This window comes from Actinomyces sp. oral taxon 897 (assembly GCF_002999235.1).
In the GTDB taxonomy this organism is placed as follows: domain Bacteria; phylum Actinomycetota; class Actinomycetes; order Actinomycetales; family Actinomycetaceae; genus Actinomyces.
The window spans coordinates 2,132,870-2,190,540 of the sequence record NZ_CP027236.1 but is presented as its reverse complement, the minus strand read 5'-3'; the positions used below and the strand labels follow the sequence as shown (position 1 = coordinate 2,190,540).

At 71.0% G+C, this 57,671-nt stretch carries 36 protein-coding genes, 3 tRNA genes and 2 CRISPR repeat arrays (2 of these 41 running past the window's edge); of the genes, 23 read left to right on the top strand and 16 right to left on the bottom strand.

Annotated elements, in window-relative coordinates; genetic code table 11:
• Window positions 1–1,845: the 3' portion of a type II CRISPR RNA-guided endonuclease Cas9 gene (cas9, locus tag C3V41_RS08770; protein WP_106110768.1), read on the top strand. It extends 1,419 nt beyond the left edge of the window; only the last 1,845 of its 3,264 coding nucleotides appear in the window; its start codon lies beyond the left edge, outside the window; its stop codon occupies window positions 1,843–1,845.
• Between the two features lie 53 nt (window positions 1,846–1,898).
• On the opposite strand, the gene C3V41_RS08765 is transcribed toward cas9, so the two are convergent.
• Window positions 1,899–2,966: an IS630 family transposase gene (locus C3V41_RS08765; protein ID WP_106109952.1), complete on the bottom strand. Its 1,068-nt coding sequence runs from the start codon at window positions 2,964–2,966 to the stop codon at window positions 1,899–1,901.
• 131 nt (window positions 2,967–3,097) lie between these two features.
• Here C3V41_RS08765 and cas1 point away from each other — a divergent pair, with 131 nt between their 5' ends.
• The 5 genes from cas1 to C3V41_RS08740 all read left to right on the top strand — a co-directional run bounded on the left by cas1 (window position 3,098) and on the right by C3V41_RS08740 (window position 8,026).
• The gene (cas1, locus tag C3V41_RS08760; protein WP_368033256.1) at window positions 3,098–3,940 is read left to right on the top strand and encodes a type II CRISPR-associated endonuclease Cas1; all 843 of its coding nucleotides are present in this window, start codon (window positions 3,098–3,100) and stop codon (window positions 3,938–3,940) included.
• Window positions 3,930–4,250, top strand: a complete 321-nt coding sequence (cas2, locus tag C3V41_RS08755) for a CRISPR-associated endonuclease Cas2 (protein WP_106109950.1) — start codon at window positions 3,930–3,932, stop codon at window positions 4,248–4,250. The genes cas1 and cas2 overlap by 11 nt, the downstream gene beginning before the upstream one ends.
• Window positions 4,251–4,300: 50 nt before the next feature.
• Window positions 4,301–5,040: a CRISPR direct-repeat array (repeat unit 36 nt; unit sequence GGAGTCTACCAGGGGGACTGAGGACTGATTCCCAGC).
• A 146-nt stretch (window positions 5,041–5,186) separates the two neighbouring features.
• Window positions 5,187–5,675 (top strand): helix-turn-helix domain-containing protein, encoded by a 489-nt coding sequence (locus tag C3V41_RS08750; RefSeq protein WP_106109949.1) that lies wholly within the window; start codon window positions 5,187–5,189, stop codon window positions 5,673–5,675.
• 5 nt (window positions 5,676–5,680) lie between these two features.
• Complete coding sequence (locus C3V41_RS08745) at window positions 5,681–6,271, top strand: PIN domain-containing protein (RefSeq protein ID WP_106109948.1); 591 nt, start codon at window positions 5,681–5,683, stop codon at window positions 6,269–6,271.
• 696 nt (window positions 6,272–6,967) lie between these two features.
• Entirely contained in the window at window positions 6,968–8,026 is a 1,059-nt protein-coding gene (locus C3V41_RS08740; RefSeq protein WP_254423546.1) for a bile acid:sodium symporter family protein, read from the top strand.
• 182 nt (window positions 8,027–8,208) lie between these two features.
• Here C3V41_RS08740 and C3V41_RS08735 read toward each other — a convergent pair whose 3' ends face one another.
• The 5 genes from C3V41_RS08735 to C3V41_RS08715 all read right to left on the bottom strand — a co-directional run bounded on the left by C3V41_RS08735 (window position 8,209) and on the right by C3V41_RS08715 (window position 16,402).
• Window positions 8,209–9,399, bottom strand: a complete 1,191-nt coding sequence (locus tag C3V41_RS08735) for a Fic family protein (RefSeq protein WP_246742246.1) — start codon at window positions 9,397–9,399, stop codon at window positions 8,209–8,211.
• A gap of 299 nt (window positions 9,400–9,698) precedes the next feature.
• Window positions 9,699–11,084: an LssY C-terminal domain-containing protein gene (locus tag C3V41_RS08730; protein WP_106109946.1), complete on the bottom strand. Its 1,386-nt coding sequence runs from the start codon at window positions 11,082–11,084 to the stop codon at window positions 9,699–9,701.
• Between the two features lie 108 nt (window positions 11,085–11,192).
• Window positions 11,193–11,387, bottom strand: a complete 195-nt coding sequence (locus C3V41_RS08725) for a hypothetical protein (protein WP_174714768.1) — start codon at window positions 11,385–11,387, stop codon at window positions 11,193–11,195.
• A 144-nt stretch (window positions 11,388–11,531) separates the two neighbouring features.
• Complete coding sequence (locus C3V41_RS08720; protein ID WP_106109945.1) at window positions 11,532–13,211, bottom strand: MFS transporter; 1,680 nt, start codon at window positions 13,209–13,211, stop codon at window positions 11,532–11,534.
• Window positions 13,208–16,402: a glycoside hydrolase family 2 TIM barrel-domain containing protein gene (locus C3V41_RS08715; protein ID WP_106109944.1), complete on the bottom strand. Its 3,195-nt coding sequence runs from the start codon at window positions 16,400–16,402 to the stop codon at window positions 13,208–13,210. Before C3V41_RS08715 ends, C3V41_RS08720 begins: the two co-directional genes overlap by 4 nt.
• A gap of 222 nt (window positions 16,403–16,624) precedes the next feature.
• On the opposite strand from C3V41_RS08715, the gene C3V41_RS08710 reads away from it, so the two are divergent.
• Complete coding sequence (locus tag C3V41_RS08710; RefSeq protein ID WP_165271616.1) at window positions 16,625–17,650, top strand: LacI family DNA-binding transcriptional regulator; 1,026 nt, start codon at window positions 16,625–16,627, stop codon at window positions 17,648–17,650.
• Window positions 17,651–17,739: 89 nt separating this feature from the next.
• Here the strand turns inward: C3V41_RS08710 and C3V41_RS08705 are convergent, their stop codons facing one another.
• Window positions 17,740–18,666, bottom strand: a complete 927-nt coding sequence (locus C3V41_RS08705; RefSeq protein ID WP_217350925.1) for a MurR/RpiR family transcriptional regulator — start codon at window positions 18,664–18,666, stop codon at window positions 17,740–17,742.
• Between the two features lie 174 nt (window positions 18,667–18,840).
• On the opposite strand from C3V41_RS08705, the gene murQ reads away from it, so the two are divergent.
• Genes murQ through C3V41_RS08690 form a run of 3 tightly spaced genes read left to right on the top strand, consistent with a single transcriptional unit; the run spans window position 18,841 to window position 22,319 of the window.
• Window positions 18,841–19,773 carry an N-acetylmuramic acid 6-phosphate etherase gene (gene murQ / locus C3V41_RS08700; protein WP_106109942.1) on the top strand — a complete coding sequence of 311 codons (933 nt, stop codon included), beginning with the start codon at window positions 18,841–18,843 and terminating at the stop codon, window positions 19,771–19,773.
• Window positions 19,774–19,777: 4 nt separating this feature from the next.
• On the top strand, window positions 19,778–21,262 hold the full coding sequence (locus C3V41_RS08695) for a PTS transporter subunit EIIC (protein WP_106109941.1): 1,485 nt from the start codon (window positions 19,778–19,780) through the stop codon (window positions 21,260–21,262).
• A gap of 1 nt (window position 21,263) precedes the next feature.
• Window positions 21,264–22,319 (top strand): MupG family TIM beta-alpha barrel fold protein, encoded by a 1,056-nt coding sequence (locus tag C3V41_RS08690; RefSeq protein ID WP_165271615.1) that lies wholly within the window; start codon window positions 21,264–21,266, stop codon window positions 22,317–22,319.
• Between the two features lie 94 nt (window positions 22,320–22,413).
• Here the strand turns inward: C3V41_RS08690 and nrdF are convergent, their stop codons facing one another.
• Window positions 22,414–23,388, bottom strand: coding sequence for a class 1b ribonucleoside-diphosphate reductase subunit beta (gene nrdF, locus C3V41_RS08685; protein ID WP_106109939.1), 975 nt, complete (start codon window positions 23,386–23,388; stop codon window positions 22,414–22,416).
• A gap of 106 nt (window positions 23,389–23,494) precedes the next feature.
• On the opposite strand from nrdF, the gene C3V41_RS08680 reads away from it, so the two are divergent.
• Window positions 23,495–24,880, top strand: coding sequence for a heparan-alpha-glucosaminide N-acetyltransferase domain-containing protein (locus tag C3V41_RS08680; RefSeq protein WP_165271614.1), 1,386 nt, complete (start codon window positions 23,495–23,497; stop codon window positions 24,878–24,880).
• 444 nt (window positions 24,881–25,324) lie between these two features.
• Window positions 25,325–26,098, top strand: coding sequence for a glycosyltransferase (locus C3V41_RS08675; protein ID WP_106110765.1), 774 nt, complete (start codon window positions 25,325–25,327; stop codon window positions 26,096–26,098).
• Window positions 26,099–26,354: 256 nt separating this feature from the next.
• On the opposite strand, the gene C3V41_RS08670 is transcribed toward C3V41_RS08675, so the two are convergent.
• A complete protein-coding gene (locus tag C3V41_RS08670; protein ID WP_129591535.1) occupies window positions 26,355–29,135 on the bottom strand; it encodes a hypothetical protein in 2,781 nt (926 codons plus the stop codon).
• Window positions 29,136–29,478: 343 nt separating this feature from the next.
• Between C3V41_RS08670 and pheA the strand changes: the two genes are divergently transcribed.
• Window positions 29,479–30,432: a prephenate dehydratase gene (gene pheA / locus C3V41_RS08665; RefSeq protein ID WP_106109936.1), complete on the top strand. Its 954-nt coding sequence runs from the start codon at window positions 29,479–29,481 to the stop codon at window positions 30,430–30,432.
• A gap of 642 nt (window positions 30,433–31,074) precedes the next feature.
• Window positions 31,075–32,384: direct repeats of the CRISPR family, unit length 28 nt; unit sequence CCTTAATCTCCGTATACGCGGAGCTGTC.
• A gap of 146 nt (window positions 32,385–32,530) precedes the next feature.
• Here the strand turns inward: pheA and C3V41_RS08660 are convergent.
• The 5 genes from C3V41_RS08660 to cas3g form a co-directional block, all read right to left on the bottom strand.
• Window positions 32,531–33,106, bottom strand: a complete 576-nt coding sequence (locus tag C3V41_RS08660; protein WP_106109935.1) for a type I-E CRISPR-associated protein Cas6/Cse3/CasE — start codon at window positions 33,104–33,106, stop codon at window positions 32,531–32,533.
• Between the two features lie 186 nt (window positions 33,107–33,292).
• Entirely contained in the window at window positions 33,293–34,774 is a 1,482-nt protein-coding gene (csb2, locus tag C3V41_RS13415; RefSeq protein WP_217350924.1) for a type I-G CRISPR-associated protein Csb2, read from the bottom strand.
• Window positions 34,774–35,976 carry a type I-G CRISPR-associated RAMP protein Csb1/Cas7g gene (cas7g, locus tag C3V41_RS08650; protein WP_106109934.1) on the bottom strand — a complete coding sequence of 401 codons (1,203 nt, stop codon included), beginning with the start codon at window positions 35,974–35,976 and terminating at the stop codon, window positions 34,774–34,776. The genes csb2 and cas7g overlap by 1 nt, the downstream gene beginning before the upstream one ends.
• Window positions 35,973–36,929: a hypothetical protein gene (locus C3V41_RS08645; protein ID WP_174714767.1), complete on the bottom strand. Its 957-nt coding sequence runs from the start codon at window positions 36,927–36,929 to the stop codon at window positions 35,973–35,975. The genes cas7g and C3V41_RS08645 overlap by 4 nt, the downstream gene beginning before the upstream one ends.
• Entirely contained in the window at window positions 36,919–39,639 is a 2,721-nt protein-coding gene (gene cas3g / locus C3V41_RS08640) for a type I-G CRISPR-associated helicase/endonuclease Cas3g (protein WP_254423545.1), read from the bottom strand. The genes C3V41_RS08645 and cas3g overlap by 11 nt, the downstream gene beginning before the upstream one ends.
• A 322-nt stretch (window positions 39,640–39,961) precedes the next feature.
• Between cas3g and C3V41_RS08635 the strand changes: the two genes are divergently transcribed.
• A complete protein-coding gene (locus tag C3V41_RS08635; protein WP_106110764.1) occupies window positions 39,962–41,296 on the top strand; it encodes an ATP-binding protein in 1,335 nt (444 codons plus the stop codon).
• A 95-nt stretch (window positions 41,297–41,391) separates the two neighbouring features.
• On the opposite strand, the gene C3V41_RS08630 is transcribed toward C3V41_RS08635, so the two are convergent.
• Window positions 41,392–42,378: a hydrogen peroxide-inducible genes activator gene (locus C3V41_RS08630; protein ID WP_106109932.1), complete on the bottom strand. Its 987-nt coding sequence runs from the start codon at window positions 42,376–42,378 to the stop codon at window positions 41,392–41,394.
• An 857-nt stretch (window positions 42,379–43,235) separates the two neighbouring features.
• Between C3V41_RS08630 and serS the strand changes: the two genes are divergently transcribed.
• From serS to C3V41_RS08590, 8 genes are all read left to right on the top strand, one after another.
• A complete protein-coding gene (gene serS, locus C3V41_RS08625) occupies window positions 43,236–44,501 on the top strand; it encodes a serine--tRNA ligase (RefSeq protein WP_106109931.1) in 1,266 nt (421 codons plus the stop codon).
• 5 nt (window positions 44,502–44,506) lie between these two features.
• Entirely contained in the window at window positions 44,507–45,787 is a 1,281-nt protein-coding gene (locus C3V41_RS08620; RefSeq protein WP_106109930.1) for an HAD family hydrolase, read from the top strand.
• Window positions 45,787–47,361: an ABC transporter substrate-binding protein gene (locus C3V41_RS14235; protein WP_106109929.1), complete on the top strand. Its 1,575-nt coding sequence runs from the start codon at window positions 45,787–45,789 to the stop codon at window positions 47,359–47,361. Before C3V41_RS08620 ends, C3V41_RS14235 begins: the two co-directional genes overlap by 1 nt.
• A 239-nt stretch (window positions 47,362–47,600) precedes the next feature.
• A complete protein-coding gene (locus C3V41_RS08610) occupies window positions 47,601–48,944 on the top strand; it encodes an AGE family epimerase/isomerase (protein WP_106109928.1) in 1,344 nt (447 codons plus the stop codon).
• 89 nt (window positions 48,945–49,033) lie between these two features.
• Window positions 49,034–49,119 (top strand) — tRNA-Ser (locus C3V41_RS08605).
• A gap of 66 nt (window positions 49,120–49,185) precedes the next feature.
• Window positions 49,186–49,273, top strand: a tRNA-Ser gene (locus tag C3V41_RS08600).
• Window positions 49,274–49,614: 341 nt separating this feature from the next.
• Window positions 49,615–53,100, top strand: a complete 3,486-nt coding sequence (locus C3V41_RS08595) for a S8 family serine peptidase (protein ID WP_254423544.1) — start codon at window positions 49,615–49,617, stop codon at window positions 53,098–53,100.
• Window positions 53,101–53,514: 414 nt separating this feature from the next.
• Window positions 53,515–53,587: transfer RNA gene (locus C3V41_RS08590), tRNA-Arg, on the top strand.
• A 62-nt stretch (window positions 53,588–53,649) separates the two neighbouring features.
• Here the strand turns inward: C3V41_RS08590 and C3V41_RS08585 are convergent.
• Window positions 53,650–54,756, bottom strand: a complete 1,107-nt coding sequence (locus C3V41_RS08585; protein WP_106109926.1) for a glycerophosphodiester phosphodiesterase family protein — start codon at window positions 54,754–54,756, stop codon at window positions 53,650–53,652.
• 858 nt (window positions 54,757–55,614) lie between these two features.
• On the opposite strand from C3V41_RS08585, the gene C3V41_RS08580 reads away from it, so the two are divergent.
• A protein-coding gene (locus C3V41_RS08580; RefSeq protein ID WP_106109925.1) for an NAD(+) synthase crosses the window boundary here: on the top strand, window positions 55,615–57,671 show its 5' portion. It continues 181 nt past the right edge of the window; the window shows 2,057 of its 2,238 coding nt (coding positions 1–2,057); it begins with the start codon at window positions 55,615–55,617; its stop codon lies off the right edge, out of view.

Below are 57,671 nucleotides of genomic sequence, written 5' to 3'. Positions count from 1 at the left end.
GCACGTTTCCTCAACGGTGTCGCGGACGTCTGGGGAACTCCTGAGGCTATCCAGATCGAGCATGTACGCGCAGGCTTCTCAAGCGAGCGGACCGCCAGGGAGCTTGACCACGACAATAATCGCCGGTTCCGGCAGAACCAAACGGCTGTGGACGATATCAAGAAGGCGTACGGTATCCAGGGCGAGGTCCGCCACAGCGACGTCGTGCGATACACTGCCGTAATGGTTCAGGACAGTGTGTGCGTCTACTGCGGCGGTACTATCGGGTATCTGACGTGCCAGCTCGACCACATTGTCCCGCAGGCAGGGCCCGGTTCCAACAACCGTCGCGAGAACCTCGTCGCAGTGTGCGAGCGGTGTAACCGCAGCAAGTCGAACACCCCGTTCGCCACGTGGGCCCAGGACTGCGGTATCTCGGGTGTCAGCGTAGAGGAGGCCGTGGCCCGGGTGAGGCGTTGGAGGAATATCCAGGACGGTCGCGCGCAGTCTGCACAGCTGCGAAGACTTCAGAAGAACGTGATCGCACGATTGCGTCGCACCGATGAGGATCCAGAAATTGACGCACGAAGTATGGAGTCAGTGGCCTGGATGGCTAATGAGCTCCATCACCGGGTGCAGTCAGCGTATCCGTCGGCAGAGGTCGCCGTGTACCGCGGGTCGTTGACGGCCGGGGCCAGGCGTGCGGCAGGAATTGACTCGCGCGTCAACCTGCTGGGGGAGCGCGGGAAGAAGGACCGGCTTGATCGCAGGCATCATGCCGTGGATGCGGCCGTCATTGCGCTAATGAACCCCAGTGTTGCCAAGACCTTGGCTGAGCGGTCCAGCCAACGCTGGGCGCAGCGGCTGTCCGGTCAGGAGGAGACCTGGAAGTCCTTCACCGGCGCAACCCCTGGTGCGCGGGACAGGTTTGACTCCTGGCGTGACCATATGCTCCGGCTTACCGAGTTGCTCAATGCGGCACTGGCAGAAGATCGTGTCTGTGTCACAGAGAACCTACGGCTCCGACTCGGTAGCGGGAACGCCCACCATGAAATTGTACGTCCTCTGGCTCGACACCGTCTGGGAGACGGGCTGACTGCCGTGCAGGTTGATCGGGCATCCTCGCCAGCTCTGTGGTGCGCACTGACGCGGCAGCCCGATTTTACTCCCCGGGGAGGTCTGCCCCCATCGGAGAACCGTGTTATCAAGGTCCACGGGAGGCGGGTGACCGCCGACGACAATATCACGGTCTTCTCACAGAAACCGGGTGACGACGCGGCTGAGAAGCCGTTTGCGGCGATCGCAGTCCGAGGAGGATTCGCTACGATTGGTTTGACGATCCACCATGCACGTCTCTACCGGATCGAGGGGAGAAAGCCCGTCTATGCCATGCTGCGGGTCTTTAGCCACGACCTTCTTCCGTACCGTCGTGACGACTTGTTCTCAGTGCCCCTGGCTCTCCAGACTATCAGCGTCAGGTGTGCTTGGCCCAAGCTGAGGGCGGCCTTGGCTGAGGAGGCTGCTACCTACCTCGGCTGGGTGGTCGTGGGCGACGAGCTCGAGGTTCCCATGGAGAGTTTTACAGGCGGATACATCGGTGGGTTCCGCAAGGAGTTCCCTAATATTACACGATGGAGGATCAGGGGGTTTGAGAGCGCTACTGTCGTCAAGTTGCGTCCTAACGTGCTCGCGGCAGAAGGTCTTACCGAGTCCGTTGGTGACGTTGCGAAAATAGTGGGAAGAGGGTGGCGGATGTCCGTCAACGTTCTCTTCTCCACCCACCCTACGGTAGTCAGGCGTGATGCGTTGGGACGTGTCCGCCACTCCAGTGCAGCCGGTCTGCCGACCACCTGGACGGTTAGGTAGGTCGTTCTGATGGATACAGCTTGGCGTATTATTGACTGCTCCTCTGGCTGGAATTAAACAAGATCGGTGTGTGGTGGTGTGGTTGGGAGGTGCTCGAGGTCGTAGTCGAAGGTGCGGTTGGTGATGTAGGTGGTGAAGGCCGTGAAGGTTTTCTCCGGGGTGTCGCGTTGGAGGTTGGCGATGTTGTTCTTGGCGGCGTTCCACACGTGTTCCGTGGGGTTGTGGTCGGGGGCGTAGGGTGGCAGGTAGATGGGTGTTATGCGTTCCAGGGCCTGGCCGGGGGCGTAGAGGTCGGTCAGGGCCCTGGCGTGGTGGAACCTGGCGTTGTCCAGGACGACGGCGATCTTCTTTCCCTCATCGGTCTCTCGTTGGAGGCGTTCCATCATGAGGATGGTCTGCTCGGTGTTCTGGTTTCCCTCGATGGGGTAGATCCTCATCTTCCTGGTCGTCAGGCTCAGTGCTCCGAAGAACGACTGGCTCGCCTTCTCGCGGTCCACGTACAGTTTTGTCCTCCTTCCTCTGGGGAGCCACATGCGTCTTGTCTCGGCCTCGTGCTCGACGCGGACCTCGTCGACGGTGTAGACCTCCCAGCCCTCCTGGAGCAGGTCGTTGACCTGGTGCCGGATCTCGGTCATCCGCCTGGTGATGGCCTCCTCGTCGCGGCGCTTGTCGAAGGGGTCTGGGAGCTTGAAGCTCATTCCCAGGAAGCGCATGAGCAGCCGGTAGGAGGAGTCCGACCTGTACTCGACTCCGAATCTTATCTGCACGACGTCCCTGAGGGCCGGGACGTCCCAGAAGGCGGCCTTGACTCCCGACTCCGATGGTGGCTTACTGAGAATCTCCTCCAGCTCCTCCTTCTGTGCCCTCCTGAGCTTCGCCGCGTTCTCGTTGCCAGCATGCCCGGTCACCACGGATCCCAGCCTGTATCTCCGCCATTCCGAGAGCCACTCGCGTACCGTCTTCTCGGTCCGCTCGACCATCTCCGCGATAATGTCCAGGCCGACGCCACGGGCGGCGTACACAATCGCCTCCGCCTTCATCCGAACCAGCTTGTGGGTGTCCGAGCGCTTCTTCCACCTGATGAGGATGTCCCGCTCCTCGTTCGTCATGTCGATCTGCACGAGACAATCCTACACGAGATACTCCGAAGACGTCAACCAGGAACCCCGCAGAAGCCACCCCAGAATACCATTTTGTTTAATTCCGGCCATCACTGGACGGTCAGCTCACCTCGGAACGAGGGGCCGTCCTGGTGCACCCCAGTGCTGGGGAGCAGGTACGGGTACCGGTAGCCGATGTGGCGGTGTTCCTTGTCGGCCCTCACACGGCCTTCTCCTCCGCGGTGTTGCACCGACTTCTTGGGGCGGACGTGGTGGTGATGTTCTGCGACTGGCGCGGGGTACCTGAAGGAGCAGCGTACCCGTGGCACGAGCACACTCGGATTGGTGCGCGACAACTGGCCCAGTCCCAGTTGTCCCTGCCGCGGAGGAAGAATGCGTGGGGTAGGATCGTCAAGGCCAAGGTCCTGGGGCAGGCGGCGGTACTGAGCGGCGTGGACGCGAGTGCCTCCGAGCGGTTGCGGGAGATGGCCCGAAAGGTCCGTTCTGGCGACCCGGAGAACATTGAGGCCCATGCGGCCCGTCTGTACTGGTCGAGGATGTTCCCTGACGAGGGTCGGTTCTTTCGGGAGCCTGATGCCGAGGATAATAGGAATAGCTGCCTCAACTACGGGTACGGTGTCCTGAGGGCACACGGTATACGTGCGGTGGTGAGCGCCGGGCTCAGCCCCGCTATCGGCCTGTTCCATCGTGGTCGTAGCAATGCCTTCAATCTCGTTGACGATCTTATTGAGCCTTTTCGTCCTGTCGTAGACGATACCGTTCTATCTCTTGCTCCGGATGACTCTCTTGAGAATCGAAGCGTCAAGCAGAAGCTTGTGGCGACCGTGCAGCAGGCGTTCGATTCCACGGGCTCCACGCTTCCCACCGTCCTCGAACGTCTGGCTCAGCATCTGGGGCAGTACTGTGAAGGTGATCGTGACCGTTTAGATGTTCCTTCGTGGGCTGGACCTCAGAAGGTTTCTAATGGCAGATGACCCGATGTGGTCCATTGTCATGTTCGATCTTCCGGTCCTGACTGCGAAGCAACGTCGTGAGGCCAACCAGTTTCGGCACCTTCTTCTTGACGAGGGATTTTGGATGGCGCAGTACAGTGTGTACGTGAGGTACTCTCCGACCATGTCCGGCGAGGTTCGCAGAATCCGGGCCATCAAGGCTGCGCTGCCAGACGGCGGCGAGGTTAGAGTGCTCTATGTCACAGATCGCGAGTGGTCGACCATGCTCTGTTTTCGCGAGGAGGCTCCTCTTGCCCCGGATCCCGCACCCCAGCAGCTCACGATTTTCTAGTCACGGAGAACTGCGTATGCGCAGGTCAGAACCCCCTGGCAGGCTCATGAGGAGTCTACCAGGGGGACTGAGGACTGATTCCCAGCTGTTCGGCCGTAACCTGGTGGCGTACCTGGAGTCTACCAGGGGGACTGAGGACTGATTCCCAGCCGGATCATCAACGGAAGCCTCGACCTGGGGAGTCTACCAGGGGGACTGAGGACTGATTCCCAGCTGTGCTGGCTCCTCAAGGCCGGCGTGCAGGAGTCTACCAGGGGGACTGAGGACTGATTCCCAGCTGGAGCGGACGAGGGCGGTGATGGCGTCGGAGTCTACCAGGGGGACTGAGGACTGATTCCCAGCACCGTCTCCATCGACAGGATCGCGATAGGGAGTCTACCAGGGGGATTGAGGACTGATTCCCAGCGGCCTGAGCCAGAGGCCCCGCCACCGCCGGAGTCTACCAGGGGGACTGAGGACTGATTCCCAGCACCAGGTGGCGTTCGGCCTCGGGCAGGAGGAGTCTACCAGGGGGACTGAGGACTGATTCCCAGCAGGCGTCGGTCTCCCCGAGGCCACCGGCGGAGTCTACCAGGGGGACTGAGGACTGATTCCCAGCCCGAACGGGCGTGCGGGCAGCAGTATGAGGAGTCTACCAGGGGGACTGAGGACTGATTCCCAGCGTGTACCCGTCATGGTCGGTCACCGTGAGGAGTCTACCAGGGGGACTGAGGACTGATTCCCAGCCCCGCCCCAGTGGAGTCCGACGCCCTCGGGAGTCTACCAGGGGGACTGAGGACTGATTCCCAGCAGGTCGATGGCGGTGCGGAGCCTGTCGAGGAGTCTACCAGGGGGACTGCCCAGCTTGTCAGGATGAGGAAGGCGGAGATACGCTCAATTCGCGCAAGATGAGCATAGTGCGCAGAGCGTGTGCGCCACCGGTTGGCAGGAGGTCTGATGACTACAGCGGCGGAGAGCAGGACCTATCTGCCCGAGGAGGAGGTTGCTGGGCGGTTCGGTGAGATCGTGGAGATGCTGTCCTCGCACGGGGCGTCCGCGCACCTGGTGGCTGGTGGTGAGACGATCGAGCTGAGCCAGTCCATGGCAGACCTTCTGGTCCAGGTCGCTCGGGCGATGCGTCAGGGGCTCGCGGTGACGATCGCCCCGCACGGCACCCGGCTGACGACGCAGGAGGCGGCCGACATGCTCGGCATCTCCCGCTCTACCCTGGTCAGGATGCTGGAGGCGGGGGAGATTCCCTTCGAGAGAGTCCGTCGGCACCGTCGGCTCTGTCTGTCTGACGTGCTTGAGTTTCAGCGGCGCCAGCGGCGTGCAGCGGACGAGGCGCTGGGTGACATGGTGGCGGATACGCAGGCTATGGGAGGGTATGACGACGATCCTGCACGACTGCGTGAGGTGCTTGCGGCTGTGCGCTCAGAGGGCTGACGACAATGTTCTCTGTAATGCTTGACGCCTGCGTGCTGGTACCCAGTACCTTGCGTGATGTATTGCTCGAGATCGGTACCACACAGGCTTTCAGGCCGTTGTGGAGCGAGATGATTGAGGAGGAGATGGAGCGGGCGGTCCTCCGTCTGCGTGACGAGCGTGGTCGCGATCAGGAGGAGTTGCGCGGTTATGTCACCCGGCTCCGACGTCAGATGAACGAGGCACTTCCTGACGCGCGGGTACGAGGGTGGGAGGGCGCTCTGCAGTTTGTCCCGCGAATGCGTGACGCAAATGATGGTCACGTTGTCGCAGCGGCCCTCGTCGGGCGGACGGACGTGATTGTTACTTTCAATCTCAAGGATTTCGAGGATGAACGTCTTCCGGGTGCTCTTTTCTCGCAATCTCCGGACGACTTCCTGATCGATCTTGTCGGGCTGTATCCGCGTCTTGTCCTCGACGCCCTTGACACTATTGTGGCAAGAACGGGGCGGAAGGGTCCCAGGTGGAGTGTGGACGATCTTCTTGAGAGGCTTGAAGTCGAGGGCTTGCATGGGTTCGTCACAATGGTGAGGTACGAGAGAGGCGTGTATCGGTAGCGCACAGACTGCAAGGGTTCTTGCAGATCTCAGTAGTTCTTGCGTCGGCCCTCCTCCTGACCCGGACATATCCGCATGATTCCGTGGGCCCTGTGTCAGCCTCCTACAAGAACTCGTGCAACCTGCAAGAAGTGGTGCTGTCTGCAAGAACTCGTGTCCGGGATGCTCGCCCTGCTGTCCCGCCTCCGGCCTCGACCTGGGCCCCGGTCCAGGGCCCGCTGGTTAAGCTGCCAGAAGACTACGGAGGTGGGGGCATCCTGCTTGTTGCCCCAGGGGCAGGGGCGCTCGGCCTGGACTGCCCCCGGTCCGGCCCGGATCCTGCCGTAGGCGGCGCTAGCAGACAGGCCGATGCCGGCCCCGCCTATCTCAGGCCCCGCCCGGCTCGGGGTCCCTACCTACTCCAGACTCCTAACCCGCCCCTCCCGCCGTCCTGCCTGGCCCTTACCTGCCCCAGTGCTCGCCCGGCCCCGCCCAGGCCCTTCCCGCTGCGGCCCCTACCAGGCGTCCAGTATGTGGCTGGTGTGTCCCGTCCTGGTACGTGGTGTAGTCTCGTGCCCGTGAGCAGCACCAGCGGCCTGATTACCAGCCGGCGCGCGATGTAGACCGTCGCCCCGGCACTGCCCGCGCGCCCTCTGGACCACCGGTTCGGGGGGCGTTTTCGTTGCCTCTGCACCACCGAAAACACAGGAGTCACCAGTGGCCCACCCGTCCCGACCAGCCGTGCCCACCGACCCGGACGCCGCCCGACAGGAGCGCAGCGCCCGCATCGCGGTCACGGTCTTCCCGCTCATTATGCTCGCGGCCTTCCTCGCCGCGTTCTTCTGGCCCGCCACCTTCGTGCCTCTGGCCGGTTACATGACGCCGCTGCTGGCCGTCACCATGCTGGGCATGGGCATGACCCTGTCCGTCCCCGACTTCACCATGATCGTCCGCCACCCCGGGCCGGTCGTGCTGGGTGTGTGCAGCCAGTACGCCATTATGCCGCTGGTGGGCTGGGGCGTGGCGAGTCTGCTGCCGCTGCCCGACGAGCTCAAGGTCGGCATTATCCTCATTGGCTGCGTCCCCGGCGGGACGACGTCGAACGTGTGCACCTTCCTGGCCAAGGGAAACACCGCCCTGAGCGTGTCCATGACCGCCTTCTCCACCATGCTCGCACCGGTTGTCACCCCGGCGCTGACCCTGTGGCTGGCAGGGACCTACATGGAGGTGCCCGCCGGGCAGATGGCGCTGTCCATTGTCCAGATCGTGCTCCTGCCGGTCGGCTTCGGGCTGGCGTGCAACGTGTTCCTCCACCGCCAGGTCGCCCGCATCCAGCCCGCCATGCCGTGGGTCTCGGTGGTCGCGATCGCCGGGGTGGTCGCCGCCGTGGCGGCCAAGAGCCAGGCGCTCATTGCCACCGCTGGGTTCCTCATGTTCGCGGCCATCGCCCTGGAGAACGCCGTCGGGTACGCGCTCGGCTACGCCGCCGCCCGGGCCTTCGGCGTCTCACGCGCCGACCGGCGCACCATCTCCATCGAGGTGGGGCTCCAGAACGCCGGGCTCGGCTCCACCCTGGCCGCCCACTACCTCAGCGCGGCAGTGGCCGCCCCCTGCGCGGTGGCTACCTTCTGGCACACGATCAGCGGCTCCCTGCTGGCCATGTACTGGCGTCTGCGCGGCTTCCCCGCGGGCGAGGACCCGCAGGCCCCCGTCCGCCGGCTGTGGGAGCGGAAAGGGCGCGACGCCGCCCTGGAGCCCGCGGGCGCCGAGGCCTGAGGCACTCGCCCCAGGGCGGTCGTCAGGAGCCAGCCCGTGGCGTAGCGGGGCCTTGAGGCACTCGCCCCGGGGCGGGTCTGCTAGGTGCGTGCAGCCGGTACGCCACCGGTCCCGCCCTGGGGCGGAGGCCCGCAACGCCTGCGGATCCACCTTCCCGCCCTGCCACCACGACCCGCCCCGGCTCAGCGTCCACCGCGCAGGAGGATCCGGAGCACCTCCGGGGCCGAGTAGCGGCGCGGCTGGGAGCCGGGGTTGACGGTCTCCAGGACGCCGAGGTCGACCAGCTGACCCACCAGGCTGTTGGCGCGCCCGTAGGACAGGCCCAGCTCCCTCTGGACCTGGCGCACGGTGAAGGACGGGTTGGCCACGGCGAGGTCCACCAGGTCTGGCGCGCGTGCCGAGCGCAGCGAGGAGGCCCGGACCCGGTCCCGCAGGGCCCCCTGCACCTCCACCAGTGCCAGCATCTGCTCCCTGGTGGCGGTGGCGGCGTCGGCCAGGCCGTGTGCGAAGAAGGACAGGAAGGAGTCCCAGTCACCGTCGGTGCTCACCCCCAGGAGCGCGTCGTAGTACTCGGTGCGGCGGGCCTCGAACCAGGGGGAGACCGTCAGGGTGGGCTCGGAGAGCAGCCCGGTGCGCATGAGCGTGAGCACAATGAGGTAGCGTCCGAGCCGTCCGTTGCCGTCCCGGAAGGGGTGGAGCGTCTCGAACTGGTAGTGCACCATCCCGGCCACGACGACGGGGTCTATACGTCCGTGGTGGTCCGTCCCCAGCCAGTCCAGGAGGGCCGTCACCCCGGCACGCAGCTGGTCCCCCGGTGGTACCGGGACGAACCTGCTGGCCTCGACCGGTGTGACCTCGGGCCCGGCGACGTCGCGGCGGCCGACGACCACCTGCCCCTGGCGCAGCCGTCCGGACTCCCCCTCCAGCGGCGTGGCGCGCATGAGGCGGACCTGGAGGTCCTCAATGAGTCCCAGGGTCAGAGGGCGCCCCTCGCCTATCCAGTCGAAGCCCAGCTGGGCCATGCTGACGTAGTTGAGGATCTCAGTCATCTGGGCGGAGGTGGGGGCGTCGGCGTCGGCCGTGAGCACCTCCTCCAGCGGGGCGTAGGTCCCCTCCAGCGCGGAGGTGGACTGGGCCTCCCGACGCAGTGAGGGCGTCCGCAGCAGGTAGGGGTTGGGCAGGCGCCGCGCCGTGGCGTCCAGGGCCGCCAGCGCCCGCCCGGCTGCCGCGACGGCCCGGTAGGTAGAGCCCGCCAGCACCGGCTCGTCAGGTCCCAGGGGGACCGGTACGAAGGCGTGGTGGCGCCAGTCGCCCAGGTACGGGTCCGACCCGGTGATCTCGACCAGCTCCCCCATAGCCGGGTTCCTGAACATGCTCACATCCACCATGTCATACTAACGGCCCTTGTCTGACATGGGTAAGATCAGCTTTTCACACAACGGGCACTTGTGTGAAAAGTAGTCGGTGGGCATGTCACACATGTGCCATGAGGCGGGAGGTGGGCCGTCCTGCTTGGTGGTCCCGCGCTCGGCCCTCCGCCCGGCCGCCCCGCTTGGGGACTGCGCTCGCGGGCGGTCTCCCTGCTGCCTGACCCCGCGCCCGGGGCGCCCCGGCGCGGTTGGCCGGGGTGAGGGCACCCGTGTGGGCCCCGACCCTGCCCGGCCCGCCCCGCTTACCGCTGCTGGGCCCGGTGCCTGCGCCGCTCGGCCTTGCGGTGGCGCTGCCAGCGCTGGACGGGGCGTTCCGTCAGCGCCAGCAGGGCCAGGACCTCCAGCGCCAGGCCCGCGATGGAGACCAGGGTCGCGTGACGCACCCCCAGGGTGGTGATGTGCCCGGCCGTGGTCAGGGCCGACAGGGTCAGGACCGTCAGCAGCGCGGTGCGGGACCTGGGGTGCCCGACCCAGGAGGCCCAGGCCAGGACGGCCAGGAGGGTCGTCATAAAGCTGCTCAGGCCTATGACCACCCAGTAGGCGACCGCCTCGGGGTCGGCCACGCCCTCGTCACGCAGGGCCTGCGCGGTCAGGAGGATGGTGGAGTCGCTGAGCAGGCGCACCGCGTCAGCCAGCACCGCCAGCCCCACCAGGGCCAGGCCGACCAGCAGCCCGCCGGGGCGCTGCCGGCTGGCCCGGGCGTCCAGGGCGCGGGCGCGGGCCAGGTCCACGGAGCGGACGTCGTCCACGACGACGTCGTGCAGGTTCAGCACGTAGAGGTCGCCGTCGGTCTCAATACGGTCGCCCCCGCCGTTCCTGTCGTGGTAGGCGGTGAAGAAGTCCGGCCACACCTCGGTGGAGGCCTCCTGGCTGGCCCACATGACGTCGTCGACCACGTAGTTGCGCTCAATGTCGATGTTCGCGTCGATCTTGTGGGTGACCTGGCCGGTCAGGGTGCTCAGGCCCACAGAGCGGTCGTAGGTGGCGCCCCCGAGCCAGTCCACGACGCGGCCCCCGGGCAGGACCCACCCGGCAGGGGTGTGCCAGAAGCGCACGTGGTGGCGCTGGGCGGGGTTGCCCTCCACCTCCTTCTGGTAGGCGAAGTCCTGACCCCGCCCGAACAGGGTGAGTGTGGAGACCGGGGCCGCCGGGTAGGAGCGGCGTGTCAGGGAGGAGACGACGATCCTCCAGGAGGAGGCGGGCGTGATGGGGTCGGCGCGCGCCCAGCCGGCGCGCGTCATGGCCTCGTGGATGTCGTCCTCGTCCCCCAGGACGGCCAGGTTGACCGGGTCCCCCAGGACGCCGTCGGTGGTGCGGGTGCGGCCGATGAAGTAGTCGGGCACGTACAGCCAGGTGAGGACCTGGTGGAGGCGGGGGATGGCCAGGTAGGCCAGGAGCACCCAGAACAGGACGAGTGCCAGGACGGACCAGGGGGACACGTGCCAGCCCGCACCGATGACGGCCCACGCCAGCCACACGGTGGCCAGGGCGGCCACGGCGAAGAAGACGGCGTCCACGACGTCGTCCAGGCCCCAGGAGCGGGCGCGCGCCTCGGAGAGCTTGTCGTCGTGCGAGCGGTAGGTGGGTGCCGTGGTGGGGCGCGGCCGGGTCGCCACAGGGTCACTCATGTCGCCACCGTAGCGGGGAGCCCGCCTCGGGGCGGCACGCTCCGACCCGCACGCCCGGGCCCGCCTGCGCCGTCGTGGGGAGCCCGCCTCGGGGCGGCACGCTCCCTGCTAGTTGCGGGCGGCGTCGAGCAGCGTCTGGGCCAGGACGGGGTCGGCCCTGCGGTCGGACTGCCGGGTGACGGCCAGCCCGGAGGCGGTGCAGGCGTAGGTTGCCACGCTGGTGCGGCTGGACACGCTCCCGGTGGACAGCCCCAGGGAGCCCAGGCCGTCGCAGCTGGCGACGGCGCGGATGTCGCGTGTCACGCTGCCTCTGGTGCCCGGGTGGCTCGGGACCCGGGCACTCCGGACCCGGGCCCGGGACCCGGGTGGCCCCGGACCCCGGGTCCGAGGCCACACGCGGACGCTTCCCCGCCACACCAGTGGAACCCGGACCCGACCCGGGTCCGGTCAGGCCGAGGTACCGGGCTCCTTGGCCCCGTCCGCCCTGGCCTCGCCCCCGTCCCCGAGCGCGGTCCCGTCCTCGAGCACGCCCCTATCCCCGGGGGCACCTCCGTCCCCGAGCACGGTCCCGTCCCCAGACGCTCCCCCGTTACCGGACGTCTTGTCCGCGGCGTCCGCCCTGAGCCGGGTGTTGACCCGCTCCACGTCCAGGCGCGTGAGCAGGAGCAGGATGAGCGCGTTGGCGATCAGCGGCAGCCACACGTACATGACGTAGAGCATCTGGACGGTCGAGTCCGGCTGTACCGGCGCATCGCGCACGTACCCGCTGGCGGCCAGCAGCCACCCGGCCAGGGCCGTGCCGACGCCGCCGCCCACCTTCACCCCCAGCGAGGTGCAGGAGAACATGAGCCCGTCGATCCGCTTGCCGGTGCGCAGCCACGTGTACTCCGAGATCTCGGCGATCATGGCGTTGAGCGTGCCCTGCAGCGGGCTCATGCCCAGGGAGGCCAACGCGGACAGCGCCAGCATGAGCGGCACGCTGCCCATGTAGGCGGCCACCAGCACCCCCAGGCGCCCGACCACGGCGATCACGTACCCCCAGATGTTGACCCGGTACATCTCCTTGAAACGGTCTACCACCACCGGCGTCACCAGCAGCCCCACAATGAGGGGGACGTTAATGGCCCAGGCGAAGACCCCCAGGAGCTTGGCGTCGCCCAGGATGTACTTCATAAAGAAGATGCCCATGTTGAGCATGGCCGTGAAGATCTGGGTCAGGAGGAAGATCCCCAGGATAATGAGGTAGTACCTGTTGGACAGCAGCATCCTGGCCGACTCGCGCATTGTCGGCCTCTCCTCGGCGGTGCTCTCGACCTCCTGGCGGCCCGCGCCCTGCCCCTCCTGGCGGCCCGCCCCGGCATTGGTGCTATTGCCCGCTCCGGCGTCGGAGCCGTCTCCCGCCCCGGCGTCGGGCCCGTCGCCCTCCAGCTCCTCTTCCGGCAGCTCCCTGACCGAGAAGACCGCCAGGGTGTTGACCGCCAGGCCGATGAGCGCGTAGATAATGGCGATGGCCCGCCACCCCTGGGCGCCGCCGCCGAACGTCTCCACGCCCTGGATGGTGACGCTCTGGATGAGCAGGTTGGTCCCGAAGGCGAATATGAAGCGGATGGAGCCCATCTGCACCCGCTCGGCGCTGTTCCTGGTGACCAGCGCGGTCAGGGCCGAGTAGGCGATGTTGTTGGCCGTGTAGAAGACGGAGTTGAGCAGCGTGTAGGCGATGAAGAACCAGATGTATCCGCCTACCGTCCCTATGCCCGTCGGGATCGCGAAGATCGCGATAATCATGGCCGCGCAGCCCACGAACCCCCACAGCATCCACGGCCGCGCCTTGCCCATCCGGGTACTGGTCCGATCCAGCAGGGTCCCGAAGATGACGTCGGAGAACCCGTCGAAGATCCGGGAGACCATCATGAGGGTGCCGATCACCCCCGGGTTGAGCCCCGCCGTGTCCGTCAGGTAGATCATGAGGAAGGCGGACAGGAGCACGTAGACCACGTTCCCGGCCACGTCCCCCGAGCCGTAACCCACCTTGTTGTACCACCTCAGGTACCTGCGCTCCTCGGGCGCCTCGGGGGCGCCCCCTCCGGGCCTCCCGGCCCCGCGGACCGCCCTCGTGCTGGCGCTCATAGCTTCACCTCGTCGTGAGTAGTGGTGCTGTTCACAGTGCTGAGCAGGAGGTGGAGGTCCATCCCCAGCTCCCGACCGTCCACCCGGTAGCGGGGCCGCAGGGCCGGCCCGCAGCTGTTGGAGCCGATGCCGGCCATTGCGGCGTCCAGGCACAGGACCGTGCTCCCGCAGGGCACCAGGTCGGTGTTGCGGCGCCTGGCCGTCAGCTCCTCCTGGGTGTAGCGCGAGGCGTTGAAGGAGAAGGGGGCCTGGGAGGCCGCCGTCAGGCTCAGCCCGCCCCCGGAGAGGGTCACCTCGTTGCAGTCGGCGTGGCTGCCGTTCTCCTGGGGACGGATGTAGTCCTCGTGGAGGTCGGCGACATCGGCGCTGAATGCCCCGTGGTAGCTGGCGCGGCGCTTGTCCACGTAGCTCTCCTGCGGCCCCAGGCCGTAGTAGTCGACCCGGTCCATAAACCGGGGCAGGAACAGTCGCAGGCCCAGGCGCGGCAGGCTGGGGAACCCCAGGGTCCGGCGCATCCGCAGGCTCAGGCCCAGGACGCCGTCGTCGGTGACGACCCAGGTCAGCTGCCCGCGCAGGGCGGGCTGGACCGAGGGCGCCACCAGAGCGACGTCGGCGTGGACGGCGACCCACCCGGGAGCCTCATCGACCTCCACGCCGTAGGCGCGCGCCACGGCCTGGTGGTAGCGGGCCCGCTCCCACTCCAGGCGCACATTGCGGTCGTTGTCGGTAGGCGCCCGCCAGACGTTGAGCTCCACCGGGCGGTCCAGGAGCTGGCGGCCGTCCACGACCAGGCTGACCGGCAGGCCGGTGCGCTTATCGAGGACGCAGCGCAGGCCTGCCGCGCCGACGTCGATCCGGGTCCCCTCCCTGCGGACCGTCACCCGCCCCGCACGGCTCGGGTGGTCCGCGAGCGCCGCTACCCGCCGGGTGCGCCCGTCGGCGTTGCGCAGGGGGACCTCGTCGAAGCCGAGGACGTGGTCGGCCGCCAGCAGCGGCTGGTCCTGGGCGAGCCGGTAGATGACCAGCAGGTGGCAGCGTCCGGTGGCGGGCACGTCCGGTGCGCAGCGCAGCATAATGCTCGTGTGCGGCGGCACGGGCTCCACCAGGTCGAGCTCCTCGTGCGCCACGACGACGCCGTCGCGCAGCACCTCGTAGGAGATGCGGGCGTAGTGGGCCAGGTCGGTGTGGTCCAGGTCGTTGCGGATCGTCAGCAGGCCCTCGTCCTGGTCGTAGTCGACGACGCGGGCGGGGCGCTGGACGTTCTTGAGCTCGGCCAGCCCGGGGTGGGGGACCCTGTCGGGCGAGACCAGGCCGTCGACGCAGAAGTTGCCGTCGTGGACGGCCTCGCCGTGGTCCCCGCCGTAGAGGTGGATGGGCCGCCCGTCCGGGCTGGTGCCTGCGGCCACGGCGTGGTCGCACCACTCCCACACGAAGCCGCCGCACATGCGCTCGTCGGCCCGGATGATCTCCCAGTAGTCCTCCAGGTCGCCCGGGCCGTTGCCCATGGCGTGGCTGTACTCCACGAGGATGAGGGGCTTGTCCGGGTCGGAGTCCAGGTAGTCGCGGATCTCCTCAATGCCGGGGTACATGCGGCTGTACAGGTCGATGCAGGAGTAGTCGTAGCGGCGCTTGGAGTCCCGGTAGTAGGAGCTCTCGTAGTGGGTCAGGCGCGTGGGGTCGAAGCCCTTGACCCACCTCAGGGCCGCCTCGAGGGTGCAGCCGTAGGAGCACTCGTTGCCCGCGGACCAGGCGATGACGCTGGGGCGGTTCTTCTCCCGGTGGACGCACAGTTGCATGCGGTCCACGGTGGCGTCGGTCCACTCGGGGTTGTCGGCGATGGGCTCGTTCCAGTGCTCCACCTGGTTGTCCCAGGAGTCGTCGGCCAGGAAGCGGGTCTGGGTGCCGTGGCTCTCGTTGTCGGCCTCGGACATGACGTAGAAGCCGTACTCGTCGCACAGCTGGTAGAAGCGCGGGTCGTTGGGGTAGTGGGAGCTGCGTACGGCGTTGATGTTGTGCTCCTTCATGAGCCTCAGGTCGCGCCGCATGTGCTCCAGGCCGATCGCGGGGCCGGTGGCCGGGTCGGAGTCGTGCCGGTTGACCCCCCGCAGCGTGAGGGGCCGCCCGTTGAGGCGCACGACGGCGTCGGTGACCTCCACCTCGCGCAGCCCCACCCGGTCGGTGATGACCTCCCTCGGGGTGGTGATGGTCAGGCTGTAGAGGTAGGGGTCCTCGGCGCTCCACGGGTGCGGGTCGTCCACGGCCAGGCGGACCCGGTGGGTGTACCCGGCGTCGGTGCCGGGGTCGTCGTCCCCAGGGGTGAAGGGCTCCAGCTGCCCGGTGGCCACGACCGCGCCCTGGTGGTCCGCCAGCACCGCCGTGGTGGGCACGGCGCCTCCGCGGAAGGCGCCCCGCACCTCGATAACGGCGCCGGCCGGAGTTGCGCCGGAGCGTGCCACCGGAGCCGCCCCGGAGCGCGCGTCCCCGCCGTCGCCGGGGACGAGGGAGGTGGTGACGGCGTAGTCGAAGAGGGTCTGGCGCGGCCGGGAGAGCAGGTAGACGTCCCGGAAGATGCCGCTGGTGCGGAACTTGTCCTGGTCCTCCAGGTAGGTGCCGTCGCACCACTTGAGCACCAGGACGGCCAGGCGGTTGGTGCCGGGGCGGATGTGCTCGGTGACGTCGAACTCGGCGGTGGCGTGGGCGACCTGGCTGTAGCCGACGTAGGCGCCGTTGAGCCAGACGTAGAAGCAGGAGTCCACGCCCTCGAAGACCAGGTGCGTGCAGGGCGCCTCGGGGACGGGCTCGTGGTCGAAGTCCCTCAGGTAGGCGGCGCATGGGTTGTCCTGGGGGACGAGGGGCGGGTCGAAGGGGATGGGGTAGCGGACGTTGGTGTACTGGTGGTGGTCGTAGCCCAGGTGCTGCCAGGTGCTGGGCACGGGCACCGGGGCGAACCCCTCCGGGCGGGCCGACCCGGTCGCGCCCTGGGTCCCCGTCTCCCAGAAGGGCTCGGTCAGGTCGTGGACGCTGGGCAGGTACCTCATGAGCCACTGGCCGCTCAGCAGCTGGAAGCGGTCGGAGTCCTGCCTCCCGGGGCCCGGGTCGGTGGGGGAGGAGGCGGGGACGTAGTAGGCGCGGGGCGGCAGCGTGTTCTCGTGGAGGACGCCGAGGTCCTCGTAGTGTCTCGGGACGATCATGGCTCCTGCTCTCTCAAGTGTGCGGGGCACCGGGGCGCCGCGGCGCTGCGGCACCCTCAATGTTGACGTTATCATAGTGGTGGCCGCCCGCCCTGGCAACTAACTACCAACACTTACCTGGAACCGATCGTCAAAGTTGGGAGCTGTTATGATAACGTCATCAGTAGGGATGCCGGAAGGCCCCTGTCACTGCCCTGCCCAGGCCCCTGATAGCCTCCCGCCATGGCCGGTCAGCGCAGGGGTACCCAGGGGGCGCCGTCGTTGAGCGACGTGGCTCGCCTGGCCGGGGTCTCCGCGCAGACGGTCTCGCGCGTCTCAATGGGGGCCGGCAACGTCCGCCCGGCCACCCGGGAGAAGGTGCTCAAGGCAATGAACCAGCTGGGCTACTCCCCCAACCGGGCGGCCCAGGCCCTGCGCCGCGGCTCCTTCAGGGCGATCGGCGTGCTGACCCAGCAGATCCAGCGCACCGGGGAGGCGCTGACCACGGCGGGCGTGCTGGAGGCCGCCACGCGGGCCGACTACACCGTCAACCTCGTCCAGGTGGAGCGCCCCGAGTCCGAGGACCTGCGCCAGGCCGTCTACCGCCTCTCCCACCAGGCCGTGGACGGTCTCGTGGTGGTCCAGGCGGGCCGGGCCGGGCCCGAGCACCTCTCCCTGCCGCCGACCCTGCCGGTGGCGGTCTCGGACTCCGCGCTCGTGGGCTACTACCCCTCGGCCAGCGCCGACCAGGTGCAGGGGGTGCGCGACGCCGTCGGCCACCTCCTGGGCCTGGGGCACCGCACCGTCCACCACGTCACCGGGCCCGAGGGCTCGCAGTCGGCGCTCATCCGCAGGGCCACGTGGGCGGCGTGCCTGAGGGAGGCCGGCGCCCCGGTCCCCGAGCCGGTACCAGGTGACTGGAGCGCGGCCGCGGGCTACCGGGCCGGCCTGCGCCTGGCCGACGACCCGGGGGTGACGGCCGTGTTCTGCGGCAACGACGAGCTGGCGCTCGGCCTCATCCGGGCCATGCACGAGCGGGGCAGGAGCGTACCGGGCGACGTCTCCGTGGTGGGCTTCGACGGCCTGGCCCTGGGCGAGTTCAGCTTCCCGCCGCTGACCACCGTGCGCCAGGACTTCAGGCGCCACGGCCGCGAGATGGTGGCCCTGGTGCTGGAGCAGGTGGCCTCCGGTCCGGCCGACGGGTCGCGCAGCGTCGTCATCCCCACCGAGCTGGTGCTGCGCGGCAGCACGACGTCGGCGGGCAGGTAGCGGCCCCGCGCCCGCCGGTGCTCCCGTAGGCCCGCCCAGGGTGGGGCCCGGGCCGCACCAGGTGGGGCCCGGGGTGGGGCTGCGCCTTGTCAGGGTCTCAGGCGCAGCCTGTCCACGGCGGCGCGCGTCGTGGCCAGGGCGGCGTCGAGGTCGTCGAAGCGCAGCTGGGCCACCCGCGCGAACAGGATGTCGACGACGGCGAGCTGGGCCATGCGGCTGGCCAGGGCCGCGGCCCGCAGCTCGTCCTCGCGGGCGGCGGTGAGCAGGACGCGGGCGGCCCCGCGGGCCGTGGGGGAGCGGGGGTCCCCCGTGACGGCGACCGTGAGCGCGCCCCCCTCGCGCGCCAGGCGCAGGCAGTCGCCGACGTCACGGGTTCGCCCCGAGAAGGAGAACCCGACGGCGACGTCGTCCGCGTCCAGCAGCGCCGCGTGGACGAGCTGGACGTGGGTGTCGGCGTGGAACTGGCAGGGCTGGCCGATCCGCTGGAGCTTCTGGGTGAGGTCGGCGGCCACCAGCCCCGAGGCGCCGACGCCGAAGACGGTGACCGGACGCGGGACGGCAATGGCCCGAGCCGTCTCCTCCAGGGCGTCCAGGTCGAGCTGCCGCGCCGTCTGCTCGATCGAGCGGGCCTCGTGGAAGGCGATCTTGGCGGCCAGGTCGGCCAGCGAGTCCGAGGCGTCGATCCGCCCGTGGGCGACGCCGGAGCGCTCGTGCTCCAGGTCGCGCCGGCTCAGCTCCTGGGCGAGCGCCAGGCGCAGGTCGGGCAGGCCCGTGTACCCCAGCGCACGGCAGAAGCGGACCACGCTCGCCTGCGACACGCCTGCGCCCTCGGCCAGGGAGCCCGTGGTCGCCATGAGGGCGGCCTGGGGGTCGGCCAGTACCGTCTCGGCGATGGCCGCCTCCGTGGGGCTGAAGCCCGCGCGGGACCGGCGAATGCGCTCCACGACCCCGCTCGGGTCGTCGCCGCTCGGGTCGTCGTCGGTGTCGCCGACCTCGTTGCTCATGGCCTCGCTCATGGCCTCATCGTCCCCGATCAGCGCGGCTCGTGGACGATTTCCGACGGCGGGGCGTGGCGCCGTCGCACTGCCCGCGCCCGGCCGGGCCTTGGGCGAAGTCATGTTCCTCCAAAACGGTCCAAGGTGTAGTATCATTTCATCCACGGGGCACCGCCGCCCCAGCAAGGAGTGACTATGCCCCCGTCCACACTGGCCACCACGGAGCAGCGCAACCCGGCCTCGGCCTCCCTGGACACCATGAGCAGCCTCGACATCGTCTCCGTCATGAACACGGAGGACCACCGGGTCGCCGACGCCGTCGGAGCCGCCCTGCCGCAGATCGCCCGTGCCGTCGACGTCGTCGTAGCGGGCATGCGGGCCGGCGGACGCCTCATCTACATCGGCGCCGGCACCTCCGGGCGCCTCGGCGTCCTCGACGCCGCCGAGTGCCCCCCCACCTTCCGCACCCCTGCCGACCTCGTCGTCGGCCTCATCGCCGGCGGCAGGGAGGCCGTGTTCACCGCCGTCGAGGGCGCCGAGGACGACGCCGGCCTGGGCGCCGCCGACATCGACGGCCTGGGCGTCGGCGAGCACGACACCGTCGTGGGCGTCGCGGCCTCCGGCCGCACCCCCTACGTCATCGGCGGCCTGGACCGCGCCCGCGAGCGCGGCGCCGCCACCATCGCCCTGGCCTGCACCGCCCGGGCTAGCGTGTGCGAGAACGCCGACGTCGCCATCGAGGTCGTCCCCGGCCCCGAGGTCCTCACGGGCTCCAGCCGCCTCAAGGCCGGCACCGCCCAGAAGCTCGTCCTCAATATGATTTCCACCGCCGCCATGGTGCGGCTCGGCAAGGTCTACGGCAACCTCATGGTCGACGTCGCCCCCACCAACACCAAGCTCATCGACCGCGCCCGCCGGATCGTGTCCGCCGCCACCGGCTGCGATAACGAGCGGGCCGCCGCCGCCCTGGCCGCCGCCGACGGGCACGCCAAGACCGCCATTGTCATGGTCGCCTGCGGCATCGACGCCGACGCGGCCCGCCGCCGCCTGGCCGCGGCCGGCGGCTTCGTGCGCGCCGCCGTCGGCGCTCCCCCAGCCCCGATCCCGTCCCCATCCGCGAAGGAGTAGCGAATTGAACTACGACGACCTCAGCCGTGATATCCAGCGGCTCGCCGGGGGGCCCGGCAACGTCGTGTCCCACACCAACTGCATGACGCGCCTGCGCCTGGACCTCGCCGACCCGTCCAAGGCGGACGTGGCGGCCATTAAGGCCCTGGACGGCGTCCTCGGCGTCGTCGAGGGCGAGCAGATGCAGATCGTCGTCGGCCCCGGGCACGCCGAGCGCCTGCGCGCCGCCTACGACGCCGTCTCGGGCAGCACCGGGTCCAGCGCCCTCCACGTCAACGTCGACCCCGACCTCGACCCGGCCGCCGCAGCCCGCGCCAGGGTCAAGGCCCGCCAGACCAGCCCCGTCCAGCGCCTCTTCCGCCACGTGGGCAATATCTTCATCCCCATTATCCCCGGCTTTATCGCCTGCGGCCTCGTGGCGGCGATCGCCAACGTGTGGAAGATGCTCGACCCCACGGTCACGACCCACCCCTGGTTCGGCGTCCTGGTGGGGATCGGCGGCATCCTCGGCGGGGCCCTGAACCTTATCGTCGGGCACAACACCGCCAAGGAGCTCGGCGGCACCCCCGTCCTCGGCCTGGTCGCCGGCGGCCTGCCCTACATGGCCTCCCTGGCCGGCATCCCCGCCGTCAAGGGGGCCGACCGCGCCGTGACCACCGCCGCCCAGCCCCTGACCATCCCGCTCTTCGGCAACCTCGCCCCCGGACTGGGCGGCGTCATCGGCGTCATTGTCACCGCCTGGGCCTTCACCGTCGTCGAGAGGGCGGTCCGCAGGATGGTCCCCGCCGCCCTCGACCTCTTCCTCGTCCCCGTCATCACGCTGCTGGCCGGGGCCGCGCTCGCCATCTTCATTATCATGCCCGTCTCCGCCCTGTTCATGAAGGGGCTGACCTGGCTCCTGGTGGACGTCGCCCTCAAGACCGGCGGGGTCGTCGGCGGCTTCATTATGTCCAGCCTCTTCCTGCCCATGGTCATGCTCGGCATCCACCAGGGCCTGACCCCCCTGCACGCCCAGCTCATTGCCGACCACGGCTTCACCGAGCTCCTGCCCATCCTCGCCATGGCCGGTGCCGGGCAGGTCGGCATGGCGGTGGCCGTGTGGGTGCGCACCCGCAACGAGGCGCTGCGCGGCATTATCAAGTCCGCCCTGCCCATCGGGGTCCTCGGTATTGGCGAGCCCCTCATCTACGGCGTCTCCCTGCCGCTGGTGCGCCCCTTCATCACCGCCTGCCTGGGGGCCGGCTTCGGTGGCGCCGTCGTCGCCCTGGGCATGCAGCAGGAGATGTTCGGCGCCGGGTCCCTGGGGCTGTCCGGGCTGCTTATGATCCCGCTCATTACCGCCGGGCACTGGCTGTGGTACGTGGCCGGCTGGCTGGTGGCCGTCATCGCCGGCGCGCTCCTGACCTACTTCTTCGGCTACCGGGAGGCCGACGTCGAGCGCGTCTACGGCGACGGCTCCGCCGATATCCTCGACGCGCCCGGGCGCTGACGTGCTCTGGTCGGTCTACGCCACGGACGACGAGGAGGTGCGCGATGCCGTCGTCGAGCAGGCCTGCTCGCTGGGCGCCGTCGAGCTGTTCACCTCCCTCCACATGCCCGAGACGCAGGACCCGGCCGGCTGGGTGCGGTGGATGGGCCACGTCCACCGCACCCGCGGGGCCCGCTTCTGGGCCGACGTCTCCCCGGCTGGCCTGGCGCGCCTGGGCCCGGCGGGGGCGGACCTGGCGGGCTGCGGCGTCGTCGGGCTGCGCCTGGACTACGGCTACGACGTCGAGGGCGTGCGGGCCGTCGCCGCGGCCACCGGCCTGCCGATCGCCCTCAACGCCTCGACGGTCGGCGCCGCCGTGCTCGACGCGCTCGCGGGGGTGGAGGGGCTGGTCGGCTGGCACAACTTCTACCCGCGGCCCGGCACCGGCCTGGACGGCGGCTACTACGCGCGCCAGTCGCGGCTGTTCACCTCGCGGGGCCTGCGGCTGCTGGCCTTCGTCCCCGGGGAGGTGACGCGGCGCGCCCCGCTGTACCGGGGCCTGCCGACCCTCGAGGAGCACCGCTACCGCGACGCCTACACCAGCGCGGTGCGGCTGCGGGCGCTGGCCGACGGCGTCGAGGCGGTGTGCGCCGAGGGCGTCGTGGCGCCCCGCCACCTGGAGTGGATCCGGCGGGCGGAGGACGGCGTCCTCACCCTGCCGGTGAACCTCGCCCCGGGGTGCGCGTGGCTGGAGGGGGACTGGCGGCTGCGCGTGGAGGAGACGGGGCGCTCCCACCGGCTGGAGGGCACGCGCGGGCGGGCGCTGCCCGGGGCGTGCGCCAACGCCGACGCGATGGAGACCGGCTCCCTCCAGATGGACACCCTCGGCCGCTACCGGGGGGAGGTGCACCTCATGACCGCCACGGCGCCGCTGGACGGTGAGCACGTGCGCCTGGGCGAGGTCGCCGCCCCCTACCGCTGCCTGGTCGGCCTGCTGCGCGGCGGCCAGCAGGTGCGGCTGGTGCGCGCCGACCGGCCCGCGGCAGGGGCGCTGGCGGACGCGGGGCCGCCGGTCTGAGCCCCGGCCCGGGAGCGGCCCTGGGCCGCGGCCGCGCAGCCCGCTACCGGCCCGCGGCGGGGGCACCAGCGGATGGGGCACGCGCCCGGCGCCCTCAGAAGTCCCAGTCCTCGTCCTGGGTGGCCTCGGCGGTGCCGATGACGTAGGAGGAGCCCGAGCCGGAGAAGAAGTCGTGGTTCTCGTCGGCGTTGGGGCTCAGGGAGGCCAGGATCGCCGGGTTGACGTCCACGGCGTCGGCCGGGAAGAGCGCCTCGTAGCCCAGGTTCATGAGGGCCTTGTTGGCGTTGTAGCGCAGGAACTTCTTGACGTCCTCGGTCAGCCCCAGCTCGTCGTAGAGGTCCTCGGTGTACTGCTCCTCGTTGTCGTACAGCTCCATGAGCAACTCGAAGGTGTAGTCCTTGAGCTCGGCCTGGCGCCCCGGGGAGGACTCGCGTACCGCCAGCTGGTACTTGTAGCCGATGTAGTAGCCGTGCACGGCCTCGTCGCGGATAATGAGGCGGATGAGGTCGGCGGTGTTGGTCAGCTTGGCGTGGCTGGACCAGTACATGGGGGCGTAGAAGCCGGAGTAGAACAGGAAGGACTCCAGCATGGTGGAGGCGACCTTGCGCTTCTCCGCGTCGTCGCCGCGGTAGTAGTCCAGGATAATGCGGGCCTTGCGCTGGAGGTTCTCGTTCTCCTCGCTCCAGCGGAAGGCCTCGTCGATCTCGGCGGTGGAGATGAGGGTGGAGAAGATCGAGGAGTAGGAGCGGGCGTGCACCGACTCCATAAAGGCGATATTGGTGTAGACCGCCTCCTCGTGGGGGGTGCGGGCGTCGGGGATGAGCGAGACGGCGCCCACCGTGCCCTGGATGGTGTCCAGCAGGGTCAGGCCGGTGAACACGCGGGTGGTCATGTTCTTCTCGGGCTCGGTCAGGGTCGCCCAGGACTGGACGTCGTTGGACAGCGGCACCTTCTCGGGCAGCCAGAAGTTGCCGGTCAGGCGGTCCCAGACCTCCAGGTCCTTGTCATCGATGAGGCGGTTCCAGTTGATGGCCTGGACGCGGTCGATGAGCTTGATGGGCTCGGGCATGGGTTCCTCCCCGGTGGGCTGATGCCTGGCTGACGTCTCACATGCTACCGACGACGGCGGCGGAGTTGGCTATCCTCGCGGTAGCCCCTGCCCTCGGGAGATGATGATGAGTGACACGACGGCGGCCCGACACCGCCCAGCCCGACCGGCGGCGGGCACCCCGCGCGGGTCGCGGGAACCTGCTGGCGGTGCCGCGCCTGACCGCCGTCCGGCGCCTGCGTCCCCGGACCCGGGCGCCTCAGCCCCCGGGAGCCCGGACGGGGCCTCAGACCCCGACACCGCCCCTGGGGCGTCAGATGCCCCGGGCTCCCCCGAGGCGCCGGGCGCCGACGCTCTGGGCTCCCCGGACCCGGGTGCCGCGGTCCGCCGCTACCGGGGCCGGGTCGCCGGGATCGACGTCGCCCGGGGCCTGGCGGTGCTGGGCATGTTCTGCGCCCACGTGGCACCCCGTGACCCCGGGGACCCCGTCGTGCTCAGGCTGCTGGTCACGGCCAGTGACGGGCGCTCCTCCATCCTCTTCGCCCTGCTGGCGGGGGTGTCGCTGGCTATTCTCACCGGGCGCAACGTGGTCTACGAGGGTGAGCAGATGCGTACCGCCCGACTGCGTATTCTGGGGCGTTCGGCCATGTTGGTGGTCATTGCCGGACTCCTGGTGAGCTTGGGCACCTCCATTAACGTCATCCTGGCCTTCTACGCCGCCTGGTTCGTGGCGGCGCTGCCGTTCGCGCGCTGGCCTGCGGCACGCCTGCTGAGGGCGGCGGCGGTGCTGTCCGTGCTGGGGCCGCTGACGGCAGTGGGTGTGATGTGGCTCGCCGGTTCCCTGGGCATGTGGATGACGGGGGACGCCAACTCCTTCATTGTGGAGGTCTTCTTCTCCGGCGCCTACCCGGGGGCCTCGTACATGGTCTTCGTGCTGGCCGGCATGGGGATCGGCCGCCTGGACGTGACGAGCACCCGCCTCCAGGTGAGGCTGGTGTGGGTGGGGGGCCTCCTGGCGGTGCTCGGCTACCTCACGAGCTGGTGCCTGGCCCAGGTGGTCGGCTTGCCCACGGAGGAGGGGATTGAGCCGTGGCGCCAGGTGACCATCGCCAACGGCCCGACGACGGGGGAGGGCCTGCACTGGACCCCCCTCCCCCTCCCGGCGCTGGCGGACCTGGTCGACGCCGGTGCGCACACCGGCACCGTCCTGGAGACCGTCGGCTCCGGGGGCTGCGCCGTCATGGTGCTGGGCCTGTGCCTGCTGGCCGGCGGCTGGGCGCGGCACGTGCTGCGCCCGGTGGCCGCCGTCGGCTCCATGGCCCTGACGGCCTACAGCGCCCAGTTCGTGGTGGTGGCCTTCAACGAGGACTGGCTCGTGGCACAGGACTGGGCGCCCTTTGCGTGGCTGGCCCTGGGCGCCATGGCCGGGACGCTGGGGTGGGGCCTGGTGGCCCGGCGCGGGCCCCTGGAGTGGGTCATGTGGAAGGTCTCCCTGGCCGCGGCGCGGACCTAAGGGGCGGGCGGCCCGCGACGGGTGAGGAACGGCCCGCGGCTGGCGTCCGCCGCCTGGCCCCCGGGGAAGTCAAGTGTGGGGTGCGTCGCTGAGTCGGACGCACCCCACACATCCCACCTGCGGGAACGAGGCGTGGAGGTGGTGCGGTGTCGACCTCGCCGTGCAGGGGGACAGGAACCCGGCGTCCTCGGCGGGCCCTGGGTCAACTGTGGCATAAAAACCTCCTAAAATAAAAACTGTGAGACCCATGTGACGAGCCTGAGAGGGCGTTGGTCACGTTTCTGTAACGGTTTCACGCCGTTTTAGAGGACGGAGGTCCTCTCGGTCCTCAGAAATAGTGATATTCATCACTATTGTCGGACGGGCCTGAGGGCGAGCTCCCTGTGACCTTGCAAGTGGGATGACCTGAGGGTCGGAGTGGGTCGCTAGGCTGGCGTGGTGAGCATGTCCACTGTCCATGTCGCTGTCGTCATCCCCGCCAAGGATGAGGCTGAGCGCGTCGCAGCCACCGTGCGCGCCTGCCGTGCTGTCCCCAGGGTGGACCTCGTCGTCGTCGTCGACGACGGCTCGACCGACGCCACCCAGGACCACGCCCGCAGCGCCGGGGCGGTGACCGTGCGCCACTCGGTGAGCCGGGGCAAGGCCTCCGCCCTGGAGACCGGCGCCAGCGTCGTGGCCATGCGCGACTACGAGAACGGCCCGGCCCGGCTCCTGCTCTTTATCGACGCCGACCTGGGGGACTCGGCCGCGTCCTGCGCCGAGCTCGTCCCCCCGGTGGTTGACGGGGTCGCGGACATGGCCATCGCCGTCCCGCCCAAGCAGGCCGGGGCAGGCGGGCGAGGGCGCGTGGTACGGGCCGCCCGGCGCGCCATCACCTCCATGACCGGCTGGTCGCCCGTCGCGCCCCTGTCCGGGCAGCGCTGCCTGACGCGGGAGGCCTACGAGAAGGCCTCGCCGCTGGCCGAGGGCTGGGGCGTGGAGGTCGGCCTGTCCGTGGACGTCCTGGCTGCCGGGCTGTCCGTCATCGAGGTCCCCTGTGACATTACCCACCGCGTCACCCGCAACGACCGGGCAGGTCAGATGCACCGCGCCGGGCAGTACCGGGACGTGCTGCTGGCCATTGCCTCGCGTCGGCTCCGACGTCGGGGCCTGCGCCCCAGGCAGTTCGCCCAGTCCCTGCACGACCAGCAGCCCTTCACCGCCTACCGGGCGTACTGACCCCCGGTAGGCGCCCCGGCTCCTCGCGTCCGGGCAACAGGGGTTGCCCGTCGAGCTCTGTGTACCAGCAGCCTGGCTCCTTGCGCACCGGGTCAGGCCGCGAGCGCACGTCTGCGTCGCCTGGCACCGGCTCCTTACGCCGGGTACCGCGCCGCCGGGACTGCGGAGGGCGAGCCTGCCCGGTCCGCGTACCGGGGCACTGGGGTGGCCTCGGGCCCCAGGTCGTGGTGACCTGGCGTCCCTCCGACGACGGCCGCTAGGAGGCGGTAGGGGCCCGGCCCCCGGGGCGGCACCCCGTCAGGAGGGCGGCCAGGCCCAGGGGGACGGCCACGGCCAGGCAGTACCAGGCCATGGCGGCGCCTGAGTCGTTGACCAGCACGGACACCACGACCAGGACGCCCAGGGCCCGCAGGACCGCCCGCAGCCAGGTGGCCACCGGGAGCACGACCGGCAGGGACGCCTTTGGGGCGGGCATGGCCGGGTCAGGTGGTGCGGCAGCCCCCGGCTGTTCCCCGGCCAGCCAGGCGTAGGCGCTGCGGCCCTCTTGCCAGGCCCGCAGCTCCCGGCGCGCCCACCACAGCGCGCCGCCCAGGACCGCCAGGCCTACCACCAGCGCGGTCAGCGCCATGGCACTGGTGACAAAGGGCGCGACCAGCGCCCAGGCCTTGCGCGCGAGCGTGTGCCAGGCCGAGCCGTCCACCACCTGCTGGACGAACCGTCCCAGGTGCGTGCGCTCCGGGGAGGGGCGGGAGTAGTCCCAGGCCGCGAAGCCGCCGACCACGCCCACCGTCAGCGCCGCGGTGGCCAGCAGCCGGGGCCAGGCCAGGCGGGTACCCGCCAGCCCCGCCCCCAGGACCACGAGCGTGGGGACCAGCGTGATCGCCCCGCCCATGTCCGCCCCCACCTGCGGGGCGCCGTCGAGCAGGAGGGCCGCACCACCCAGGACGGCGACCAGGAGCCAGGAGGCCTGCCGTCTGCCCAGGTACCTGGGCGACGCCGCCCTTCCGCCAGCGGGCGCGGCGGCCTGGGCGCCCGGGGCGCCGTCGGGTCCTGTGAGAGCTCGCCAGGACGTCCCGATCCCCACTACGAGCGAGGCGGCCACGAGGGCGAAGGCCGTGTTGGAGATCCCGTAGAAGCGTCCCGCGACCACCGCGTTCATTCCCAGGGGGCCGTTGAAGGCGAGGTGGGCGCCCAGGGCCGCGTCCACCAGCCACGCGGCACAGGTCAGCAGGGCCAGGACCGGGACGGCCCAGCAGGAGGTGGCCCGGCGGCGTGCACCGGCGCGCACCGCCGGGCCCCGGTCGTCGGCACAGCCGGTGACCGCGGTCGGCCGCGGCCCCACGGCCTCGCCTACGCCCGTGCTCCTCCCGGCCACGCCGTACACGTCGGCGTAGGGGAGGGGCGGCTGGTCGGGGGAGGGTACCGGGGGGCGTCCGCGCCCGGTGGGGGGCAGGACCACGGCGGCCAGGAGGCCGACCCCCGCCGCCAGGGCCGTGGCCGTCCCCAGCACCGCCAGCACGGTCCACGCGCTTGGGTGGCCCGCGTCGGCCCCGATGCGCCACCACGGGAACGCGTTGAGCACCAGCAGGACCAGCGGAAGGCTGGCGGCGCCCAGGGCCGTGCAGGCGATCCGACGCCGCAGACGGGGCGCGTCGCCAGGTCCGGCATCTTGACCGGCGCCAGGACGGCCTCCGTCGCCGGTACCGTGCCAGCGCCCGGTGGGTTGCGCGGGTGGTGCGGGCTGCGTGGTCCCCGGCTGGGGCGGTGCGGTGCCAGGGTGGGGCTCCGGGAGGTCGTGGGGCCGACGCCGCAGGCTGAGGGCCGCCGTCGCCCCCACCCCCAGCATGACGCAGACCAGGAGCAGCCCCGCCGGGACGGTCGCGGCGGCGGAGGCGCGGGCGTGGAGGGCGTCGTCGGCCAGGTACTCCAGGGGGGTGGCGGACATGGTGTCCCCGAGTACCAGGCCGTGGGAGGGCAGGACCAGGGGGGCGCTACCCGACCAGGAGCGGTCCGGGGCGGCGCCGAGCGCGGTGGCCAGCGCGGTGGTGATCTCAGGCAGCTCGACCAGTCCGGGGCGGTGGGTCGCGGGACCGGTCACTATGGTGGTCCACCCCTGCTTGACCGAGCCCTGGGGGCTGGTGGTGCCCGTCGGGAGGATGCCCAGCTGCGGGCCCGGGTCCTCCCCGTCAGCGACTGAGGCCACAATGACGCGCACGCCCCCGGGGACCTTCGCGGCCCAGCTAAGGACGTCGTCGATCGCATTCAGCTGCTGGTAGGTGTCCCTTGGTGATTCCTGACCGGAGTCCAGGTCCACCATGGTCAGGTCGGGCAGCCTCCCGGACTGCTGCAGGGCCTCCAGGCCGGGCAGGGTGGGCGGGGCGGTGCTGTCGGAGGCCGTCAGGGCCAGGACGGCCCCGTCCCCCACGGCGGCGGTGCTCACCCCCGCCGTGGCCAGGGCGTCGGCCAGCGAGCCCGGGCGGGCCGAGGGGGTCAGGTCCGCCGAGACGGTACGGGCCTGGTCCCAGGTGGGGGACTGGGGGCGGCCGCTGACGACGCAGGGGCCGGTGGTGGCCTTCGCCCGGGACCCCGACCCGAGGCTGAGCCAGCCGTCGGCGGCGCAGGTGCGGTCACCGGCGGTGCGGGTGACCAGGTTGACCGGTGACATCTGCGACGCCGGGAGCACGAGCCTGCTGGCCAGGGTACCGGCCCTGGAAGGGTCGTCAGCGGCCGCCACCAGGTGCTGCCAGGTCAGGTTGCTGGTGCCCAGCAGGAGGACCGGTCGTCTCGCTGCCTGGGCGTCCTGGGGGCCGGGGCCGTCGGGCAGCCCGGACGTGACGGTCCCGGCCCGGGTCCCCGCACTGGCTGCGGGTGCCTCGCCGCCGGCGTGCCGCCCAGTACCACCAGCCCACGGGTGCTGCTCGACGGCGCTGGTCCGCGCCCCGGGGCCGTCGGCGTGCGCCACCGGCACCCCGAGGACGCCCACCAGGCCAAGGACCAGCAGGACGGGGAGCGTCATGGTGCGTACGTGTCGACCCATCCGGTCAGCGTAGCGGCTTGCCCGGTGGACGTACCGGGAACAGCCCGGAGGCCTGCGTGGCGTATCGACCTCCGGTAGCCCCTGAGCCGGTGCTCGCCAGGGCCCAGGCCCGGGGCCAGCGCCGAGGATCCGCGCCGTCTGCGGCTGCCGAGCCGGGCGCCCGCACCCCGGTCCGGGCCGTGGGAGGGCGCCCACCAGGCGCCTACCGGGCGGCCGCGTGCCTGTACCGGGGCGTCCGCGCGGACGTCGTCCGCCTCTGCCGGGCTGGTCACCGAGTCGGTACGGGCCCGTGCGTCGTCCTGACACCATGTCGTTCTGGCTGGCGGGCCGGTACTGTGAGGCCATGACGAGCGCCCCACCTACCTGGTCCTTCCTCGGCCCCACGGGGACCTTCTCGGAGATGGCCCTGCGGCAGGTGGCGCCGGACGACGTCGTCCTGGCCCCCTGCCAGGACATCCCCACCGCCCTGGACCAGGTCCGCTCACGCAGGGCGCAGGCCGCCGTCGTCCCCATAGAGAACTCCGTGGAGGGCGGGGTCAACGCCACCCTGGACCACCTGGTGGCCTCCAGCCCCCTGGTCATTGCCGCCGAGGTGGCCGTGCCGATCACCTTCGTCCTGGCTGGCAGGCCCGGGACGCGGCTGGAGGACGTGCGGGCCGTCTCCACCCACCCCCACGCCTGGGCGCAGTGCCGCGGCTGGATGGGGCACAACCTGCCCGAGACCGTCTACGTGGCGGGCACCTCGACCTCCGCGCCGGCGCAGGCGCTCGCGGAGACGGGCCGGAGCCTGGAGCAGGTGGGCTTCCAGGCGGTCCTGTGCAACCCGCTGGCGGCCCAGGACTACGGCCTGGAGGTCCTGGCGGCGGGGGTGGCCGACAAGTCGGACGCCATGACCCGCTTCGTCAAGGTCACCCGACCCGGACGGGTCCCGGAGGTGACAGGGGCGGACAAGACCACGCTCCTGGTCCAGCTGCCCCACAACCGGGCGGGCGCCCTGCTGGACATGCTGGAGCAGTTCAGCGTCCGTGGCGTGAACCTGACACGTATTGAGTCCCGCCCGGTGGGTGACGCCCTGGGGCGGTACCGCTTCAGCATTGACGTCGAGGGGCACATCCGGGAGGAACGCATCCAGGCGGCCGTTATCGGCCTGCACCGCACCTGCCCGGTGGTGCGCTTCCTGGGCTCCTACCCGCGCCTGGACGCCCGCCCGGTCACGGTGGTCGCGGGCACCAGCGACAAGGACTTCCAGGTGGCGCGCGCCTGGGTGGCGGACGTCCTGGAGGGGCGCAGCCTGTAGGCCGGGTGGCCGTAGCGCGGGTGGCGGGCCGGAGTCGCGTGCCTGCCCGGTACTGGGCCGACCGGCACCCGCAGGCCGACCGCCGTGGCGTACCCTGGCCTCCCCAGACGTGTCCCATCTGCCCGCCTAGCCGCCACCAGGCCGCGGCCGGGGTCCGCACGATGCACCTGGCGTGTCCCGCCTGCCCGCCTGGCGCCAGGCCGACCGCCGTGGCGCACCCTCCGCCTGGTACCAGGGACCCGCTCTGGCCAGCTCCCCGGCTTGTGGTCCGCGATGCCCTGGGGCTGCCGGGGCCTGGTCCGGTCCTGGGCGTCAGGTGCGGGCGCTGAGCGCACGAGTTCTTGCAGAATGCACTAGTTCTTGCAAACTGCACGAGTTTTGTGCCGCCCCTCCTCCCGACCCTGAGATATACGCATAATTCCGTGAGCCCCAGGGTGCCCTGCGCGGTGCGTCAAGCGGTGGCGGTCGGCTGGCGGGCTGACCGAGGGTTGTAGATGGTTTGTAGGTGGTACAGGGCCGACGACGGGCGAGGGCAGGACGGCCAACTAAGGAGGCGAGGCCGAATTGACGACACGCGCGTGTTTGGTTCTCCGTATACGCGGACCTGTCTCCCCTTTACCGTGTCGCAGATCACAGGAATGACCTTAATCTCCGTATACGCGGAGCTGTCGCCCTGATACTCATGGGCGCCAGCCAGGACGACCCTTAATCTCCGTATACGCGGAGCTGTCACCGACATCATCAAGGCCCCCAAGACCATCAAGCCTTAATCTCCGTATACGCGGAGCTGTCGTGTCCACCTCCTCCTGGACCGTGTTCGCGCTGCCTTAATCTCCGTATACGCGGAGCTGTCGACCCCCTGAACTGGGCCCCCACCGTCAAACCGCCTTAATCTCCGTATACGCGGAGCTGTCTTCAACGGGTCCCGGTACGACGCGACGAACATGCCTTAATCTCCGTATACGCGGAGCTGTCCCCCATGGTCAGCACCCCCCGTCCGAGGGCGGCCCTTAATCTCCGTATACGCGGAGCTGTCACGATGATCACCATCAGCCCCAGGCCACCGGTCCCTTAATCTCCGTATACGCGGAGCTGTCACCCGGGAGCCCGGTTCCACCGGCTCCGCCTTCCCTTAATCTCCGTATACGCGGAGCTGTCTCTCCTACGCCGTCTGGACGCCCGGCACCGCCGCCTTAATCTCCGTATACGCGGAGCTGTCCCGAACTTCCCGTACAACGAATTCAGGTAGAGCCCTTAATCTCCGTATACGCGGAGCTGTCGGGGTGTCCAGCCGCAGGATCGTGCTCACGCGGCCTTAATCTCCGTATGCGCGGAGCTGTCGACCGTATGGACCCCACCCGTAGCGCCGCCCTGCCTTAATCTCCGTATGCGCGGAGCTGTCCCGGGACCTCCCGTGACCCGGACCTGGATCCCGCCTTAATCTCCGTATGCGCGGAGCTGTCGCGAGGTCGCGTTCAAGGTGGGTGAACTGACGGCCCTTAATCTCCGTATGCGCGGAGCTGTCCGCCGCCTACGACGCGGCGATCCTGGGGAACAGCCTTAATCTCCGTATGCGCGGAGCTGTCTTGACGCTCGTATCGCGCAGCTCGAGGAGGAAGCCTTAATCTCCGTATGCGCGGAGCTGTCGTCATGAGGGTTGTGTACACGTTTGACGCGGAGCCTTAATCTCCGTATGCGCGGAGCTGTCCTGTATTGCCGAAAGAAAAACCAGCCGGAAATCCCTTAATCTCCGTATGCGCGGAGCTGTCCAAGGATGGGAAGGAGGTTTTTATCACAGAGAACCTTAATCTCCGTATGCGCGGAGCTGTCCGGGACGAGGACCACCTGATTATCGCCGCATTGCCTTAATCTCCGTATGCGCGGAGCTGTCCCGCCACCCAGAGTGTTCCGCAGGACAAGGCCGCCTTAATCTCCGTATGCGCGGAGCTGTCGCTAGCTGATCTGCAGGTTTGTTGGGCGGATGGTCGTCGTGCATTTACTGCCGACCTGCTGGCTGCCGCGGACCCCGCAAGGGTACCAGAGGCGTGCCTGCGTCGCACCTCAGTTTGTGCACTTAGCGACGTTAAACGTGCTGATATCACAACACAATGGGCATGCCATACCCAAAGGCCTTTCCGCGGCCGATACCGCTGACATAGGCACGTACTGCCTCCTCTCGTACTGCTGTCACGGTAGCTGTGAGGTCACGGACCATAAAGGAGCGTTGCCCCCGGCTTCCCAGGAACCAGCGGGGACTCACCTTGAGGTCGCATACCTCAAGGCCGTGGCGTCCCAGGAGCGCGCGCGCCCAGTCCTCCGCCTCCTCGTCCCGAACCGCCCGGATACGGGTGCGCCCGCTCTCGTCCTCGCGTCGCTTCTCGGCAACCGCGCGGACAGTCAGCCGCTGCCCGGCCGCCAGCCCGTCAGGGGTCTCAAGACTCTGCGCGCCCTTGATCGGAGGCGCCCCGCGGTAGCGAATGGTGACATGTCCCGCCTGCCCGCCTAGCTCGGTGGGCAGGGCCAGACGGAAGAGGACACCCAGGGAAGCCCGGGCTGTGCGTGAGACCCCCCGGAGGTCGGGCAGGTTTCTCAGTGCCAGGTGGTGGACGCCGTCGGGGGTACTGAGGTACTCAAGTGCCTCAGTCAGAGGGATTGCGAGGACCTGGTCTTGCACAAAGGCTCCTAAGAGGTTGAGGGCGGACGTAAGTGGTGCGGGAAGGACGCGGTCCTGGCCGCGAGCAGACTGACCGCCTGTGCCCGGACCCGGTACCGGGTGCCTCGACGACGGTGTCAGTCCAGGTACTGCTGCCACGGGTGCGGACAGCCTGGGCCTGTCCTGACGAGGGCGCCTCCGACGGTACTACGTGCGGTACTTGCCCCGGGCCACTGCCAGCCCGCTCGCGCCAGCTGGTACGAGCAGGGCCCCGTCAAGGCTGACCGGTCCGGGGACGGCGGCGTCGACCTGCACGGTGACGTGCCGCAGCCCGTGGTCGCCGTCCACGTCCACGGCCCCCTCGGACCGGGAGGCCTCATGGGCCTCGACGCCGGTCAGGACGACCCCCAGGGAGCGGGCCAGTGACCGGGACGCCTCCAGCAGCGTGGCGTCGTCGACCGGGGTCGGTACCACGGAGGTCCACGTGCGCGCAGCCCGGGTGGCCGCCCACAGCACCCTGGGCAGGGAGCGCAAGGACCTGGCCTCGTGCAGCCTCATCTGCCACACCCCCGTGCGCGTGGCCAGCTCCAGGCGGGCCGGGCCGCGGACCTCGCAGACCACCACGCCGCGTAGGACCCTCAGCCCCCGTCTGCCCTCCGGGCCGACCAGCGGCAGGATCCAGCCGCCGGGTCCGAGGACGTCCCGGACCTGTGAGACCACCGTGGCCACGTCCCCAGCGTGTAGGAACCGCTGGTCCCTGCCGCTCCCACCACCCCCGACCCGGTAGAGCGCGCAGGAGCGCAGGAGCGTCGGGACCGCGGCCCCGTCCCTCACCCCCTCCCGGGCCGCCCCCACGAGCAGGTAGGGTGCTGTGGGGCACGTGGTGACGACCGGGTGCTCACCTGTCATCTGGCTCCGACGGCGCTCCTCCTCCCGGGCGGCCAGGGCCCCCAGGAGCGCGGGCGTGCCCACGCGCAGGTGGAGCCAACCGTCCGGGTGAGGTTCCCAGCGCAGGTGCCCTGCCGGGCCCCCGGCCTCCGGGAGCCCGGTCTCCGGGTCCCCGGCCCCGGGGGACGCCAGCTCCGCCGCCTCTGCGCCTGCCACCTCGGTCCCCTGGTGCTCCGGCCTCATGGTTCCGGTCCGGACACCGGCCCCCGGGGCTGACTGGGCGCTGGCCCCCGGGATTGGGTCCGGCTGGGGACTGGTGGACACGTCCAGCAGGACCGGGGAGGTGGGGCGCCCCAGGTACTCCACGGAGCGTGCCACCCGGCGCAGGACCCTCGGCGCGGCCCCGTCGGGCACCTCCCACGTCCAGCGCACGACGTCCTGGGGGCCGGTCCCCACCAGGACCCCGCGCTCAGGGGCCTTCTGCTGCCTCTCACCAAAGCGGTCGGCACGGTCGACAATGCCCGTGGCGGTGCCGTCCGCGCGTACCTGTAGCTCGTTGTTCACCGGCACCCACCGCCCGAACCCCGTGTCCCGCAGCCCGACGGCGGGCCCCGTAATGAGCGGGGCGGGGGCGCTGAACAGCGCCTCCACCTCGGCCACGCCCTCACCGAGCCGGTGCGCGGCCCCCAGGAGGGCGGCCAGCACCCGGGCGGGGGCCGGTGGCCACTCGGCGTGGCCGTCGGCGTCGTGGGCGTTGAACTGGCCGGTGGGGAAGACCGCCGAGACCGTCAGGGCGGGCATCACTTGCCGCCGTCGACGAGGTTGAGGAGCTTGCCCAGAGGTGAGGTGGGGGACACAACGATCGTCGTCGTCTTCCCCGGCCACCCGGCCTCCCGGCCCAGCGTACGCACCAGCTTCCTGAGCTCGTCCGGGGCGGGCAGCTCCAGCGGCTCGGGGGCGGCGCCGTGCCTGGCCACCTGCGCGCGCGTGCCCGGCTCGACCACGCGCAGCTCGGCGCCCGCCCGCAGGTCCAGGTGGTGCTGCAGGGTGGTGTACAGGAGCAGGGTCAGGCAGACGACGAGTGTGCGGGCGAGCACCTCGTCCACCTGGTCGAACCGGAAGGACCGCAGGCCCGTCAGGGACAGGAAGGCGTGGCCCTCGATGGTGCGGTAGGTGAGGTCCGAGGGCATCTTGTCCTCATCCTCCGTCGGCGGCAGCGAGCCCAGGCCGAGGACGGAGAGCCTCTTGCCGCCCACCTCGCCCCCGGCGCCCCCGAACACCCGGTCCACCCGGCCCGCCCTGCGCCGCCGTTCGGAGACTCCCAGCGCCATGATCTCGGAGGTGAACAGACGGGCGGAGCGGGACTGGGAGGGGTCCATGACGTAGTAGTCCAGGTCGTCACGGATGGCCTCCATGGCGTCGTCGTCGACCTTCTTGGTGCGCCCGGGCTTCTTGGTGGAGCTGTTTTTCCCAGGGTTGTCGCCTGCCTTCTGAGAACGAGAGCGCTTGGTGTGTGAGTGCCACCACCCGAAGGGGATCGCGGTGGGGAAGCCGGTCAGGAGAGCGTCGGCACTGTCCCGCGTGGCCTGCTGGATCCACTCGAAGTTGATCCCTTTGGCCTCCAGCTCGCCCTTGAGCAGGCGCCAGGTGGCGTCCGCCTGGCGGTGGGAGAGCTCGGCGGAGGTGGTCAGGGTCCTGCCCTCCTCGTCGTTCACGATCACCAGCGGGTAGCCGATCTCGTCGGCCAGGAGATGGTGCGACGGCGTGCACCGGGTTGCCAGGAGGGCCTCGCAGCGGGAGGCCTGGGAGCCCCAGGAGTCGATGGTCGCGGCCGTCTCTCCCGTGGCGGTGGTGAAGAGGCCGACCACCTCGCCGCCCTGGCGGATGGTCCCGGCGGGCGGGGTGACGGTGACGCCGGTGAGGGACTCGTAGACGGTGGTCAGGGTGATGCCCGCAACCGCCTCGTCGTGAATGAGGGACTCGATAAGTGGGCGGAAGTTCATAGGGTCTCCTTATTTAAGGACGTGTGGGACGGTGGGCGCCACCGGCTGGGCAGGACCGGGCCGCCCGGGCCCCCCGGCGTGTCCGGGTGGGCGGTCCCCAGGGCGGTCACCCTCGTGCTGCCCCCCAGGGTCTGGACACGGGCGGTCCACCGGGGCCAGGGCAGGCCCGCGGGAGGGGACTCGTGCAGGTCCAGCAGGACCTCCAGGGGCAGCGGCACGGGGTTGAGGACCCAGCTCAGGGCGCTGACGCCGGGTCGCCCCGGGGCCGGGACGGAGCGCTGGCGGGGCAGGAGCAGGGTCTGCCCCACCCAGGCCAGGAGGTCAATGAGCGGGTGGACGGCACAGCGTTCCGAGCCACTGACCCCCCGGGGCCGGGCGAGCGTGGCGGAGAAACGCAGGCCGGGCTTGGCCAGGGCCACGTCCAGGACGCCGTAGCGCAGGTGCTCCAGGCTGCGTCGGGCCTCTCGGTAGGCGGTCTGCTCGTCCTTAGCCCCCCGGCAGGTCCAGGTGGCCCTGACGGTGCCGGGGGCGTGGCTGCGGCCGCTGAGCAGGGTCAGGGCCGAGGCGCCCACCTGGAGGTCCGCCACCGTACCGGACCGCTTGGCGGCACGGGAGACGTCAAAGACGGCCAACGGGTCCCGGTGGCCGTACAGGCCGGTGGCCGGTACCTGCCCCCAGGCCTGCTCGGTCAGGGGGTTGACGACGCTGCGGGCGGGCGTCGTCGTACTGACCCCCCGCAGGGGGCCGTGGTCCAGGTCCCAGGTGCGTCCCACCAGCCCCGCGGCGGCGGTCCCCGCCAGGTCCGCCCCGTCCCACCACAGCACGGGCACGTCCTGGTCGGTGAAGGACAGCCGGGCACCGGGCAGCAGGTCCACGAGCCCCCACACCGCCAGCACGTGCGCGGCCCGGCGCCCTGACAGCGCCCGCAGGGGGTAGGTGGTCTCAGCGCCCATGGTCCTGCTCCTCCCGGGAGACGTCCCAGTCCGCCAGCCGCAGCACGGTCTCGGCCAGGGCCAGGGTGTAGGGCCCGTAGCGGTCATTGAGACGGTGGAAGCGCCGGGTCGCCTCGGCCCACAGCGGGTCGGCGGGGTCCTGGTGGCGTGGCCCGACCCCGGGCGGGGTGAGCGGTCCCGGGCCGCGGAAGTAGCCGTGGTGGCTGAGGACCAGGTGCAGGACGAGGTCGACGTCGTGGGCCCGGGCCCGGCCCTGCTCCAGCGCCACCCCCAGGAGCTCGGCGGAGAGCGCCTCGTGGCGCCACCTGGGCGGGACCCCGGCCAGGTCGCGTGAGCGGCGCCAGTACCGGTAGGGCAGCCCGGACCTGGCCACGGGCTCCGCGGGAGGCCGGTCCGGCGGCACCAGGTAGCCCTGCGCGTCCAGACCCATGGTCAGGGCGGCTTGCGTGCGCGGGTCGCGCTTGCCCTCGTCGTGCCAGGTCCCGGCCAGGACCAGGTCCGCGACCACCGCCGAGGGCAGGCCCATGGCCCGGGCCCAGGCCCCCGCACGGGCCCCGACGGCAGCCCCGTGCTCGCGCAGGTTGCGGCTCCGGCCCGGGACAGGCCCCGCGGTGGCAGGCGTCAGGGTCAGGCGGAGCCACGGCGTAGGTGTCTCCTCCCCCAGGACCTCTCTGCCCAGGACCGTCCCGGCAGGGGCGACCAGCTCCACGCTGGCCTCCAAGAGCTCACCATAGGGGTCCTGGGACTGCCTGGCGCCGGTACCCAGGTCGGTGAGCACCGAGGTAGCCGGGTCCTGGCCGGCGGCCATCGCCGTGAGCCGCTCCTGGGCGGCGCGCAGGCCCCGGTCCTCCGCCTTGAGCGGGACCACCTGCCCTGAGAGGTCGGTGGCGGCGTGGAGCGCCCCCAGGAGGGGTCCGGCGTACCCCGGGTCCAGGACCAGGACCTGGCCGGGGCGCAGGTCGGGGACGGCGGTGTGGTGGCTGACCGGCTCGGGGGCGGTGGGGTCCATGACGACGAGGCCGACGGGGTCCCCGCCCTGCTGGCGTAGGGACTCGTCCACCAGGGTGTGCGCCTGGTCTACGGACATGGTCCAGCCCTCGGCCCGGAGGTCCGGTGGCCACTGCCTCAGGTCGTCCAGGACCACCTCCGGGCGCACGCCCCACCGGAGCAGTCCCAGGCTGTCCCGGAACACCAGGGTCACGTCCCCGCGCTGGTCCTGCAGGGGGCGGATCCAGGGGGAGACCGGCTGGTCGTTGCGCGAGCCGAGGGTGCGCAGGTAGGCGCGCAGGCTCGCTGGGGGCAGCAGGACGGGCACCTGCTCGGGGACGGTGAGCTCCGCTCCGCCCCGTTCCAGGCCTCCCAGCAGCCCCGACAGCGTGGTGGCTCCTCGGACGGCCGTCCCCACCGCCGCTGCCGCCTCCCCGTGGATCGGGTCCATTTGAGTGGTGCAGATCACATCTACTCCTCCGTCCGTCCGGTCCCCTACCCGGTTGACCCGTCCCAGGCGCTGGACGAGGGAGGGCGCCTGGCAGGTCTCGGTCATGAGGAAGGTGAAGTCCAGGTCCGCACCGACCTCCAGGGTGGAGGTGGCCACGACCACGACGGGGGCGGCCTCCGACCGCTGCGGGGAGCCGGTGCGGTAGGGGGCGAGCACGTCCATGAGCGCGTCGGTGTGGCGTGTGGGCATGCCTCCCACGAGGACCTTGAGGGCGGGAGAGTCCGTGGTGCCGCAGGCCCTGGCGACCTTACGGGCGACCACCTGCACGGTCCTGATCGTGTTGCAGAAGACGACCAGGGACTGCCCGGCCCCCAGGATCCGCGCCCGCCGTGCGGCGAGGTCCGCCATGGTGACGGCGGACCCGCCCACGGCGTCGTGCACGCGCACCGGCGTGCCGGCCCGGGCCCGACGGCGCCGGGCCAGGCCGGGGTCGCGGGCCTCCTCCCGCTCCCAGTCGATGGTGAGCACCTCGTCGCCGGACGGTGGCCGGGGAGCGCCAGGGAGGCGGGGGGCGCCCGTCGCGCTCATGGCGATGACGCTCAGCGGGGGCACGGCGCCGTCGAACCGGTCCTCGAGCCCAGCTGCGTGCGACTCCATCAGGCGCAGGGTGGTGTACGCCTGGGTGGACAGGTGCGCCTCGTCCAGGACCCACAGGGAGTCGGTCCCGGTCAGGGCGGCGTCAATGCTCCGTCGGCGTGCGGAGAGCTGGTAGCCGCGGAACAGGAGCCGGGAGACGGTCATGTCCAGGGTGCCCAGGACAATGGTGGGACACGCCGGGAAGCGGGTGTGCTCCGGGCGGTCCTCCAGGCCGCCACGGAGCCGCAGGACCTCCAGCGGGCTCCGGGAAGGCCCCACCCCGGTGCGCAGCGCCCCGGCCAGCCAGGAGACCGCCGGGGAGGTGGGGCTGGCGAGGTCGTCACGCAGGTGCCCGGCGGCGGTGAAGGCGGTATCGACGACGGCGCGGCGGTCCACCACCAGGTGCAGCCTCATCCAGATCCGGCGGGTGCTCCCCTGCTCCCGGACCTGCTCCAGATCCGCGGCCAGGGCGTAGAGCCAGGCGGTCATGACCGCCAGGGTCTTCCCCATGCCGGTGGGGACCTCGATCACGGTCGGAGGGCGGCCCTCAAGCAGGCGCCGGGCGAGCCGGACCTGGTACTCCCGGGGCGCGTGACCGGTGAGCTCCCGGAAGACGGTGTCGAAGGACGGGCGCACAATCAGCCTCCAAGGCAGAAACATACTGCACATTGAAAGTTACGATCCCCGATCCCTCGGGGCTGACGCAACCTTGGTGAGGTTACGGCACACGGAAAGCCGCGATCTCCACGGTATCGCGGAGCAGCTCACATACTACACGCCATGCTCCCTCTCGGTACCTCCCTCTATTAAGTGACTTGAATCACGAGAAGGAAGGGGTGTCGCCGACGAGTCAGAGACTGAGGACTGGACCAAACAGAGGATGGAGAGGCGACCAAAAGGCTAGTGGGGAGGTGACCAAACAGAGGACCCAGGCCCCCGGGGTCGTACCATGGCGTACGTGAGGGAGTACCGGACCCGTCTGGTCGATCAGCAGCTGAGGCGGCTGCTGGCCTCGGTGCCGGCGGTGAGCGTCAACGGGGCCCGCGCCGTGGGCAAGACCCGCACCGCCCAGGCCGTCGCGGGCAGCTTCTTCCCCCTGGACGACCCGACGGACTGGGACCAGGTCGAGGCCCTGGACCGCCACTTCTCCGGCGTCCCGACCCCCGTCGTCCTGGACGAGTGGCAGCGCATGCCCAGGCTCTGGGACCGGGTACGCCGCGCCGTGGACCAGGACTACACCCCCGGCCGCTTCCTCCTGACCGGCTCCTCCACCCCCTCCCAGGCCCCCACCCACACCGGTGCAGGACGGATCGTCACCCTGCGGATGCGCCCCTTCTCCCTGGTCGAGCGCGGCCTGGAGACTGCTCCCACCGTCTCCCTGGCCGGGCTCCTGGCCTCCGACGCCGGGCAGGCGCGCCAGGAGGATCCGACGACCCCGGCAGCTGCGCTGCCACCGGTCTCAGGCCGTACCACGGTCACCATCGACCAGTACGTGGACGAGATCTGCCGTTCCGGCTTCCCCGCCATCCGGGAACAGGACGCCTACGCGCGCGAGGAGCTCCTGGAGGGCTACATCGAGCAGACCGTCACCCGTGACCTGCGTGACGCCGGGGGCCTGAGCCGGCGGCCGCGGTCGGTCCGGGAGTGGATGACGGCCTACGCCAGCGCCGTCGCCACCACCGCCACGTTCGCCGATATCAGCCAGCTGGCCAGCAGGCCCCTGGGCAGGACGCTGGCGGCCGACACCGCCCGGGCCTACCGCGACCACCTGGTCGGCATGTGGATCCTGGACCTGGTGCCGGGGTGGAGCGCCAGCGAGAACGAGTTCTCCCGCGCGAACCTCCAGGGCAAGCATCAGCTCGTTGATCCCGCGCTCGCGGCCCGCCTCCTGGGACAGGGGCCCGCGGAGATCCTGGGCGTGAGGGGAGCACGTGTGGTGACCCCTCCTGGGCAGCGGCGTCGGCCCCGGATGCTGGGCCCCCTGTTCGAGTCCCTGGTCACCCAGAGCGTCCAGGTCTACGCCTCCCTGCTCGGAGCGCGGGTCCACCACCTGCGGACCAAGGGCGGCGCGCACGAGGTGGACCTCATTGTCGAGGGGCGTGACCGGTGCGTGGTGGCGATCGAGGTCAAGGCCCACCCGTCGCCCCGACCGGGGGACACCCGCCACCTGCTGTGGCTGCGCGACCGGTTGGGCGCACGCCTGAGCGAGGCGGTGCTGGTGACCACCGGACGTGCCGCCTACCGCGACCGGGACGGCGTCGTGGTGGTCCCGGCGGCCCTCCTGGGGCCGTGAGGGGTCTCGGCCTTCCCCGGGCCCCGCGCTCCGACGGCCGCGAGCAGCGCGCTGAGGGCAACGGCCTTTCCCGCGCCCCGGGAAGACCGGCTGGGTCAGCCCGCCCGGTCCTCGCGCTCCGGGCCTGCGTCCCGGTGCTCGGAGCCGGGTACCTCGCGCAGCGGCAGGCCGGCCTCACGCACCAGGTCGGTCAGGACCCGGGCCAGGGCCTCGAACTCCTCGGTCCGGGAGGTGGAGATCCGGTGGACGAGGCCGATACGGCGGCTGGGTGTGGTGCCGCCCTCCTGACGGAACCGGGCGACGGCGTAGGTCGCGGAGTCCCCCAGCATCCTCAGGGCGCCCTCGGGCACCACGGTCACCCCGGATCCGTGGGCCACCATCTGCACCACGGTGGTCAGGGTGGCCGCCACGGCCACCGGCGGGTGGGAGCCGTAGTGCTGGCAGATGGCCAGGGTCTCCTGGCGCAGGCAGTTGGACTCGTCCAGGAGCAGGAGATTCTGGGCGTCGAGCTCGTTGGTGCGCAGGTCGGTGCGCCCCGCCCAGGGGTGGTCCGCGGGCACGAGGACCACCAGCGGCTCGTCGAACATGGGGATGGCGGCGGCCCGCTGCATGTCCACGTCAATGGCCAGGACGGCGGCGTCCAGGCGCCCCTGCTCCAGGAGGGTCAGGATGTCTCCGGTGGTCATCTCCCGCAGCTCGACCCGCAGCTCGGGCAGCAGCTCGGACAGGCCGTCGAGGACCACCGGGGCCAGGTAGGGGGCCAGGGTGGGGATCATGCCCAGGCGTATGGTGCCGACCAGGGAGGCGCCCTCGTTGGCGGCAGCCTGGCTGAAGCTCTCGGCCGCCAGGACGGCCTCGCGCGCGAACGGCAGGAGGGACTCCCCCAGGGGGGTGACCAGGACCTTGCGGGTGGTGCGTTCCACGAGCTCACCGCCCACGCGCCTCTCCAGGGTGTGGATCGCCTGGGAGAGGCTGGGCTGGCTGACGCCCAGGCTCGCCGCGGCCTCACCGAAGTGCTGGTTGTCGCACAGTGCCACGAAGGCGCGCAGCTGCGAGAAGGAGGGCAGTGGGGTCGCGGCCATAGGCGTGGTCCTGTCATTAAGGGTGGGGTGTCGCGCCCGGCGGCGCTGTGGGATGGTTTTGACTATAGGTCACTCGAATGACACAGAGGGGGAGGCGGGTGACCGGGTCGCGATTCCGGTCAATGTCACAGTCACGTCACACCACCTGGGACGAGGAGGAAAGGGCCAGAGGTCCGGGGTGAGGGCCTGCCGGGGCCCGTGGACGGACGGGCGGCCGCTCCTGGGCACCGGTAGGCCCAGCCCGGGGCCGAGTGGCCGGGTGCGGCCAGGAGCGGCCGGACGCGCCCGGGTGCGGCTGGGCCGCTCGGGGCTCGCTGCCCGCCCCGGGGTGGCGGTGGGGACAGGCAAGGCGGCGGTGGGACGGCGGTGGGACGCGCGGGTGCGGCCGGGGCCCGGCGGCGGGAGTCGGGAGGATACCGAGCACCGTGGCGGGACCAGGGAGGATACCGAGCACCTGGGCGACGCGCCTGGTGCGTGGGTTCAGTATCGATTGAGTGCATTAGATGTACGAACGTAGTGTTCTCGTCCCAGGCCCCTGTGCGCAGCGCCCGGGTCCGGGTGACGCCGGGTGACAGGGGAGGACCGCCACGGCGGCGCCCGGCCTTCCCGGACCCGGCTGCCACCTGACTACGTCCATGTCGTGCGGGCCCTGGGGCGGGGCCCGGCTGCCACCGGCGTCCCGGACTGGACCTGGGGCGGACCTCATCCACCACTTCAAGCTGGTGACCCAGGGGGCGTCCCCGGACTGGACCCGGGGCGGACCCGGGCTCGCCCACGGCCTCTCGTCCCAGGCCCTGGCGGCCCGCCGGGGTCCGTCGCCTCCCCGGGGAGCGGCGTCGGCTCGGTAGAGTGGAGGCATGATCGACCTGCGCGCACTGCGCGAGAACCCCGAGCTCTACCGCGCCAGCCAGCGGGCCCGCGGAGCCGACGTCTCCCTGGTGGACCGTCTTCTTGAGGCCGATGAGACGCGCCGTGCACGCCTGGCCGCCTTTGAGACCCTGCGTGCCGAGCAGAAGGCGGTCTCCCGCTCGGTGGGCAAGGCCTCGCCCGAGGAGCGCCCCGCCATCCTGGCCCGGGCCAAGGAGCTCGCGACCACGGTCAAGGAGGCGCAGGTCCAGGCCGACGTCGCCGCCGCCGCCCTGGACGAGTACGCCCGCCGGTTCGCCAACCTCATCGAGGGGGCCCCTGCCGGCGGCGAGGAGGACTACGTCGTCCTGCGCCACGAGGGTCCCGCGCCCCGCGACTTCACCGCCGAGGGCTTCACCCCGGCCGACCACCTGGCCCTGGGCGAGGGCCTGGACATTATCGACACCCGTCGCGGCGCCAAGGTCTCCGGGGCCCGCTTCTACTACCTCAAGGGCTGGGGCATGCGCCTGGAGCTCGCCCTCATGACGGCGGCCCTGGAGGCGGCGGTGGCCCACGGCTTCACCCCCATGACCACCCCCACCCTGGTGACCCCGCAGGTCATGGACGGCACCGGGTTCCTGGGCGCCCACAGCGACGAGATCTACTACCTGCCCACCGACGACCTCTACCTCACCGGCACCTCCGAGGTGGCCCTGGCCGGCTACCACGCCGACGAGATCCTCGACCTGTCCTCCGGCCCGCGTCGCTACCTGGGCTGGTCCACCTGCTACCGGCGCGAGGCGGGCGCCGCCGGCAGGGACACCCGCGGCATTATCCGCGTCCACCAGTTCAACAAGGCGGAGATGTTCTCCTACTGCCGTCCCGAGGACGCCGCTGAGGAGCACGCCTACCTCCTGGCCCTGGAGGAGGAGATGCTGGCCCTGGTGGGACTGCCCTACCGCGTTATCGACACCGCCGCCGGGGACCTGGGCTCCTCGGCCGCCCGCAAGTTCGACTGCGAGGCCTGGCTGCCCACCCAGGAGCGCTGGATGGAGGTCACCTCCACCTCCAACTGCACCACCTACCAGGCCCGCCGCCTGGGTATCCGCGAGCGCCGGGAGAACGGCACCAGCCCCGTGGCCACCCTCAACGGGACCCTGGCCACCACCCGGTGGATCGTCGCCGTCCTGGAGAACAACCAGAACCCGGACGGCTCGGTCACCGTGCCGCCGGGCCTGCGCCCCTACCTCGGTGGCCTTGAGGTCATTACCGCCTGATCCCCATGGTCCCCCCCACGCTCTCCCCAGGTCCCGACGTCGGCGACGGCGCCGACGCGCCCGGCCCTACCGCCGGCCCCACCGCTGGCTCCCCTGACCCGAGCTCCCCCGCCCCGGGCGCGGGCCCCGACTCCGGGGGCCCCCGCGGCGGGTCGGGCGCCGAGGCCCCTGCCGGGGCGCACCCTCACGCGCCCGACGAGGGCCCTACCGCCCCTGACCCGGCGGTCCTGCCCGTGGGCGTGCCCGCCACGGCGCCGGGCAGCGGCGCGGTGGCGTCCGTGGTGGCCCCTGAGACCGGGGTCGCGCCGGGCAGCCGGCCGGAGGGCGGGAGCCCGGCGCGACCCTCCCCCCTGCGCCCGCTGGGTCACGAGGCCTACCACGCCGTCGTCCAGGACCGGATGGCCGACCTCGAGGCCGTCCTGGCGTCCCGCGCCACCGCCCCGGCCCCGCCGTCCTGCGCGGACCCCCTGGCCCCTGACGAGGGCCTGCTGGTGGCCCTGGACGTGGACGGCACCATCCTGTCCATGGACGGGCGGGTCTCGGAGCGGGTCATGGCCTCGGTGGCCCGGCTGCGCTCCTACGGCGCCCAGATCGTGATCGCCACCGGGCGCAGCGTGGAGGCGGCCCTGCCGGTGGCCCGCCACGTGGGGCTGACCACGGGGTGGATGGTGTGCGCCAACGGGGCGCTGACCCTGCGCCTGGACCCGGAGGCGCCGCGCGGCTACGAGGTCGTCACGGTGCGTACCTTTGACCCCGCCCACGCCATTGACGCCCTCCTCGGCGCCGTGCCCGACGGGATCGTCGCCGTGGAGAGGGCGGACGGCGCCTTCTGCGTCTCCTCCCCCTTCCCTCCCGGGGAGCTCATTGAGGACTACCGGGTCGTGCCCGTGGAGGAGCTGCGCTCCCAGGAGGTCACCCGCGTGGTGCTGCGCGCCCCGGGCATGCCCCTGGACCGTTTCACCGCCCTGGTGCGGGAGTGCGGGCTGCACTCCGTGGAGTACGCCATCGGGTGGACCGCCTGGCTGGACGTGGCGCCGCCGGGGGTCACCAAGGCCTCGGCCCTGGACGACCTCGTCGTGCGCCTGGGTACCGGCCCGCAGCGGGCGATCGCGGTGGGGGACGGTAGCAACGACACAGAGATGCTGGTCTGGGCCGGGGTGGGGGTCGCCATGGGAAGTGCCCCCCAGTGGGTCCGTGACCTGGCCGACGTCACCACCGAGCCCGTGTGGCGCGACGGTGCCGCGGCCGTCCTGGACGCCGTCGTCGAGCGAGTGAGGAAGCAGTGATGAGCACGCACACCCCTGCCCGGTCCGTCCGGGCCGTCGTCTCCGCCCTGGTCCTGGCCCTGGTCGGCCTGGGGGTGAGCGCCTGCTCCCCCGGCTCACCCGACTCCGACGCCTGCGCGGACTTCAAGGCCTACACGGCGGCCTCCACGACCTCCGCCTCCGGTGGCGTGCCCGCCGTGACCATCGCCTCCTCCCTGCAGGGGGACGAGGCCGCGCGCCTGGAGGCGTCCCTGGCCAACTTCGAGGCCTGCACCGGGATCGACGTGGTCCACTCCTCCTCGCCCTCCCTGGAGGCGGATCTCATGACGGGCTCCAGGCCGGACCTGGCCATTGTGCCCCAGACCGGCCTGGTGAGGTCACTGGCCGCCTCCGGGGCGCTGGAGGCCCTGCCCGACTCCGTCAACGCCAATATCGAGCTCGGCTGGGACCGTTCCTGGGTGCAGGCGGGCAGCCAGGGGGGCGTCAACTACGCGGCCCCGATCATGGCCTCGGTGAAGTCCTTCGTGTGGTTCTCCCCAGCGGCCTTCAGCAGGGCCGGCTACAAGGTGCCGGGTACCTGGAAGGAGCTGGTCGCCCTGACCCAGAGGATCGCCACCGACCACTCCGCCGCCGGCGCCACGCCCAGTGCCTCCTCCAGTGCCACGCCCAGCGCCTCGTCCCAGCCCGCGCCCGGTACCGAGGCGCCCCAGGACGGGACGCAGGGTGCCCGGGGCAGCGGGGTGGCCCCCTGGTGCCTGGGGATCGCCGACGGCAAGGCCACCGGCTGGCCCGCCACCGACTGGCTGGAGTCCGCCCTGCTCATGACCCGGGGCACGGGAGCCTACGACGCCTGGGCCACCCACGAGGTGCCCCTGGACAACGCCGACGCCGTGGCCGCCCTGGACCTGGTCGAGGACCTGGTCCTGGCTGACGGCCGGGTGGCCGGCGGGCGCCAGGCCACCCGGGTCACCACGGTGGACAAGGCCCTCAAGGACCTGGTGGACGGCAGGTGCCTCATGATGCTGGGATCCTCCTCCCTGGAGAACTACCTCCCGGAGGGGACTGTGGTGACCGACGTCGAGGGGCGCAACGGCACCGTGGTGACCGCGACCGCCACCTCGACGGGGTCGGCTACCAGGGGGGCGACGCCGTCGGCCAGCGCCCCGGCCCTGGTGGACACGAACAACCAGGTCTCCGCCTTCCTCCTGCCCGACGATGAGCACTCCGGGGCCACGATCGTGGGCTCGGACTCCCTGGTGTCCTTTGTCGGCTCCCCCGCCGACCCCAAGGTCAAGGAGATGCTCATGGACTACCTCACCACCACCTCCTGGGCCCAGGAGCGCGTGGCCCTGGGGGGGATGGCCACCGCCAACAAGAACGTGGACGTCTCCTCGGTGAAGTCGGACGTGGCGCGCAGGGCCTCCCAGATCCTGCAGTCCCGTGAGTCGGTCATCCGCCTGGACGCCTCCGACACCATGCCCCCCGAGGTCGGTGAGGGGGCCCTGTGGTCGGCCATGACCCAGTGGACCACCGGCGAGACGGGCTCCAAGGAGGCCCTGAGGCAGGCCGAGGAGGCCTGGCCGGCCCCCCACTAGCGGCCGGTGGGCCACCCTCACGCCGCTCCGGCACGGACCGTGGGGCGTACTCCGAGACGCTCCCGGGCCCCTGCGGACGGCCGAGTCTCCGCGTTCCCGCCGGCGACCGCATTCAGGGCGCTCCCGGGTGCCGACGGCCGGTGTACGCCCCTGGTCAGGGGCGTTCGCAAGAGGTAGGCTGACTCGTGATCCCGGCTACACCAACGGGCCGGGCTGGCACACTGGTCGAGGAGGACTCCATGGGACTGGGATGGTTCGGTGCCCCCGAGCACACCCGTTGGCTGGCGGCCGAGACGCACGCGCTCCTGGCCTACGCGCGGGCGGCGCGGGTGCCCTCAGGCTTCGGCTGGATCGGCCAGGACGGGGTGGTGGACCGTGACCACCCGGTGGAGCTGTGGATCACCGGGCGCATGACCTTCGCCTTCTCCCTGGGTGCCCTCCTGGGGATCCCCGGCTGCCGCCGTTACGCCGACCACGGTGTGCGCGCCCTGCGTACGGCCATGCGGGACACCGACCACGGGGGCTGGTACTCCGCCGTGGGCCACCAGGTGGACGCCTCCGGGCGCGCCACCCCGGTGGATTCCCTGGCCCGCAAGGAGTGCTACCAGCACGCCTTCGTCATGCTGGCCGCCGCCACCGCCGCCGCCGCGGACCGCCCCGGGGCCACCGAGCTGCTGGGCGACGTCATTGAGGTCGTCAACCGGTACTGGTGGGACGAGGCCCACGGCATGCCCGTGGAGTCCTACGCGGCCGACTTCACCGACCCCGAGGACTACCGCGGTATCAACGCCGCCATGCACACCGTGGAGGCCTACCTGGCCGTGGCCGACGTCACCGGGGACACCCTGTGGCTGAGGCGCGCCCTGCGCATGGTCGACTTCGCCGTCAACCGCCAGGCCCGGGCCCACGACTGGCGCCTGCCCGAGCACTACACCCCCGCCTGGCGGCCCCGCCTGGACTACAACGAGGACGCCCCCGCCCACCCGTTCCGCCCCTACGGCGCCACCCCCGGCCACGGCCTGGAGTGGGCGCGCCTGACCGTCCAGGCCCGTGCCGGCCTCATCGGGCGCGGCATGAGCGCCCCGGACTGGATGCTGCCCGCCGCCGAGGAGCTCTTCGAGCGGGCCCGTACCGACGCCTGGCGGGTCGACGGCGGCCCCGGCTTCGTCTACACCACGGACTTCGAGGGCACCCCGGTCGTCCACGAGCGCATGCACTGGGTGGTCTGCGAGGGCGTCTGCGCCGCCGCCGCCCTGCGCCGGGCCCTCCTGGACGACGGGCACGGCGAGATCGAGGTGGAGCACTACGAGCACTGCTACCGCTCCTGGATCGACTACGCCGAGGAGTACCTCATAAGCGCCCCGGGCGTGTGGACCCACGAGCTCGACCAGGCCAACCGCCCCTCCACCCGGACCTGGGCCGGTCACCCGGACGTCTACCACGCCCTCCAGGCCACCCTCGTCCCCCGCCTGCCGGTGTGGCCGGCCGCCGGGCAGGCCATTGCCGAGGGGCGCCTGGACGACCCGGTCTCGCCGATCCCCGTCACCGCCCAGCGGGCCCGACGCCGCGGCCTGTTCCGTTAAGGACCGGGGGCCGGTGGCGCGAGCCGGCCCGGCGTCGTGTAGGGTGGGGGCCGCCTGCCGGTAGGCCCTGACGGGCTCCGCCCAGGCATGGAGAGGTGACAGAGTGGCCGAATGTGGCGGTCTTGAAAACCGCTGTACGTCTGACGTACCGGGGGTTCGAATCCCTTCCTCTCCGCGGCTTGCCTTTACCGTCCGCGGACGGTAGGCTGCCCCTGCCCGCCAGCGCCCGGTGTGCGGGTGAGGAGATGTCGCATAGTGGCCTAGTGCGCCTTCCTGCTAAGAAGGTTGGGGTGGTAAGCCCCTCGGGAGTTCGAATCTCCCCATCTCCGCCGGTCCGCGCGGTCCCAACGAGAACCCCCGCCACGGGGGCGTACGTGGAACGCACGTGAGCGGGTACGGCACCCGCTCTTGGCGCCGTTGCTAACGGGCCCGGTTAGCCCGTGCGTACCGCTGCAGCTGCCTCATACCGGTGTGCCCGGAGTGCACCTGTGCTGACCTGGATGTACTCACCAGAATTATGCGAAAAATCACATCTATGGTGTCTACCATAAGAACACCGCAGCGTTCCTGCAAGGGTCTGGTTAGGCTCTGGGATGGGCGTTCCGTCCACTGTTCCGGGTCTGCGTCGTTCCCAGCGGCGTGGACCGCCCCCTTGAGGAAGAAGTACCACGTGAGTATCAGCCGCCCAAGAACACGCCGCGCGCTCGCACTGAGCGTAGCGGTACTGACCCTAGGAGCCCTCGCGGCCCCTACCGTGGCCGCCACCCCGCAGCAGGCCCCGGATCCCTCCAGCAAGATCACCTGGACCCTGACCCTGCCTGACGGGTCCACCGCCGAGAACGTCCCCGACCGCTGGTTCGTCGAGCTCGCCTCGCCCTCCCAGGCGGCGGGCGGCAGCTCCGCCACCATCTCCGCCGAGCAGGACGCCCTGGTCAAGGCCATGGACGACGCCGACATCGACGCCTCGGTCACCACCAGGTACGGCGAGCTGTGGAACGGCGTGGCCGTGAGCGTCGAGGACTCCAAGGTGGAGAAGCTGGCAGCCCTGGACCAGGTGGTGTCGGTCTCACCGGTCGCCGTGGTCCCCGCGCCCCAGGACACCGACGCGGACTCGGCCCTGACCCAGGCCGAGCGTGACGAGGGGGTCACCTCCCCCCAGATGCTCCACGCCAAGTCCCTGACCGGCGCGGACGTCGCCCAGTCCCAGCTGGGCTTCACCGGCAAGGACGTCAAGATCGGCATTATCGACACCGGTGTGGACTACGACCACGTCGAGTTCGGCGGCAGCGGCACCCCCGGCACCGAGGCGCCCGGTGGCGACGGCTCCACCAGCTTCCCCAACGCCAAGGTGACCGGCGGCTACGACTTCGTGGGCAACGCCTTCGGTGACCGCAGCCTGCCCGCCGACCAGCGCTTCGCCACCCATCCGGACGACTACCCCGACGACTGCAACGGCCACGGCACGCACGTGGCCGGCATCGCCGCCGCCAAGGGCGACCCGGCCGCGGGCCAGATCGTCGGCGTCGCCCCCGACGCGACCATCTCCGCCTACCGTGTCTTCGGCTGCTCGGACTCCACCAGCTCGGAGGTCCTGGCCGCCGCCATGGCGCGCGCCGCCAGCGACGGCATGGACGTGGTCAATATGTCCATTGGCGCGGACTTCATGGTCTTCGCCAGCTACCCGACCGCCGTGTCCGCCGACGCGCTGGCCGCCAAGGGCGTCATTACCGTCGTCTCCCAGGGCAACGCCGGCACCGCGGGCCGCTGGTCCATGGGGGCTCCCGCCTCCGCCAGGAACGTCATCGCGGTCGGCTCCATTGACAACGTCACCGAGCACAACTACTACCTGACGGTCTCCACCAACGCGGGCCAGCACTTCGCCTACTCCCCGTCCTCCGGTACCACCTCCCCGGTGGTGCGCGACGACAACACCTCCTACCCGCTGGTGGCCGCTGGCGCGGTGGGCTCCGCCGAGGCCCTGATGTGCCAGCCCGTGGCCTCGGGTACCTTCACGGGCAAGGCCGTGATCGTCCGCCGGGGTGACTGCAACTTCCACACCAAGGTCCGCAACGCCCAGGACGCCGGCGCCTCGGCGGTGCTCCTGGAGAACAACACCGACGGCACGGTCAACGCCAACGTGGCCGGTGACACAAAGATCACCATCCCCGTGGCCACTATCACCAAGGCCGACGGCGAGGCCATCCGCGCCGCCCTGGCGGCCAGCTCCACGCTGACCTTCTCCCAGGACTCCACCGACTTCCCCCTGGCCACCGCCGGCCGGATCTCGGACTTCTCCTCCTGGGGCCTGAACGACCAGCTGGCCATGAAGCCCGACGTCGTCGCCCCCGGCGGGCGCATCTGGTCCACCTGGCCGCTGGACCACGGCGGCCCCTACAAGACCCTTGACGGCACCTCCATGGCCTCCCCGCACACCGCGGGCGCCGTCGCCCTGTTGCTTCAGGCCCACCCGGAGATCAAGGCGATCGGCAGCGCCGAGGCCACCACCGCCGTGGCCTGGCGCCTCCACTCCACCGCCACGCCGCTGGTGTGGGCCCAGGCCGGTGGCGACAACAGCCTGCTGGAGCCCCTGGCCCGCCAGGGCGCTGGCCGGCTCAATATCGACAGGGCCATCCAGGCCACCATGGAGACCACCCCCTCGGTCATGAACCTGGGCCAGTCCGCGGACGGGCCGGTGACCACCACGCTCACCCTGCACAACCACGGCAGCGACCAGGTGGCCTACGACCTGTCCCACGTGGACGCCGTGACCGTGACCGGCCCCTCCGCCACGCCGACGCGGGGCACCACCAGCCCCGCCACGGTCTCCACCGACGGCAGCAAGGTGACCGTCCCCGCGGGCGGCACGGCCAGTATCGACGTCACCGTCACGGCCCCCGAGGGCATGACCGACGGGGACTTCTACGGCGGCTGGATCACCCTGACCCAGGCCGACGGCAAGGTCGCGCGCATCCCCTTCCAGGGCGTGGGCGGCAACCTCGGCTCCGCCGACGTGCTCGGCGGCAGCTCGGGCATGAGCCCCTACGTGTCCAACCGGACGGCCCAGGCGGTGGACGCCTCCTACGTCTTCGGCAACTCCGCGATCGACGACGAGGGCATGTACGAGGATCCCGCCTTCGTGGTCTACAAGGTGGACATCCCCGTCTACAAGGCGGTCCTGGAGGTCACCCCGGTCAAGGCCGACGGTACCCTGGGCGAGCCACTGGGCTACACCATGGCGGACCTGCTCAGTGGCGCGGGCGGCAACGGGAACGGCGCCACCGTGCCGCAGATCTCGACCGTCAAGACCGAGGACGTCGGCCGCGGTGACCTGACCTACATCGCCTGGGACGGCTCCTACGTCAACAGCTCCTTGAAGAAGGCCCAGGCCCCCACCGGCTCCTACCAGCTCAAGCTCTTCGTCCTGCCCGTGGGCGAGGACGGCAACCAGCTTGACGACTGGGCGACCTGGACCTCCCAGACGGTGTCGATCGACTGGAAGACCGACGGCTACCTGCCCCAGGGCCAGCTCACCGTGACCACCCCCGAGGGGACCCAGGCGGCCGCCAGTGACGACGACGTGTTCACCTCCGCCGCGGTGAGCTCCACGACCTCGTCCTACACGGTGGACCTGGGGGCCCTGCACGACGTCAGCAAGCTCCAGTACACGCCGGACCAGTCCTCTGCGCAGACCCAGGCGACCTCGCTGACCGCCTTCGTCTCCGAGGACGGCCAGAGCTGGACCCAGGTGGGCAGCGCCACCGGTATCAACGTGGACAAGAAGGAGGACGGCACCACCACGACCAACCTCGACCCGACGATCCTGACCCTGGACCAGGTGACCCGGGCCCGGTACGTGCGGTTCGACCTGGTCAACGAGCAGGACGGTGCCACTGCCCTGTCCGTGGCCGAGCTGCGGGTGGCGGGCACCCTGACCCCGGGCGAGACCCCGCCGCCCACCCACGCCCCGGCGGACCCCACTGACGGGCCGGGCGACGGCGGGAACAGTGGTGCTGGTGGTGCTGCCAGCCCAGGTGCCGCGGGTGGTAGCGGAGGCGGCAGCCTGCCGCTGACGGGTGTCTCACTGGGGATCGGCGTCCTCGCGGTCGCACTGGTCGCCGGTGGGGTGCTCCTGGTGCGTAGCCGCCGCCGCGCCTGAGGCCACTGCGCCTGAGGCCGGGGCGCCTGAGGCCGCCCGCCCCGCCTCCGGGGCCCGGAACCCTCTCGCGGGTCCCGGGTCCCGGAGGCGGGGCGGCGCCCGGGCCGGTAGATCTCGTCGTCGGCCCCGGAGGCGGGGCGGCGTCGATGGGAGCCCGCCCGGAGGTGGTCAGTGGCTGCCGTCCGGACTACAGATCAGAAAGTTGGGGGTTCCGCGGATCGGTCGGGAGCGTGTTTAAGGTCTCACGGGATCGCCAGGTGTCCCTCCGACCGGGCTGGGGCGGCGTCGGGGCCGACCGGCGGCCCGCGCTCAGCGCCCTGACCAGCACGAGCCCCTTGTGCTGAGATTCACGTTCTCCGGATTTGTCGCATCCGGGGCGGGACACTAAAGTAACTGCCTGTCGGAAACGACACCGCGCCAGTAGCTCAATGGATAGAGCATCTGACTACGGATCAGAAGGTTGGGGGTTCGAGTCCCTTCTGGCGCACCGCGCCCCGTGCCCGGCTCCCACCACCCCGGCCACGGGGCGCTTGCCATACCTGCTCAGCCTCAGCAGGCTCCCCGCTCCAGGTCCCCCAGTTCGTGGACACGGTCGGTAAATACTCCGGTGACTCCCCATTCAAACAGTTCCTCCGCGCGCCGACGCGAGTTCACGGTCCACACGTTGACCCCGTACCCCAGGGAGCGGATCTCCTCCACCCTCCCGCGCTCCAGACCCGCGTCGGCCGGGTTGACGGCCTCCACGCCGAGTATCTCCGCGTAGGAGCGCCAGTCGTCCAGGAGCAGCCCCCGCTCGACCAGCAGGGCCCGGCGCGTGAGCGGGCGCCGGGCACCCATGCGGTCCAGGAGGACGGGGTTGAAGGAGGAGACCAGGACCTCGCAGCCGGGGAAGGCCCGGGCGTGCTCGTCCAGGATCTCCGCGACGCCGTCGACCAGCCACCGGCAGGCCGTCGCCCCGGCCTGGCAGGACTTGAGCTCGACATTGACACCCAACCCCCGTGCCCCCAGGAGCTCCAGGGCCTGGGCGAGCGTGGGCAGGGGCTCGCCCGCGAAGGGGCTGGGGGAGGCTGGTACCGGGGTGAGCGGTACCGGGGCGGGTGGGGCCTGGCCCGCGGCCGTCCGCCCGGTGGCGGTGGACGCCGCCGGAGCGTGGAACCACGACCCGGCGTCAATGGTGGGGAGGTCGGCCGCCGTGAGGCCGTAGTACGGGCCCGTGCGGTTGGTCGTGCGGTCCAGCCGGGAGTCGTGGATGACGATAATGGTGCCGTCGCTAATGACGTCCACGTCCAGCTCCACCCAGCGTGCTCCGTGGTCGGCGGCCAGGCGGTAGGCGGCCAGCGTGTTCTCCGGGGCCAGGGCGCTGGCGCCGCGGTGCGCCAGGACGGTGCGGGTGCCCGGGGGGACCGGGGCCGAGGGCCCTGTGGGCGCGAAGGCCGCAGGACCCCCGGTGGCGGAGCGGGGAGGCCGGGCGGGCGGCGGACCTGCCGGGGGCTGCTGGCTGGTGCCTGGGCGGCCCGAGGACGCTGGGCCGGTCGGGGCAGCCGGGGTGGCCGGGGGCGCCAGGACGGTGCGGGCGGCCGAGGTGGCTGAGGCGGCCGGTGTGGCCGGGGACGCGCCGGTGGCTGGTCGGTCAGCGGGGTCGGTGGAGGTGGTCATGGGACGATTCTGGACCTGGAGGGCGTGGCCCGCCCCGCTGGCCTAACCGGTTCAAGCCGCGCAGACACAAAGTAGGCGCTGCTCATGGCACAGCCGGGGCTGAGACGTTGGTCAGGGCGCCCGTCGCCCCAGAATGCCAATAGATAATATGATTATCTGAATAATTTATCGATCATCTGCTGCTCCAGCTCCTCCCCGTGTCGCAATCTGAGGATCAGAACGAGGGGCACCCTTGGCTCTGTCGAGGCTTGAGCCCCTGACCTGCGTGGACATTAGGTGTACAGAGACCGGTGCGGGGTGGGGTCGGTTCTGATCCTCAGATTGCGCCAAAACCGGGTGCCAGCCCCGCCCGGACCCTGAATAGACCTCATGGCGCGGGGAGGCACAGGGCGGGAGGCACGCGGTCCTGGTGCGGCTGGTCGCCAGGGGACCGCAGACGGCGCGGGCGTGCATGGGTGGCCTGCGTGGTGACGCGCTGCGCGTGCGGGCGTACAGGCACGAAGGTGGCCTCCGAGCCGAAGTCGTGGGACGGCGTTGGGCGGGTACGGGCGCGGGTGTGTCCTGCTAGGAGGGGACCGTGGCGCGGGGGAGCGGCGCGGGCACGGGCGTGGTGGGCCGTGGGAGGATGGGGCTATGGCACCGGACACCGCCCACCGTAATGGCCCCGCCGCGATGACGCGCCCCACCTCCCACGCAGCCCCGGCGGCGTCTGAGGCCGCCCCGCTCGGCGCCACCTCGCCCGCCCCGTCCCGCCCCGGTGCCGCGTCTGCTCCGACGTCGTCGCCTGCGGCACAGGCCGCTCCCGCTACGAGCGGGCCAGCGGCCTGTGACGCGCCCGGGACGGCGGACCCCGCCGCCATGACACCCGACAGCCCGGCCTCCACGCCCTCGGCTCCCGAGGCACCCGACGCCGGCCCCCGCACGGAGTTCCGCTCGGCCTACGCCCAGGGCTTTGCGCGTGTGGCCGCGGTCACCCTCCCGGTGGTCCCGGCCGACCCGGCCGCCAACGCCGCCGCCGTCCTCGCCCAGGCCCGGGCCCTGTCCGACGACGGCGTCTGCCTGGCCGCCTTCCCCGAGCTGTGCCTGACCGGCTACGCCATTGACGACCTCCTGCTCTCCGACGTCCTGCTGGACCAGGTGCTGGCCGCCGTCGAGACCGTCCGCGCCGCCAGCGCCAGTCTCCTGCCCGCCCTCGTCGTGGGCGCCCCCCTGCGTCTGGCCGACCGCCTCTACAACTGCGCGCTCGTCATCCAGGGCGGGGTGGTGCGCGGCGTCGCCCCCAAGTCCTACCTGCCCACCTACCGCGAGTTCTACGAGAGGCGGCACTTCACCCCCGGTGACACCATTGCCGGCGGGGCGGTGGTGATCGAGCTGCCCGGCGTGGGCGACCCCGACGCCGTCTTCCCCGCGGGCGCGGCCCGGGCCCCCTTCGGCCCCAACCTCCTGTTCGAGGTCGAGGACATCCCGGGCCTGACCTTCCACGTGGAGGTCTGCGAGGACATGTGGGTCCCGGTACCCCCCTCGGCCCTGGCCGCCCTGGCCGGGGCGAGCGTCCTGGTCAACGTCTCCGGCTCGCCCATTACCGTCGGGCGGGCCGAGGACCGTGAGCTGCTGGCCCGCTCCTCCTCGGCCCGCGGCCTGGCCGCCTACGTCTACGCCGCCGCCGGTCAGGGGGAGTCCTCCACGGACCTGGCCTGGGACGGCCAGACCTTCGTCTACGAGAACGGCGTCCTGCTGGGGGCCACCGAGCGCTTCCCCGACGGGCCGCAAGCCACCGTGGTGGACGTGGACGTCGAGGGCCTGCGCGCCGAGCGCCTGCGCCAGGGCACCTTCACCGACAACGCCGCCACCTTCGCCCTGTCCGGCCGCCAGGGCCCGGGCGCCGTGGCCCCCACCACCTTCACCGACCCCGGCGGCTTCAACCGCGTCGTCATCCCCCGTGACGGCCTCACCGTCCCGCGCACGGACATCGGCCTGCGCAGGCGCGTGGACCGCTTCCCCTTCGTCCCCGACGACCCGGCCCGCCTGGCCCAGGACTGCTACGAGGCCTACAACATCCAGGTGGCCGCCCTGGTCCAGCGCCTGGGCGCCATCGGCGACCCCAAGGTGGTCATCGGGGTCAGCGGCGGGCTGGACTCCACCCACGCCCTCATTGTGGCCGCCCGCGCCATGGACCGCCTGGGCCGCCCCCGCTCCGACATCCAGGCGATCACCATGCCCGGGTTCGCCACCAGCCCCGGCACGCGCCGTAACGCCGAGGACCTGGCCCGCGGCCTGGGCTGCGGCTTCGAGGAGCTGGACATCCGCCCCACGGCCACCCGGATGCTGGCCGAGATGGGCCACCCCTACGGGGCCTTCGCCGCCACCGGCTCCCTGCCCGAGGGGATGAGTGAGCGCGACCTCTACGACGTCACCTTCGAGAACGTCCAGGCCGGCCTGCGCACCGACTTCCTCTTCCGCATCGCGGGCCACCGCGGCGGCATCGTGCTGGGCACGGGGGACCTGTCCGAGCTGGCCCTGGGGTGGTGCACCTTCGGCGTGGGCGACCAGATGGCCCACTACGGCGTCAACGCGGGCGTCCCCAAGACCCTCATCCAGCACCTCATCCGCTGGGTGGTGGCCGAGGAGCTGTTCGACGACGCCGTCGGGCGCACCCTGCTGGCCATCCTGGACACCGAGATCAGTCCTGAGCTCGTCCCCGCAGGGGTCGACGGCGCCATCCAGTCCACGCAGGCCAGGATCGGCCCCTACGCCCTGCAGGACTTCACCCTGTGGCACGTGCTGCGTCGCGGGAGCCGCCCCAGCCGCATCGCCTTCCTGGCCGAGAGGGCCTGGTCGGACGCGGGTGCGGGCGACTGGCCCCCGGGCCTGCCCGAGGCCGAGAAGGTCGCCTACCAGCTGCCGGAGATCCGCCG

What these genes read in the sequence shown, in the direction of transcription:
- C3V41_RS08710 (WP_165271616.1), top strand. Translation starts at nt 16,625, where the DNA reads ATGGCCGGTCAGCGCAGGGGTACCCAGGGGGCGCCGTCGTTGAGCGAC.
- murQ (WP_106109942.1), top strand. Translation starts at nt 18,841, where the DNA reads ATGCCCCCGTCCACACTGGCCACCACGGAGCAGCGCAACCCGGCCTCG.
- pheA (WP_106109936.1), top strand. Translation starts at nt 29,479, where the DNA reads ATGACGAGCGCCCCACCTACCTGGTCCTTCCTCGGCCCCACGGGGACC.
- C3V41_RS08735 (WP_246742246.1), bottom strand. Translation starts at nt 9,399, where the DNA reads ATGTTCAGGAACCCGGCTATGGGGGAGCTGGTCGAGATCACCGGGTCG.
- csb2 (WP_217350924.1), bottom strand. Translation starts at nt 34,774, where the DNA reads ATGCCCGCCCTGACGGTCTCGGCGGTCTTCCCCACCGGCCAGTTCAAC.
- cas2 (WP_106109950.1), top strand. Translation starts at nt 3,930, where the DNA reads ATGGCAGATGACCCGATGTGGTCCATTGTCATGTTCGATCTTCCGGTC.
- C3V41_RS08620 (WP_106109930.1), top strand. Translation starts at nt 44,507, where the DNA reads ATGGTCCCCCCCACGCTCTCCCCAGGTCCCGACGTCGGCGACGGCGCC.
- nrdF (WP_106109939.1), bottom strand. Translation starts at nt 23,388, where the DNA reads ATGCCCGAGCCCATCAAGCTCATCGACCGCGTCCAGGCCATCAACTGG.
- C3V41_RS08610 (WP_106109928.1), top strand. Translation starts at nt 47,601, where the DNA reads ATGGGACTGGGATGGTTCGGTGCCCCCGAGCACACCCGTTGGCTGGCG.
- C3V41_RS08705 (WP_217350925.1), bottom strand. Translation starts at nt 18,666, where the DNA reads ATGAGCGAGGCCATGAGCAACGAGGTCGGCGACACCGACGACGACCCG.
- cas7g (WP_106109934.1), bottom strand. Translation starts at nt 35,976, where the DNA reads ATGAACTTCCGCCCACTTATCGAGTCCCTCATTCACGACGAGGCGGTT.
- C3V41_RS08680 (WP_165271614.1), top strand. Translation starts at nt 23,495, where the DNA reads ATGAGTGACACGACGGCGGCCCGACACCGCCCAGCCCGACCGGCGGCG.
- C3V41_RS08750 (WP_106109949.1), top strand. Translation starts at nt 5,187, where the DNA reads ATGACTACAGCGGCGGAGAGCAGGACCTATCTGCCCGAGGAGGAGGTT.
- serS (WP_106109931.1), top strand. Translation starts at nt 43,236, where the DNA reads ATGATCGACCTGCGCGCACTGCGCGAGAACCCCGAGCTCTACCGCGCC.
- C3V41_RS08720 (WP_106109945.1), bottom strand. Translation starts at nt 13,211, where the DNA reads ATGAGCGCCAGCACGAGGGCGGTCCGCGGGGCCGGGAGGCCCGGAGGG.
- C3V41_RS14235 (WP_106109929.1), top strand. Translation starts at nt 45,787, where the DNA reads ATGAGCACGCACACCCCTGCCCGGTCCGTCCGGGCCGTCGTCTCCGCC.
- C3V41_RS08745 (WP_106109948.1), top strand. Translation starts at nt 5,681, where the DNA reads ATGTTCTCTGTAATGCTTGACGCCTGCGTGCTGGTACCCAGTACCTTG.
- C3V41_RS08585 (WP_106109926.1), bottom strand. Translation starts at nt 54,756, where the DNA reads ATGACCACCTCCACCGACCCCGCTGACCGACCAGCCACCGGCGCGTCC.
- C3V41_RS08730 (WP_106109946.1), bottom strand. Translation starts at nt 11,084, where the DNA reads ATGAGTGACCCTGTGGCGACCCGGCCGCGCCCCACCACGGCACCCACC.
- C3V41_RS08630 (WP_106109932.1), bottom strand. Translation starts at nt 42,378, where the DNA reads ATGGCCGCGACCCCACTGCCCTCCTTCTCGCAGCTGCGCGCCTTCGTG.
- C3V41_RS08670 (WP_129591535.1), bottom strand. Translation starts at nt 29,135, where the DNA reads ATGGGTCGACACGTACGCACCATGACGCTCCCCGTCCTGCTGGTCCTT.
- C3V41_RS08675 (WP_106110765.1), top strand. Translation starts at nt 25,325, where the DNA reads ATGTCCACTGTCCATGTCGCTGTCGTCATCCCCGCCAAGGATGAGGCT.
- C3V41_RS08645 (WP_174714767.1), bottom strand. Translation starts at nt 36,929, where the DNA reads ATGGGCGCTGAGACCACCTACCCCCTGCGGGCGCTGTCAGGGCGCCGG.
- C3V41_RS08715 (WP_106109944.1), bottom strand. Translation starts at nt 16,402, where the DNA reads ATGATCGTCCCGAGACACTACGAGGACCTCGGCGTCCTCCACGAGAAC.